Consider the following 56,271-nt stretch of genomic DNA (forward strand, 5'->3'; position numbering starts at 1 on the left):
GCTGATCGATGCCGGCGCCTCGCGGCTGAAAAAGCTGGAGCAGGCCGCGATCGAGGCAGATAGCCGCTATGCCGCCGCCGCCAAGAAGCTGTCGCTGGTGCGGCAGAAATCGGCTGAGAAGCTCAACAAGGCGGTCAACGCCGAGCTGGCGCCGCTCAAGCTCGAACGCGCCAGGTTCATGACGCAGGTCGCGACCGATGAGGCAGCTCCGGGCCCGCAAGGCTTCGACCGCGTCGAGTTCTGGGTGCAGACCAATCCGGGCACCAAGGCAGGACCGATGATGAAGGTCGCCTCCGGCGGCGAGCTGTCGCGCTTCCTGCTCGCGCTCAAGGTCGTGCTGTCCGACCGCGGTTCGGCGCCGACGCTGGTGTTCGACGAGATCGACACCGGCGTGGGCGGTGCGGTCGCCGACGCTATCGGCGGGCGCCTGGCGCGGCTTGCCGGCAAGGTGCAGGTGATGGCCGTGACCCACGCCCCACAGGTCGCCGCCCGCGCCGACCAGCACCTCCTGATCTCCAAGGATGCCCTCGACAAGGGCAAGCGCGTCGCCACCCGCGTCAATGCGCTGGCCGCCGACCACCGCCGCGAGGAGATCGCGCGCATGCTGGCGGGGGCAGAGATTACGGCCGAGGCGAGGGCGGCGGCGGAGAGGCTGCTGAAGGCGGCGACGGCTTGATTGTGTGTCCCGGACGCGGCGCAGCGCGTAGCGCTGCTCCGCAGAGCCGGGACCCAGATTTCTGCCACGTGGGCCCCGGCTCTGCAGCGCACCGCACCGGATGATGCTCCGCATCGCCGGGAGCGCTGCGCTGCGTCCGGGGCACGAGATTTCCACACGCCTTTACCGTGCTACCCGCTCCGTCGTATCCAAGCACCATGGTCAGAGCAGCAAAATCCAAAACAACACCGCTTCGCGACGTCGCCGACCTCACCAAGGCCCAGGCCAAGGTCGAGCACATGCGGCTGGCGCTGGAGATCGAGGGGCACAACGAGCGCTACTATCAGGAGGACGCGCCCACCGTCACCGACGCCGAGTACGACGCGCTGCGCCAACGCTTCAATGCGATCGAGAAGCGCTTTCCTGAATTCGTCACCGCGGACTCGCCCTCTCAGAAGGTCGGCGCAGCGCCGTCAGGCCGCTTCAAGAAGGTCCGGCATTCCGTTCCCATGCTGTCGCTCGACAACGCCTTTGCGGAGGAGGACGTGCGCGACTTCGTCGGCCGCATCGTGCGCTTCCTGAAGCTCGACGACGACAAGGTCAATTTCTCCGCCGAGCCGAAGATCGACGGCCTCTCGATGTCGTTGCGCTACGAGGGTGGCGAGCTCGTCACTGCGGCGACGCGCGGGGACGGTGCGGTCGGCGAGGATGTCACTGCCAACATCCGCACGCTCGAAGACGTACCGCAAAAGCTGAAGGGCCGGAACATCCCCGATATCTGCGAGGTCCGCGGCGAGGTCTACATGACCAAGAGGGCGTTCCTCGCGCTCAACGAGCGGCAGAAGGCGGCGGGCGATACCATCTTCGCCAATCCGCGCAATTCGGCTGCCGGCTCGCTCCGGCAGAAGGACCCGACCATCACCGCCTCGCGTCCCCTCGGCTTCTTCGCCTATGCGTGGGGGCAGATGAGCGCGATGCCGGAAGCGACGCAGAGCGGCATGATCGACTGGTTCGAGCGCTGCGGCTTCAAGACCAATCCGCTGACCAAGCTGTGTCACTCCGTCGAGGAGCTGATCGCGTTCCACCAGAGCATCGAGGAAGAGCGCGCCGAGCTCGACTACGACATCGACGGCGTTGTCTACAAGGTCGACCGCATCGACTGGCAGGAGCGGCTCGGCTTCGTCTCGCGCACGCCGCGCTGGGGCATCGCGCACAAATTCCCGGCCGAGCGGGCCATGACCGTGCTGCGCGACATCGAGATTCAGGTCGGTCGCACCGGCTCGTTCACGCCGGTCGGCAAGCTCGAGCCGGTCGGCGTCGGCGGCGTGATCGTGCAAAACGTCACGCTGCACAACGAGGACTATATCAAGGGCATCGGCAACAAGGGCGAGGTGCTGCGCGAGGGGCGCGATATCAGGATCGGCGACACCGTCGTGGTCCAGCGCGCCGGCGACGTGATTCCGCAGATCGTGGATGTCGTCCTCGACAAGCGGCCGAAGAGCGCCAGGGAATTCTCTTTCCCGAAGAAGTGCCCGTGCCCGCTGCACACCGACGTCGTCCGCGGCGCAACCGCAGCCGGCGAGGAGGAATCCCGCGCCCGTTGTAGCGGCGAGTTCGCCTGCCCCTATCAGAAGGTCGAGCACCTCAAGCTGTTCGTCTCGCGCCGTGCGTTCGACATCGACGGTTTAGGGGAGAAGCAGCTGCAGTATTTCTTCGACGAGGGATGGGTCAAGGAGCCCGCCGACATCTTCACGCTGGAGAAGCGCAACGCGAAGCTGAAACTCGAGGAGATCGAGGGCTACGGTGCCACCTCGGTGCGCAATCTGTTCGGCGCCATCGAGAGCCGGCGCACAATCGCGCTCGAACGCTTCATTTATGCGCTCGGCATGCGTCATGTCGGCGAGACCACGGCGCTGGCGCTGGCACGCGGCTATGGCTCTTGGGACGCCTTCCACGACGCCTGCCTCAAGATCGCTCACGGCGACGAGGAGGCGATGGCCGACATGGACGCGCTCGACCAGATCGGCGACACCGTGATCAAGAGCATCGCCGATTATTTCGGCGAGAGCCACAACCGCGGCATCGTCGAGCGGCTGACCAAGGAAGTCGAGATCGTCGACGCCGAGAAGCCAAAGAGCAACTCGGCCGTCGCCGGCAAGACGGTGGTGTTCACGGGCTCGCTGGAGAAGATGACGCGCGACGAGGCCAAGGCGACTGCAGAGCGCTTAGGGGCAAAGGTGTCGGGCTCGGTGTCGAAGAAGACCGATCTCGTCGTCGCCGGCCCCGGCGCGGGCTCGAAGCTTGCAGAGGCCAACAAGCACGGCGTCAAGGTGCTGACTGAGGACGAGTGGCTGACGCTGATCGGGGAGTGAGGTTTCTTCCTTCTCCCCTTGTGGGAGAAGGTGGCGCGAAGCGCCGGATGAGGGGTCGTATCCACAAACTCGACTGAGAGTGATCTGCGTGGAGAGAGACCCCTCACCCGTCTCGCCGCTCCGCGGCGAGCCACCCTCTCACACAAGGGCAGAGGGGAAGGGTAACGCGCATAGCCTCCCTCACATCATCCCGCTCTCTTCCTCTTCCGCCTGCTTGATCAGCGTCTCGCTCACCGTCATCTCGCGGCGGGGGACGACGAAGATCATCACGCAAGCACAGAGCAGCGAGATCGCGAGGACTGCGGCGGTGAGTGGCAGCGTCGTTGCGGAGTGGCCGCCGAGATAGGCGCCGAATTGCGACATCAGCGCGCCGATGCCCTGCTGGAGGAAGCCCATCGCACCCGACGCGGTGCCGGCGGCCTCGGGGCGGATGCTGATGGCGCCGGCGGCCGAATTCGCCATCACGAAGGCATTGCCGGCCATCACGATCATCTGCGTGCCGAACAGCCAGGCCGGCGCCTCGTTCCAGCCGACCAAACTCCAGAGCAGGTTCGCAAGGCTGCCGGCGAGCTGAAGGGCGAGCCCGAACCAGATCAGCTTTTCCAGCGAATGCCGCGGCGCAAAGCGTACGCAGAGCAGATTGCCGACGAGAAATGCAAAGCCCGAGGTCGCGAACCAGGCGCCGTATTCGGCGCTGCTGCGGCCCATCTGCGTCACCACGATGTAGGGGCCGCCGCCCGCGAAGGTGAAGATGATCTGCGAGGCCAGCACCTGGCACATCACATAGCCGACGAAAGCGCGGTTGCGGATCAAGATGCCGACGTCGCCGCGGAAGCCGCTGCCGGCGGCGCGGCTGCGCCGCGTTTCGGGCAGCGCCACCGCGATGCCGGCGGCGACAATGATCGCGGCGATGGTGATGGCGTAGAAGATCGCGCGCCAGCCGAACGCGGTCTCGATCAGGCCGCCGGTGAGCGGCGAAACCATCTGCCCGATCATCAGTGCCGCGACCACGAGGCTGATCATCGAGGCGACGCGGTCGCGCTCGTAGATGTCGCGGATGATGGCGCGACTGATCACCATGCCGGAGGCGCCGCCGAGCGCCTGGAAAAAGCGCGCGGCAATCAATTGCGGCAAGGTCTCGGCGAAGATGCACGCGACGCTTGCCACGACCATCAGCGCCAGCCCTCCGAGCAGCACAGGGCGTCGTCCGAACCGGTCGGACAGCGGTCCCATGATGAGCTGCGACAGCGCGATGCCGACCATGTAGAGCGACACCGTCATCTGCGCGATCGAGATGTCGCTGCCGAAATTCGTCGCCAGCACCGGCAGTGCCGGAACCAGGATATAAAGAGAGATCGGCGCGATCCCGGTCATCACGACCAGCAACAGCAGCACCAGGTGCGATGTCGCGAGGTTGGCCGCCGCTCCCGGCGGCTTGCTGATCATGCCGTGCATTGGTGTCCGTCTTTCGAGTTCGAATCGACTGTAGCGCGCTCGCGCAAGACGGATATCGGCGTTTCGGAATGCGGCTATACGGATTCCGGGATGGTTATGCTGGAGGCGCGATATTCGCTTTAGCCTCCGTGTCGGGAAAACAGCGTTGCGCAAACGGCGTAGCGCCATGCGCGCTGCGGCAGGGTGACCCTACGCCTTCAGCTCTGCCGTCGCCTGATCGAGCCAGGTCTGTGTCGCCTCGTCCAGCGCGGGCCGTACCTCGGCCCGGACGCGCGCGTGGTAGGCGTTGAGCCAGCCGAGCTCGTCGCGGCTCAGCATCGCGACATCGATGAGGCGGCGGTCGATCGGCGCCAGCGTCAACGTCTCAAACGCGTTCATCGGCTTCTCGGCGCCCTTGATGTCGGCGGCCACCACCAGCTCGAGGTTCTCGATGCGGATGCCGAAACCGTCGGTCTTGTAGTAGCCGGGCTCGTTGGAGAGGATCATGCCGCGCTTCAGCGGCGTGGTGCCGAGCTTCGAGATCCGCGCCGGCCCTTCATGCACCGAGAGATAGCTGCCGACGCCGTGACCGGTGCCGTGCTCGAAATCGACGCCGGCGGCCCAGAGATATTGCCGCGCCAGCGTGTCGAGCTGCGCGCCCGTGGTGCCGTCCGGAAAGACGGCGCGCGCGATCGCGATATGGCCGCGCAGCACGCGGGTGAAACGGTCGCGCATCTCGTCCGTCGGCTCGCCCACGGCCATGGTGCGGGTGACGTCGGTGGTGCCGTCTTCGTACTGCGCGCCGGAATCGATCAGCAGCAGATCGCCGGGCGCGATCCGCCGGTTGCTCTTGCGGGTGACGCGGTAGTGCACGATGGCGCCGTTCGGGCCGGTGCCGGAGATGGTGGGAAACGACACGTCCCTGAGCGCGCCGGTGTCGCGGCGGAACGTCTCCAGCGCCTCGACTGCGTCGATCTCGGTGAGCTTGCCGCTTGCGGCCTCGCGGTCGATGAAGGCGAGGAAGCGTGCCAGCGCCACGGCGTCACGCACATGGGCCGTCTTTGTGCCCTTGATCTCGGTCGCGTTCTTGACTGCCTTGAGCAGCGCAATCGGATCGCTGCCGCGCACCGGCTTGCCGCCGGCGCCCGCGATCAGGCGGCTGAGCGCATCGGCCGCTGTGGCACCGTCGAGCGCGATCGCAGCGCCGCTTTTGGCCAGCGCCATCAGCGTCGGCACCATCGCATCGGGCTCGCGCACGTCGGCGGACTGCTCGAGATGGTCGCGCGTGAGGTTGGAGAGTTTTCGATGGTCGATGAAGATGGTGGGGCGACCGTCCTTCGGCACCAGCGCATAGGACAGCGGTAGCGGCGTGTGCGCGACGTCGGCGCCGCGGATGTTGAAGGTCCAGGCCACCGCGTGGCTGTCCGATAGCACCAGCGCGTCGACGCCGAGCTTGACGATCTCGGCTCTGATCTGCGTCAGCTTCTCGGCTTCAGTGACGCCGGCATTCTGCAGACTGTGCACGGCGACGGGGGCGATCGGCGGCTGCGGGCGGTCCTGCCAGACCGCGTCGATTGGATTGCTGTCGACGGCGACCAGCTCGGCGCCGGCCTTGGCGCAGGCGGCGGACAGGCGCTCGGCTGCCGCAAAAGTGTGCAGCCACGGATCAAATCCGAGGCGGTCACCGGCTTTCAGATGCGCGGACACCCAGCTTTCCGGCGGCGGATCGATCAGCGATTCCACGGCCCAGGCCTTCGTGTCGACCTGCTTGGCGGCCTGAAGCGTATAGCGGCCGTCGACGAACAATGCGGCCTCCTGGGTCAGCACCACCGCGAGTCCCGCCGAGCCCGTGAAGCCGGTCAGCCAGGCCAGCCGCTCTTCGGACGGCGGCACATATTCGTTCTGCTGCTGATCGGCGCGCGGGATCACGAAGCCGGTCAGCTTGCGGCGGGCGAGTTCTTCGCGAAGGGCGGCGAGCCGCGCCGTCAATGCGACGCCGGCCTCCGGCTCCTCGAATGTCTGGAAGTGTGCTTCGAACATGGTGGATCACTTTAGGATCATGGGGACGAGTCCGCAATCTGGACGCATTCGCATCGCATCTGGCATGGACTGTGCTTGAATGGTTCCATTCGAATTGAGTGGAGTAAAGGATGCGGCAGTTGCGCTTCGTCCGGATGACAGGGAAATTCGAGCAGGTGGTTCATCTCAACGGCGAGGGGACACACGATGCCAGCGTTCACGTTTGAGAAGATTACGCCGCCGGTGCGTCGCGCCCCGACTGCGGCGGCACCGAAGAAGCCGCGCGGCGTCATGCGCCAGATGATCGACCGTATCGCCGAGCGTCGCGCGAGGCGTAGCTTGCAGGACGAGCCTCCGATGCGGCGGGACGAGAAGCCCGCGGAGTAGCGCGGCGGAATTTCGTGAGATGGGTTAGCCGAAGGCGTAACCCACCACGTCTCTGCCCGCGGTGACAAAAGAGGTGGGTTACGCCGAGCGATTGCGCTTTTGCGCAATCGCAGGGCTAACCAACCCTACGACATCTTCCGCAGCAACAGGCTGCTCCACCCCTCGATCCGCAGATGCTTCAACGGCACGAGGCCGCGCGCGCGGTAGGCGGCGATCACGGCCGGGGCCTGGTGCGTCAACAGGCCGGAGAGGATGACGTGTGCGCCGGGCGCGAGATGCCGCGCCATCGGGCCCGCGAGTTGCCTGAGCGGGTTGGCGAGGATGTTGGCCAGCACCAGGTCGAATGGGCCGGCCTTTTCGAAATCCGGCGCGGCGAAGCCGGTGGCGCGTATTACGCGGACCTGGTTGCCGACCTCGTTCATTACCGCGTTCTCGGCCGCCACCCGCACCGACGGCGGGTCGATGTCGGAGGCGAGCACCGCGCGATGCAGCGCCTTCGCCGCCGCGATGCCGAGGACGCCGGTTCCGGTACCGAGGTCGAGCAGGTTCCTCGGACGGGAACTCTTAAGGACATGGTCAAGCAGCAGTAAACAGCCACGGGTGGTGCCGTGGTGGCCGGTGCCGAAGGCGAGCGCCGCCTCGATCTCGATGGCGAGCTTGTTCGGCGCCACGCGGTCGCGGTCATGGCTGCCGTGTACGACGAAGCGCCCGGCCGGGACCGGGACGAGATCTTCCAGGCTGGCCTTGACCCAGTCCTTGGCCTCGACCGTGTCGAAGAGAAGCGTCGCGGCGATCGCATTTCCTGCTGAAGTTGCAACGAGTTCGCGTAGCCAAGCCTGATCGGGCGCCTCGGCGAAATGGAGCGTGACGTCCCATGGTCCGTCGGGCCGCTCGAAGGCGGCAACCGCCGCATCGCCGTCGAAAAACACCTCGGTGAGCACGTCGACGACGCGCCTGGCGTCGGCCTCGCTGCCGATCGAAAAGCTGGCGCGATGGGTGGGAGAAGGCTGCATTCAGGGTTCCGTTGAGTTCAATTTTTGGAGCTTTCGTCGCCATTTTTCCGCATAAGTTGCGGTTCCCGGTTAACCGGGCTGTAGGTTGCGCCCCGTATCTTTGCGGATGTCGAAACCAACCAACACAGCTTGGAATTGAAACGGAGGCGAGTTTTGAAGCGCATGGTTCAAAAGTTCTGGTCGGACGAGTCCGGCGCAACCGCGATCGAGTACGGCCTGATTGCCGCAGGTATCGCTCTGGCGATCATCACCGTGGTGAACAGCTTGGGCGTCACCCTGAACGACAAGTTCACTTCGATTAGCAGCTCCTTGAAGTAATTTCCGCCTCCATTTCCCAGCGGGGGCTATTTTTCTTTGAGGTTTTTCCTGATCACCGCCCGCGAGGGGATACCCTGGCGGGCGAGGTCGTTTTCGGGCGAGCGTTCTCAGTGATCTTCACAAATTGTCCACCGCTTGCCGGGACGCCGTCCACCCGCTTGTCCCGCGATTGTCCACCGGCTTTCCCCAAGTTCAGTCCCGGCGTTCTGGCCCATGTATCCTCGGTCTGACCACAGATCATTCAACGGCCAGTCCACAGCTCATCCACAGACCTATCCACGGCTTCCGAACAGCGACCGGTGATCTCTCAAGATCGTCTGCGCGGCGTTATGGCCGGGAGCGCCGGTGACGCCGCCGCCGGGATGGGCGCCGGAGCCGCAATGGTAGAGGCCCTTCAACGGCCCGCGATAATCGGCATGGCCCAGCATCGGCCGCGCCGAGAACAGCTGGTTCAGCGTCAGCGCGCCATGGAAGATATCGCCGCCGAGGAGGCCGAACTGCCGTTCGAGATCGAGCGGGGACAGGATCTGGCGGCCCAGCACACTCGCCGCAAAACCCGGCGCGTATTTGTCCACCGTCGCGATCATGAGATCGGCGACCTCGTCGCGATGGTCGTCCCACGACTTTCCATCGGGAAGCTCCGGCGCGACGTGCTGGCAGAACAGGCTGGCGACGTGCTTTCCAGCTGGGGCCAGCGTGTCATCGAGCGTCGAGGGGATCAGCATCTCGACGACCGGCTCCCGGCTCCAGCCCTGCGCCCGCGCATCGAGATAAGCGCGGTCCATGTAGCCGAGGCTCGGCGCCAGGATGATGCCGGAGCTGAGATGATCGCCCTCGCCCGGCAGCGCCGTGAAGGAGGGCAGGCGGTCCAGCGCAACGTTCATGCGGAAGGTGCCGGAGCCGTTCTTCCAGTGCCGGATGCGGGCGAGGAAGTCCGCAGGGAGCGCGTCGGCCGCGACCAGCCGCGTGTAAAGCAGCTTTGGATTGACATTGACCGCGACATATTTGGCGCGGATGGTTGAACCGTTCTCCAGCACGATTCCGACGGCGCGGTCGCGCTCGACGATGATCTCACGGACGCCGGCATCGGTGTCGATCATGACGCCCCGATCACGCGCTGTGCGCGCCATTGCCTGCGTGATCGCGCCCATGCCGCCGATGGCGTGGCCCCAGACCCCCTTCTTGCCGTTCACCTCGCCGAAGGCGTGATGCAGCATCACATAGGCCGAGCCGGCGGCGTAGGGGCTGGCATAGTTGCCGACGATGGCGTCGAAGCCGAACAGGGCCTTGACCAGATCATGCTCGAAGCGCTCGTCCAGCATCTCGCCGGCCGAGCGGGTGAAGAGATCGAGCAGGCTCCGGCTCTGTTCCAGCGTGAGACCACGCAGGATGTTGGCGGTCTTCCAGGCGTTGACGCCTTCGCGAACGGCCGCTGTGCCGAAGCCGTCGACGAGGTTCGGCGGCGCGCGGAGCACGAACTGCCGCAGCACGTCGGCGATGTCTTCCAGCTCGCGCGAAAATCCGTCAAGCGCGTCTGCGTCATGCGCGCTCAGCCGCGCGACTGATGCCTTTGTCCGCCCTTCGCCGGTGAGGAGATAGCTGGCATCCGGCGCGGGCAGAAAGTTCTGGGCGCGCCGTTCGACGATCCGCAGGCCCTGTTCAGTGAGCTTGAGGTCGCGGATCACTTGCGGATTGAGCAGGCTCACAGTGTAGGCCGCGACCGAATTGCGGAATCCGGGGTGAAACTCCTCCGTGACTGCGGCGCCGCCGACCACCTTGCGGCGCTCGACCACGCGCACGCGCAGGCCCGCCATCGCGAGATAGGCGGCGCAAGTGAGGCCGTTATGGCCAGCGCCAATGATGACGACGTCGGTTTCGGTCATGATTTCCCTGGCGTCATTCCGGGGCGATGCGCAGCATCGAACTATGGTGCGGGCTCCGCACCGGAGAATCTCGAGGTTCCGGGTTCGCGCTTCGCGCGCCCCGGAATGACATCTCTATATCAGGCATTCCTCGCTGCAACATCACGAGTGCCTTTATTGCCCGTTCAGGCGCCTTGTGCTCCATTGCGCGCGTCCGGCGCCCGCCGGGGAATGTAGGCTGGAGCTTCCATGGATTCGATCGTGCAACCTGCCGCCACGGAGCAGCCGTCCGCCTCGCGCAACCGGCTGCTGCTGACGGTCTACACCGCTGCGATCTTCGTCAGCGCGCTGCTGCTGTTCTCGGTGCAGCCGCTGTTCACGAAGATGGTGCTGCCGCGGCTCGGCGGCTCGCCGGCGGTGTGGTCGGTGGCGATGGTGTTCTTCCAGTCGCTGCTGCTGGCGGGCTATGCCTATGCGCATCTGTTGATGCAGGCGAGGAGCCGCGTCGTTCCCGTGGCCGTGCATCTGCTGCTGCTGATCGCGGCCTTCGCCACGCTGCCGCTCGGAATAGCCTCCGCCTATGGCGAGCCGCCCGCTTCGGGTTATGCGTTCTGGCTGCTCGGCCTGTTCGTGGTCTCGATCGGCCTGCCGTTCTTTGCGCTCGCCGCCAACAATCCGCTGCTGCAGGCCTGGTTCGTTCGCACCGGCCATCCCGCCGGGCACGATCCCTATTTCCTCTACGCCTCCTCCAACATCGGCAGCTTCCTGGCGCTGTTGTCCTATCCGTTCCTGCTGGAGCCGATGTTCACGCTGCATGCGCAGAACCGGCTCTGGACCGGTGGCTATGGCCTGTTGATCCTCCTGATCGCCGCCTGCGGCGTGCTGCTGTTGCGCTCGCCGAAGCTGGCGGTGGCCGATGCGCGAACCGAGGACGTCAACGCGCCGGCGCCTGATATCGTGACGCGGCTGCGCTGGATCTTCCTCGCCGCGGTGCCTTCGGGCCTGCTCATCGCGGTCACCGCGCACATCTCGACCGACGTCGCTGCGGCGCCGTTGCTGTGGGTGCTGCCGTTGTCTCTTTATCTGCTCACCTGGGTCGTGGTGTTCCAGTCGCGGCCGCTGCTGCCGCACAAATGGATGTTGATGCTGCAGCCGGTCGCGATCGCGGGCGTCATCGTCCTGCTCGCCTTCGGCGGCGAGCAGAATTTGCTGCTGACACTCGGCGGCCATCAACTCTGCTTCTTCGTCATCGCCATGGCCTGTCACGGCGAACTGGCGCGGATGCGGCCGGCCGCCAGATATCTCACCGGTTTCTATGTCGCGCTGTCGTTCGGCGGCATGGTCGGCGGTCTCTTTGCTGGCCTCGTTGCTCCCTTCACCTTCTCGTGGATCGCCGAATACCCGATCCTGATCGCGCTTGCCGCGCTGTGCCGGCCGTCCGCGAATGAGCGTCTCGCAGGTGTCGTCAAATGGTATTGGCTGGTGCTCGCCGCGCTCGCGGTTGCGCTGGTTGCGCCGTCCTACACCACTGGCGGCCTCTCGACCTGGTTGGAGGATCACCGCGTCTGGGTCGCCGGCGCCGTCGGCGTGCTCGCCACGCTGCTGGCGCTGGCGCTCAATGCCGGCCGCTGGAAGATCTTCGCCACCGTCGCGCTCGCGCTGGCGTTGATCCGGGTTTATCCCGCGGACGAAGGTCGCGTTACGACGGTGCGCAGCTTCTTCGGCGTGCACAAGATCGTGGTGACGCCCGGCGGCTATTTCCACGTGCTGATGCACGGCACCACCATCCACGGCGCCGAGCGCTTCCGCAACAATGACGGCACGCCGGTCACCGGCCGGCCCGAACCGATCACCTACTATCACAAGGACGGCGGCATCGGTCAGGCCGTCAGCGCGATCCGCGAGCGCAAGGGCGCGCCGCTCAAGGTCGCCGCGATCGGCGTCGGATCGGGCACGCTCGCCTGCGCCGCCGAACCTGGCGAGGACTGGAAATTCTTCGAGATCGACCAGTCGATGGTGGATGCTGCGCGTGATCCCAAAAATTTCCGCTACATCTCGAGCTGCCTGCCGGACATGAAGCCGGTGATCGGCGATGCGCGCCTCACCTTCGCAAAGGAGCCCGACGGCGCCTACGACCTCATCATCGTCGATGCCTATTCGTCGGATGCGATCCCGATTCATCTCGCCACCGAAGAGGCGATGAAGATCTACAAGGACAAGCTCGCGCCGCACGGGGCCGTGGTGATGCACGTCTCCAACCGGCACCTCGATCTCGAGACCGTCGTGGTCGGCATCGCCGACGCCAATGATTTGAAGAGCTGGGTCTTCAACGAGGATTCCGGGCGCGATGGCGACTACATCTTCTCGACCGACGTCGTCATCTCCGCGCGCGATGAGGCCGACATCGGTCGGCTCGCGTCCTCGAAGGTCTGGGAGCAGACCGAAGCCGACGACAGGGTGCGGGTGTGGACCGACGACTATTCCAACATCCTGGGCGCCTTGTACCGGCGTTTGAAGAACGGAGAGTAGGGCGGCACGACAATCGTCTCCGTGCCCCCGGACGCAGCGCAGCAGCGTTGCGCGCTGCACCGCGTCCGGGACACGAGACCGACGGTTACGGCTCGACCGGCGTCCCCGCCGGCAGCACAATGCCCTTCTCGCCGGCAACCTCCCGCAGCAGGTCGGGCCTGTCGGAAATGATGCCGTCGACGCCGAGCTCCATCATCCGCGTCATGTCTTCGCGCTTGTTGACCGTCCACACCACGACGCGCAATCCGAGTCCGTGGGCCTCCGCGATGAGCGCCGCCGTCACGTCGCCGAAATTGGGCGACCAGATCGTGCCGCCCGCCGCCTTGATCGTCCGTGGCAGCGAGCTGCCGTGATCGGCCGGGCTGAAGCCCGCCGTCCAATTGGTGGCTTTGTCCAGCGCGACTGTCTGGCCCGTGCCGCGCTGGAGCGTCAGGTACACGGTCGGTATCTTCGGCGCCTGCTGCTGGACGAGCTGCAGGGTTCTCCAGTCGAAGGATTGGATCATGACCCTGTCGGAAAACGTTTCGGTCTCGATCAGTCCCAGCAGCTTCGTGACAAAGGCTTGCGGATCGAGCGTTTCGTCGGGGCGGTTCGGATCGATCTTGGTCTCGATGTTAAAGCGCACATGCGAGTTGCCGGACTTGCGCACCAGCGCGAACAGCTCGCTCAGGGTGGGAATGTGTGTCCCCGGCAGGGCGCGCTGGTCGGGGAATTGTTTCGCATAGGCACTGTCCGGTCGGATTTGGCCGACGTCATAGGTCCTGACCTCGTCCAGCCGCAGTTTTACCAAGGGCGTGCCGGGCGGAGCAATGTAAGTCCCGCCGACGCCGCGTGCGAGATCAGGATTGAGCCCGCGCTCATGCGAGACGACGACCTCGCCGTCCGCGGTCACGCCGACGTCGAGCTCCAGCGTGTCCACACCCATCGACAGCGCGTTGGCGAAGGCTGGCGGGGTGTTTTCCGGCAGCAGCGCCCGCCCGCCGCGATGCGCCTCGATATCAAAGGCCATGGCCGGGCCCGCGATCAGCATGGAGAACACGATCAGAATGGTCGCGGCACGTAAGGACATGGTGCCTCGAAAGGAAACTATTTGTACATGCAGGTCGGCGAGCGCGGCGGATGGCGGCCGCGGCCGCCTCAGTTCTGATAGTAATAGCCGCGCGGCTGGTAAACCTGCCGCGGCTGCGGCTGATAGTAGTAGCCCTGCTGGCCGGAGCCTTGGTCGTAATAGGGACGCGGCTGCTGCTGGTAGACCTGCGCATCATAGAGCGGGCGTGTGCCGCGCGGTGCCGGATAGCGCGCGCCGGTGTCGCTGCCGTCGGCCGGATAGATGTAGTTGTCGTCCTGCGGCATGTAGCGGCGGGCGGGCTGCGCTGGCGGCGTCAGGTTCACGGGATCGCCGGTGGTCGCGTACTGCTCTTCGGCAGGCTGCTGCGGCGCGCGGGCGACTGCATTGTTGGTGCGGCCGCGCGGATTGCGCGCCAGCGCCACCTGCGCCGAGCCGGTCAGCGTCACCGAGGTGTTGAGCACGCCCTGCTGCTGCACCAGCGCATAGAGCGTCGAAGCATTCTGGCGCGACAGCCGAACGCAGCCGTGGGACGCCGGCGAACCGAGACGGCCGACCGAGTCGGTGCCATGGATGGCGTGGCCGACTTTGGTGAAGAAGATCGCGTGAGGCATCGGCGCGTCGTCGAATTCCTTGGAATAGTGATCCTCTTCCATGCGGAAGGCGCGGAATGCGCCGTTCGGCGTTTCGCGCGAGGGGATGCCGGTCGACACCGGCCAGTGATAGCGCGCGACGCCGTCGACGGCGACGGTCATCTGCTGATTGTCCTTGTCGACGGTGATCTCGACCTTGGCTTGCGCGCTGCCTGCGCTCAAAAGCATCAGTGAGGTGAAAGCGATAAAAAATGAACGCATCTGGAAACGCATTTGAATCCTGGCCTCCGGCCTGTTCACGCTAGGCGCCGCGGCTCTCCGTCCCCGGCGTGCAATATGCCTGCAATCCGGCTTTCGTTCCAGCGGCCTGCCTGCCCATCGTTAACGCGGCGCGAGGCGTAAGCAAGGCCGCTTTGTGCCGCGCCGCGCGCGGCGAAGCTGACATTTTCGCGAGCGGTGCCCCGTTCACAACGCCGACAATTCGTCACAAAGGCGCAACCATTCCGCCGTCCGACGCGTTGATGATCACCTGCCTCGACAGGCGGCGCTCGCTGCCATTCACCGTTTGGGATCGAAGATGAACAAAGCCCGCATCGCCGCCGCGCCGTCGCCGGCCGGTTTAGCCTTCCGTCTGGCGTTCGCAGCCGCCGCCATCCTGCTCGCGCTGTTGGCGCTGCCGCAGGCCGGCCACGCCCAGGGCATCGTCCGCGGCGCCCAGGAAGGCTCGTACGAGGGCAACCGGATTGCCGGCCCCGTGGGCGGCGCGGTTGGAGGCGTCGTCGGTGCCGGCGTCGGCGGCGCCGTTGGTGCAGTCGAGGGCGTGCTCGGCATTCCCCATCGTCACTACCGTCACCGCTGCCACGGATACTATGACGGGTATCACCGCTTCCACTGTTATCGGTGATGACGCGTCAGTTCTTCAGCCGATACCCCGTCCGAAAAATCCACCAGATCACGACGAGACAAATCACCAGGAACGCCAGCGTCATGCCGACGCTGACGGACATGCTGACGTCCGCGATCTCGTAAAAGCTCCAGCGGAAGCCGGAGATCAGATAGACGACCGGGTTGAGCATCGCCACCGTGCGCCAGGTGGGCGGCAGCATGTCGATGGAATAGAAGCTGCCGCCGAGGAAGGTCAGCGGCGTCACCACCAGCATCGGGATCATCTGCAGCTTCTCGAAGCCGTCGGCCCAGATTCCGATGATGAAGCCGAACAGGCTGAACGTCACCGCCGTCAGCACCAGGAAGGCCAGCATCCAGACCGGATGGTGAATATGCAGCGGCACGAACAGTCCGGCCGTTGCCAGGATGATCAGGCCCAAGATGATCGACTTGGTCGCGGCGGCGCCGACATAGCCGAGCACGATCTCGAAATAGGAGATCGGCGCCGACAGGATCTCGTAGATCGTGCCGGTGAATTTCGGGAAGTAGATGCCGAACGAGGCGTTGGCGATGCTCTGGGTCAGCACCGAGAGCATGATCAGGCCCGGCACGATGAAGGTGCCGTAGCTGACGCCCTCGACCTGGCTGATGCGCGAGCCGATCGCGGCGCCGAACACCACGAAATAGAGCGAGGTCGAGACGACGGGCGAGACGATGCTTTGCAGCAGCGTGCGCCAGGTGCGCGCCATTTCGAACAGATAGATGGCGCGGATGGCGCGATGGTTCATGACGTCCTCACGAGATCGACGAAGATGTCCTCGAGCGACGATTGCGTCGTGTCGAGATCGTTGAAGCGGATGCCGGCGGTGCGGAGATCGCCGAGCAGGCTGGTGATGCCGGTGCGCTCGCCCTTGGTGTCGTAATCGTAGACCAGCGTCGCGCCGGCATCGCAGAGCTCCAGCTCGTAATGGCCAAGGCTCTCCGGCAGCGCGTCGAGCCTGCCCTGCAGATGCAGCGTCAGCCGCTTCTTGCCGAGCTTCTGCATCAACGTCGCCTTGTCCTCGATCAGCACGATCTCGCCCTTGTTGATGACGCCGATGCGGTCGGCCATTTCCTCGGCTTCCTCGATGTAATGCGTGGTGAGGATGATGGTGACGCCGGACTGCTGGAGGGTGCGCACCACCTCCCACATGCCCTTGCGCAGCTCGACGTCGACGCCGGCGGTGGGCTCGTCCAGGAACAGGATCTGCGGCTCGTGCGACAGCGCTTTGGCGATCATGACGCGGCGCTTCATGCCGCCGGAGAGCGTGATGATCTTGTTGTCCTTCTTGTCCCAGAGCGAGAGGTCCTTCAGCACCTTCTCGATGTGATCAGGATTCTTCGGCTTGCCGAACAGGCCGCGGGAGAAGCTCACGGTCGCCCACACGCTTTCGAAGGCATCGGTGTGCAATTCCTGCGGCACGAGGCCGATCAGCGAGCGCGCCTTGCGGTAGGAAGTCTGGATGTTCTCGCCGCCGACGAGGACGCGGCCCTCGCTCGGATTGGCGATGCCGCAGATGATGGAAATCAACGTGGTCTTGCCGGCGCCGTTCGGGCCGAGCAACGCGAAGATCTCGCCCCGCTTGATGTCGAGATTGACGTTTTTGAGCGCCTTGAAGCCGGACCCATAGGTCTTCGACAGGTTGGCGACGGAGATGATGGAGGACATGAGGGCCGGTAGGACTGGGGAGGCGAGGCTGGAACCTGCCGGGAACGGCGGGTCAGCGGAGCCCTGAGATAGGAATGCCTTTGCCGGGCCGCAATTGCCCGGAGAAAAATGGTCTCAAAACAGGCGCTTCGGTGGCAGGTTTCGGGCAGGTGTTGCGCGATGGTCACGGGCTGTGGCTAAGATTGCCATTCACGCGGCTCTTTGTTGCGTCTGCGAGCAGGCCATGGCTACGATTCCGGCCAATCGCAAAGCGTATTGTCCCCAGGGAAAACACCGATGAGACCGAACGGCCGTCACACCGCCGGCGCCAGCCAGTTGTCCGCCCTCCGTGTCTGGGCGATCTGCCTGCTCCTGCTGTCAGCTGTTGCCATCAGCCCGACCACGGCCCGAGCGGCCCCGAGCCAGGCCCAGGTCGCGACCACGCATGTCTATCTGCTCCGCGGCGTGCTCAACATCTTCTCGCTCGGCCTCGACACCATCGGTGCCCGGCTCCAGGCGCAGGGCATCCCGGTGACGGTCGCCAACTTCGTGTCCTGGTCGTCGCTCGCCGATGAAGCCGCGACCGCCTACAAGGCCGGCCGGCTCAAGACCATCGTCCTGGTCGGCCATTCCTCCGGCGCGACCGCGCTGCCGGACATGATCGCAAAACTCAACCGGCTCGGCGTGCCCGTGAAGCTCGCGATCGGCCTCGATTCCGTGTTCAAGACCAAGCTCTCGACCGGCGCGGAGCGTTACATCAACATCTATATCGGCGACGGCCCCGGCGAGCCGGTCAAGCGTGCCGACGGTTTCCGCGGCAAGCTCGACAATGTCGACGTGCGCGGCACCGGTGTCGGCCACATCTCGATCGACAAGAACGAGGCGATCCAACGCCGTGTCATCGCCGAGATCGACGCCGCCATCATGCGTTCGCGCGCACCGGCTGTCCCGGTCGCCGAACGCGGCTCGCCCGGGCAGGCGCGCTCGGCGGCCGCGGCCGCTCCGGCACGGAACTGAACCGTTGCGCATCCTCCCGCGTGATGCCGCCTAAGCGGGCGTCACGCGGACCGGCATGCTCTCCAGCCCGCGCAGGGAATTGTTGAGCCTGCGTTTCGGCTCCGCCGTGAGCTCGATGCTCTTCACGCGCCTTGCGAGCTCGCTGAAGATCAATTCGCCTTCCAGACGCGCGATCATCTGACCGACGCAGGCGTGGATGCCCGCGCCGAAGCCGACATGCCCGGTCGCGGTCCGTTCGACCTCGAACCGGTCGGCTCTCTCCCATCGCGCCGGATCGCGGTTGGCCGAGGCCATGAACAGCAGCACCTTGCGGTGTGCCGGGATCACGCCGCCGCCGATCTCGACGTCGCGCGAGGTGGTACGAAAGAACGTCTGCACCGGCGAATCATAGCGCAGGCCTTCCTCGAAGGCATTGCGCGCCAGCTCCGGCCGTTGGTGGAGCTTGCGGTATTCATCCGGATGGATGGCGAGCGCGAGCAGGGTGTTGCCGATGCCGTTGACGGTGGTGTCGATCCCCGCCGTGAGGAATGGCCGCACCAGGTGGGTCGCTTCGTGCTCGGTGATCTCGCCGTCGTCGGCCGCCTGGTAGATCATCATGCCGAGGCTGTCAGGCCGCAACGCATTTCGTGCGCAGCAGTCCATGATCCAGCTCTGGGCGGCGAGGCCTGCCTTGCGTGAAGCCGCTAGCATCTCGTTCTCGGGGCCAAAGCTGTCGAACACGAACGTGCTCCAGGCCAAGAGCTTCTCGCGGCCGTCCGCCCGGATGCCGATCGCATCGGGAAACACCTTCATCGGATAGGCTTCGGCAAGATCGGTGACGGCATCGAAGGTGCCTTTGTTGATCAGCTCCGTGACCTTCTTCTCCGCTTCCTGCTGAAACGTCTCGCGCAGCTTCCTCGCGACACCCGGAGACAGCGTGCGGCCGAGGACCCGCCGGCCCTTGTCGTGGTCGGGCGGATCGATCTGGAGCGTCAGCGGCTTTGGCAGCGCAGGGTTCATCCCGTTGAGCCCGACGCCCTCGCCACTGATGAACGTCTTCCAGTCCTTCAAGGCCGGCTCGACCTCGCCATAGCCCGCCATCGCCCACACGCCGTAACGCTCCAGCGCGAAGACGGGCCCGAGCGCGCGTAGCGCCTCATAGGCAGGATAGGGGTTCAACAGGAAGTCAGGCGCAAACGGGTCGATCTGACTGGAGGCGATGCCGCTCATGGTCAGCTCCGCTTCTAGGGCTTGCTGAGCGGGCACTGGCCATCGCTCTCCGAGCGGAACGCGTCCTCGCCCTTGATGGTGGCGACGACCTTCAGCAGATCCCAGCTTGATTTCGACTCCTCGGGCGACTTGACCTGCAACAGGTAGAGCGGGTGGATCTTGCGTCCGTCCTTGCGGATATAGCCCTTGCCGAACAGCACATCGTCGGTCGGCATCTCCTTCATCGCGGCGACGACGGCCTTGCCATCCTTGGCGCCGCCGGTCTTGTCGACCGCCTTGAGATAGTGAATGACCGAGGCATAGACGCCGGCCTGCATGTCGTTCGGATAGGCCTTCGACGGAATGCGCTCGGCGAAGCGTTTTGCGAAGGCCCGCGTGCCGTCGTTCAGATCCCAGTAGAACGGATTCATGATCTGCGCGCCTTGCGCAAACTTCAGGCCAAGCGCGGGAAGCCCGTTCATGCCCAGGATCAATCCGACCAGCTTGTGGTCCTTGGTCAGCCCGAACTCGGCGGCCTGCTTCATCGACGTGATGGTGTCGTCACCGGCATTGGCGAAGCCGACGACGTTCGCGCCCGAAGCCTGGGCCTGCAGCAGGAAAGAGGCGTAGTCCGCCGTTCCCAAGGGATGCCGTACGCTGCCGAGTACCTCGCCGCCGGCCGCTTTCACGGCTTCCGCGGCCTGCTTTTCCAGATCATGACCGAAGGCGTAGTCGGCGGTGATGAAGAACCATTTCTTGCCGCCCTGCTGCACGATCGCCTTGCCGAGACCGCGGCCGTAAGAATAGGTGTCGTAGGTCCAGTGCACCGTGTTCGGCGTGCACTTTTCACCGGTCAGAAGCACCGTCCCGGCGCCGGATCCGACGAACACCTTGTTCTTCTCGGCGCTCATGCCGGCGACAGCGAGCGCGATCGAGGAATTCGGAAGGTCGAAGATCGCATCGACGCTCTCGTTCTCGTACCAGCGCCGAGCGATGCCGATCCCGATGTCGGTCTTGTTCTGGTGATCGGCCGCGACGACCTCGACCACCTTGCCCGCGGCTTTTCCGCCATAGTCTTCGACGGCCATCTTGGCGGCGACGACCGAGCCGATGCCCTGGTAGCTCGCGAACGGGCCCGACTGGTCGTTCAGGATGCCGATCTTCACGACCTCCTGTGCGAAGGCCGGCGCCGCGGTCAGGGTTGCGGCCAAGATGCACAATTTATGCAGGAATTTGCTGTTCATTGGATCCCTCCCATGGGCGGTCTTGGTGCCGCTGAATAATAGTTATATTTTATAGCTATTTTTGAGAGTGTCAATTCGGCCGTCCCTAGGATTGAGAATCATGAGCTCGAAGCCTCTAAGACCCGGAGCCAAATCCACTCCGCAAAAGTCCGCTCCGCAGACGGAGAAATCGCTGGACCTGCGCGCGCTGCAGCGCACCCCCGGCTTCATGCTGCGCCTGGCGCAGTTGAAGTTCTTCGAAGGCTTCTACGAGGAGTTCGCCGCCTTGGGCCTGACGCCCGCGACCTATGCGATCTTCGCCGTCATTCGCGACAATCCCGGCGTGCCGCCAAGCAGCCTCGCCAGCCTGCTCCGGCTGCGGCTGCCGAACCTGATCAAGATCCTGAACGAGCTGGAATCGTCCGGCTTTATCAAGCGCAACCGCTCGAAGTCCGATCGGCGCGCCGTCGAGCTCATGCTGACGCCGAAGGGGACAAAGCTCATTGCGGAGGGCGCAAGGCTGACGGAGCCCTATAATCGGAAGATGCTGGCGCCGCTCAGCGAGGCCGAGCAGCGCACGCTGCTCGAATTGCTGAACCGGATGCTGCCATTTTAGCCGTTCGCGAGCGAGGACTGAGGCCAATCGTCGCAAAGTCCGGTCGCGCCGCCAAGCGTGCGGTGAGAGTTCGCGCCCGGAAGAGATGGAGGCCGGTTCCGTGCCCCAAATTCCACCCAATCGGCCGTCACTAAGCCCGCGGGGGAGGTGATCGCCTCCCGTCGTGGGACTGCTGGATTGATGATTGATTTGAGGCGACTAGTCGCGCTGGCAGCCGTTGCGCTGCTCGCCCTGAGCCCCGGCATGGCCGCCGCCTCACCTGCCAAGTCCAAGGCCACCGCGGCCGCACCCGCAGCGCCGCCGCCTCCACCGTTCGAGCCGTTGCCGCCGCCGAACGTCTACCTGTTCCGCGGCGCCATGGGCCCGATCTTCTCGACTGGCATGGACCGGCTCGGCGAGAAGCTGACACAGGCCGGCTTTTCCGCCGATGTCTATGAATTCACCCTCTGCCGGTTCATCGGCAACCGCGTCATCGCCAGCTACAAGGAGAAGGCGGCGCCGATCGTGCTGATCGGGCACTCCATGGGTGGTCTGTGCTCGATCGTCATCTCCGAGATGGCGGCCAAGGAGAGCATCCCGATCAGCCTCGTCATCGCCATCGATCCCGCGCATGCGACCGGCGACGTGCCGCTCAATGTCGAGCGCTTCATCAACATCTTCCTGTCCGACAGCGTGCTCGGCGGCGGCGACGTCGTCGCGGTCCCCGGCTTTCGCGGCCATTATGCGAGCTACGACCTGAAGGAAAACGCGCGCGTCTCGCACATCAACATCGAGAAGTCCGACGACATCCATCGCCAGATCGTCGAGATGGTGACGCAACTGCCGCGCATTCCGCCGCAGACCCAGGGCGATGCCGTGCCGCTGCGCTACCTCGTCCCCGCGGACACCTTGGTCGAGTTATGGGACAGCGGCGTGCGGGTGCCGGTGCGCCGCGGCGACACCATGGAGAGCATCGCCGCCGCCAATCGCGTGCCGCTGTGGACGCTCGCGCAGAGCAACTCGCTTGCAGAGAACGCGCAGCTCACGCCGGGCCAGACCATCATCGTGCCCCGGCATCTGACACCGCCCGAGCCCACGGCCGCGATGGCGACACCGCCGCCGGCTCCAACGAAGCGGAAGTAGGGCTCGTTATCTTGCCGCAGAGGACGGTGCGCTCCCTCTCCCGCTTGCGGGCGCTTGCGGGGGAGGGGGTCTCTCCACGATCGAGAACCCCCGAGAGGAGAGAGCCCCCACCCGCCGCGCTCTGGCGCGCAATTGCGCTGCCGAGCGCGTCGACCTCCTCCGCAAGCGGGAGAGGTGCAGCGAGTGCTGGGCGACACTCGATCCGATAAGGCTACACATTCGACCCGTTGATCGCGTCGATCACGGCGTCCGTCACTTCCTTCGTCGTCGCCTTGCCGCCGACGTCAGGCGTCAGCACGCCCGCCGCGCAGACGCGCTCGACGGCCGCCATCAGCCTTGCAGCGGCGTCCTTCTCGCCGAGATGCTCAAGCATCTGCGCGCCGGTCCAGAACGTCGCGACCGGATTGGCGATGCCCTTGCCGGTGATGTCGAAGGCCGAGCCGTGGATCGGCTCGAACATCGAGGGGAAGCGGCGCTGCGGATCGATGTTGCCGGTCGGCGCCACGCCGAGGCTTCCCGCCAGCGCGCCGGCGAGGTCGGACAGGATGTCGGCATGGAGATTGGTCGCGACGATGGTGTCGAGGCTTTTCGGATGCAGCGTCATACGCACCGTCATGGCATCGACCAGCATCTTGTCCCAGCTGACGTCGGGGAATTCGCCGGCGACCTCGGCCGCGATCTCATCCCACATTACCATGCCGTGGCGCTGCGCGTTCGACTTGGTCACGACTGTCAGGAATTTGCGCGGGCGCGACTGTGCGAGCTGGAACGCGTAGCGCATGATCCTGGTGACGCCAACGCGGGTGAAGACGGCGACTTCGGTGCCGACTTCTTCCGGCAGGCCCTTGTGGGCGCGGCCGCCCATGCCGGCATACTCGCCTTCCGAATTCTCGCGCACGATCACCCAGTCGAGGTCGCCGACACCGACATTGCGCAGCGGCGAGGCGACGCCGGGCAGAATCTTTGTCGGGCGCACATTGGCGTATTGGTCAAAGCCCTGGCAGATCGGCAGCCGCAGGCCCCACAGCGTGATGTGGTCGGGCACATCGGGCGCGCCGACCGCACCGAAATAGATCGCGTCGAACTTCTTCAGTTCGGTGAGGCCGTCGGCCGGCATCATCACGCCGTGTTTCTTGTAATAGTCCGAGCCCCAGTCGAACGTCTTGACGTTGAAGGCGAGGTCGCCGCTGCGCTTTGCCAGCGCCTCCAGCACGCGGACGCCGGCCGAGATCACCTCGGGGCCGATGCCGTCGGCGGGGATTGCTGCGATCGAATGGGTGCGCATGAGAATGCTCCGTGAGAGAGATCGGGCCGGCAGGCTGGCTGCGTCGTCGGCGAATCTAGACGGGAGTGCAGGACGGACTCAATTGGCGCTGGTTTATACAAAAAAATGATATAATCCTCGCGAGACGAGAGGACCCGGGATGGAATTGCATCAGTTGCGATGCTTCGTGGCGGCGGCCGAGCAGTTGCATTTCGGCCGCGCGGCGCAGCAACTCCAGATGCTGCCTTCCGCGCTGGGCCGCCAGATCAGGCTGCTGGAGGAGGATCTGGGCACGCGGCTGTTCGCGCGGACGACGCGTGCGGTGTCGCTCACCGAGGACGGCACGACGTTGCTGCGCGATGCCCGCGCCATCCTCGCCAAGGTCGAGGCGGTCGAGAGCAACTTGCGCAACCGCTCGCGCGCCGGCGCTGCCCGGCGGCTGCGGATCGGTGCCATCGACAGCGCCGCCGCCGGGCTGCTGCCGCCGCTCTTGCGCGACTTCCGCGCCAAGCATCCTGATATCGCGGTACAGATCCTGGAGGACAAGACGGTCCGGCTGCTGCCGAAGATCCTGACGGGTGCGCTCGATCTCGCCTTCGTCCGCCCGCCCGGCCGCGCGGACAAGCGGCTCGAATTCCGCGATCTGCTCCATGAGACCGCGATCGTGGCCTTCCCGCAGCAGCATGCGCTGGCCCGGCGCAAGTCGATCACGCTGGCCGACATCGCCGACGAGGCGATGCTGGTACCGGACCGCCGCTCGCGGCCGCACAGCCACGACCTCACGGTGAAGCTGTTCGATCAGGCCGGAATGACGCCGCGCATCGTCCAGGTCGCCGACGAGAAGCAGACCATCATCAACCTGGTGGCGACGAAGCTCGGGGTTGCGATCGTGCCGCGCTGGACGATGCGGATGGCGGTGTCGGGCGTGCGCTTCGTGCCGCTGCGGCCAAGGCAGAGCGGGTCGGTCGGCCGGCTGCCGCTCGCCGCCGCGTGGCTGCGCGGCTCGCGCGATCCGGCTCGCGATGCCATGCTGGCGGTGCTCGAGGCGCGCCTGCGCAGCTATGCGCGGGAGGCGTGAGGGGCTAAGACCTGTGCTAGGTGAAAAGGTGGATGCTATGACTGAACAAAAAGCGTCGGGCGAATTGCGAGTCGGCATCGCAGGCTTGGGCTCGATCGGCACCAAGATCGCCACCGCGCTCGATCAAGGCATCGAGGGGCTGGCGTTGTCGGCTGTCGCGGTGCGCGATCCCGCCAAGCATCAAGCTTTCATTGGCGGCCTACGTCGCCCGCCGCGGGTGCTGCCGATCGACCAACTCGGCGAGGCCGCCGATATCGTGGTCGAGTGCGCGCCGAGCCATCATCTGCGCTCCATCGTCGAGCCCGCGGTGAAGCGCGGCAAAGCTGCCGTTGTCGTCAGCGTCGGCGGGTTGCTCGACAATTTCGATCTCGTCGATCTCGCGCGTGCCAATGGCGGCCGCATCATCGTGCCGACCGGCGCGCTGATCGGGCTCGATGCCGTCAACGCCGCCGCAATCGGCACCATACATTCCGTGAAGATGGTGACGCGCAAGCCGATCGACGGACTGAAGGGCGCGCCGTTCATCGTTCAGAACAACATCGACATCGACAATCTGCGCGAGCCACTCAAGCTGTTCGAGGGCAGCGCGCGCGAAGCGGCCAAGGGCTTTCCAGCGAACGTCAATGTCGCCGTTGCGTTGTCGCTGGCGGGCATCGGGCCTGATCGTACCGAGATCCAGGTTTGGGCTGATCCAACCGTGACGCGCAACGTTCACCGCATCGAGGTCGAGGCGGATTCGGCGCGGTTCTCGATGGGCATCGAGAACATCCCGTCCGAGAATCCCAAGACCGGTCTGATCACCGCGCTGTCCGTGATTGCGCTGCTGCGCAAGCAGCGCGCCACGCTGTGTGTGGGGACGTGAGCGATCGAAGCGCTCCATCACCGTCATCCTGAGGTGCTTGCTCTGGGACGCGAATGCGGCGCAGAGCAAGCCTCGAAGGACGACGGCCCGGCTGCATCTCGGCCGTTCATCCTTCGAGGCTCCCGGCGCGATGCTGCGCATCGCGCCACTCGCGCCTCAGGATGACGGGACGCCTATGCGAGCGCCCGTGTCGCCTGGCTACCTTATGCCCCCGTGACGCGCCAGATCACGTTGCCGACGTCGTCGGCCATCAGCAGCGATTTCTTGTCGGGGCCGATCACGACGCCGACCGGGCGGCCGTAGGATTCCTTCTCGTCCGGGGACAGGAAGCCCGACAGGATGTCGCGACCGGGACCGGACGGCTTGCCGTTCTCGAACGGAATGAACACCAGCTTGTAGCCGGACAGCTTGCTGCGATTCCACGAGCCGTGCTGGCCGATCACCATGCCGTCGGGGAAGCCCGGCAGCGTGCCCGCGGGCATCCAGCACAGGCCGAGCGAGGCGGTGTGGCCGCCGAGCGCGTAGTCCGGTTGAAGCGCCTTGGCGACCATCGCAGGATCCTGGGGCACGCGGTCGTCCACCGTCTTGCCCCAATAGCAATAGGGCCAGCCGTAGAAGCCGCCGTCGCGCACCGACGTCAAATAATCCGGCGGCGTCTCGTCGCCGAGCCCGTCGCGCTCGTTGACCACGGTCCAGAGCACACCCGTATTTGGCTCCCAAGCCAGCCCGACCGGGTTGCGCAGGCCCGCGCCGAAAATGCGGTGCGTGCCGGCAACGAGGTCGAGCTCGTAGACCGCAGCGCGGCCTTCCTCGACCTCCATGCCCATCTCGGCGATGTTGCTGAGCGAGCCGACGCCGGCATAGAGCTTCTTGCCGTCGGGGCTTGCCAAAAGACTGCGGGTCCAGTGTCCGCTTGGCTTGAACGTCGTGAGCCGCTTGCCCGGCGCGGTGATGCGGTCGGCATTGGCGACGTAAGGGAAAGCCATCACGCCGTCGGTATTGCCGACATAGAAGGTGTCGCCGACCAGCGCCATGCCAAACGGCTGGCTGAGATTTTCCATGAAGGCGCCGCGTTGCTCGGCGACGCCGTCGCCGTCCTTGTCCCGCAGCAGCGTGATGCGGTCGGCGGACACGCCGAGCGCTGCGGCGCGCCGCATCGTTGCCTGCATCGCGTAGTGAAACACGCTGCGCGGCGCGCCAGCGATCTGCGTCGCCTCCGCGATCAGCACGTCGCCATTGGGCAGCACCTCGATCCAGCGCGGATGGTCGAGCTCGGTCGCGAACGCGTTGACCTTGAGCCCGGGCGCGACGGTCGGCTTCTGGCCCTCGCTCCAGCCGCGCGCGGTCGGCATCTTCAAAGTCGGGATCGCGCCTTGCGGCTTCGCCTCGGGAATGGCGGGCTTCTCTCCCCAGGCCGGCGCAGGCACGGTGCCCGACAGCTTCCGCCATTGCAGCGCGATGCCGCCGAGGAGCGCAACGAACTGCGCAAAGACGCTGGAGAAGGTCATGAGAGGGCCCCTGTTTGCGCGCGCATCCAACTGGCTGACGGGGCAGACGTCAACCTGTGGGGGACGCCGGCCGGGCCTATTCCCGTGGAATGGCAGCCGATCGATTTTGCATGGGACGAACGCCGATGGCCTTTGCCCGGAGATCAGCGAGAGATTTGCCGCTCCAGCCGCCGTGCTGCGCGAAAATCGTCGAGGTGATGCATGTTCGGCACCAGCGCTGCCTCCTTGGACAGCAGGTGATAGATCCGCGCCACCGTGCGCTGCTTCTGCTTCGGCCGCCCACGCGGCAGCGCCCGCGCCTTGCGGACGGCGGCGATCGCGTGCTCGCGGAAATAGTCGTAGGCGTCCGACATGGCTCGATGCTCGCGCAGGTGGCAGCTGTCGAGGGATAACGGGCTTGGAGAGGGGCGGTTCCTGGTTGAATGCTCCGAGTTGCGCCATTCCGTTCCCATCATCCTGAGGTGCGACCCATGCGGCGCAACGCGCCGCATGGGAGCCTCGAAGGATGGAGGGCCCGGATGCATTGGCGGCCGTGCATCCTTCGAGGCTCGGCTTACGATGCATTCGCATCGCAAACCTCGTACCTCAGGATGACGGGACCAACAGCAGTCTTAGGCGGAGAAAATAGTAGGAAGCTGCTACGCGCTCACCGCGGCGACAGGAACGGGATGATCATCGGCACGCGGCGGCAATAGGCGCCGTAGGCGTCCTCGCCGAGCTCCTTCGACAGAAACACCTCCTCCATCCGGCCCTTCTGCCACATGCCGAGCGAGATCAGAATCGCGCCGAGGATCGTCGTTACGAGGCCGATTGCGATGCCGGTGACGAGCATGCCGAAGATCAAGCCGGTGTAGATCGGGTGACGCACGATGCCGTAAGGGCCGGTGTCGATAACGCGGTGATCTTCTTTGTGGGTGATGGTGTTCGACCAGAATTTTCCGAGATGCAGTCGGCCCCACCAGGCGAAAGCGATGCCGGCGGCCGAGAGGACCGCGGCGATGTAGATGCCGGTGTTGCCGAGCACCCAAAGCGGCTTCCAGCCCAGCAGCTGTGCAACCCACGGCGTGTACAGGATGCCGCCGACCAGGATCGGCAGACGATAGCGCTGCGACTCCAGCGTCATGACCTGCTTCTTGGTCCGCCCCTGCCAGAACGAGGCGCCGACCCAGCTGGCGAGAAAGGCGAGCCAGACCAGGGCCAGGAGTTCGGTCGGCCAGGCCGTGGTCCAGCCACCCCAGGCGACCGAGAGAAGCTTGCTGAAATCGAAGGACATGAAGGTTCTTTGCGTTGGGCGGCGGCTTTAGCTCGCGCGCGAGGAGAGCGCGTGATGCTTGATGGCGCCGGAGGGCTGCTGGCCGTTGCGGGCGAGCAGATGGGTGATGGTTTCGCGCAGCACCGGCTCGATCGGACGCGGCGCGTAGCCGAGCTCGGTGCGCGCCTTGCCGATCGAGAGGTCGCTTGCGGCGAGCGCAATGCGCACGCCCTCGGCGGTGCCGTTGGGCGGCCGGCGCGTGACACGATCGGCGAGGTATTCGAGCATGATGCCCGAGAGCTCGGCGATCTTGCCGGGCACGACGACCGGGAACTGCCGGCGGCCGCTCATCGCCGACATCATCCGCAGGATGTTGCCGAGCGGGACGCAGTCGCCGCCGAGGATGTAGCGCTGGCCGATGCGGCCGCGCTCCATGGTCAGCACGAGGCCCATGGCCACGTCGCGGACGTCGACGAGGTTGACCAGGAAGTTGAGATGCGGCTGCACCTTCTTCTGCAGGAAGTACCACAGCATCGCCGTCGGCGGCGTCAGATTGTGGTCGGCCGCGCCGATCGGCATGGTCGGCGTGCCGATCACGAGTGGAAAGCCGCTGGCCGCCGCCTTCGCGGCATGATGCTCGGCGAGCGACTTCGAGCGCGTATAGGCGCCCGGCATCGCGTCGGCCGGCTGTAGCGCCTCTTCGGCGGCAGCGCCCTTGAGGTCGGAATAGGGGAACAGGATCGATTCCGTCGAGCAGTGCAGGAAGCGCGATACGCCGCGCTTCATTGCGGCCGCGAGCACGATTTCGGTGCCGCGACAGTTGACGTCGTGAAAGTCCTGCTTGTTGGCGACCCACATGCCGGGCAGGCCGGCGAGGTGATAGACCTGATCGACCCCGGCGATCGCAGCATCGACCGCGGCGCCGTCGAGCACCGAGCCGTGGACATATTCAACATCCGCGTTCGCCGCGGCCGGCGCGCGGACATCGAGAACGCGCACCCGCTGCCCACGGGCGCGGAGCGCTTCGACTAGGTGATGTCCGATGAAGCCACTGCCACCGGTAACCAGTACGAGAGCCATGCAGAAGGTTGCTGTTTCGCGTCTAGAGCTATCGGGTTGAAAGGGAATTGGTCGGAAGAGGCGCCAGAATCGCGGCAAGGTCGCGACGGAAGCCCAATGCAATGAATAATTTTGCCATCACGAACATCGGTCCAAGCAAAAGATGCGAAGGAAAAGTGAACAACGAGGCTTCGCGGCCCTCAAAAACCTTGTGGCCGATGGCCTGCGCGGCGAGGCCGAGCGCCACCAGCACGGCGAAAATCGCCCACATCGTCGCGGTGCTGACTTGCGCCGCAACGGTCGTCGCAACCGAAAACAGCACGATCGAGACCGCCAGAATGCCGATCCCGAGCGCCACGTCGAGCAGCAGCCAGTACATCAGGACCGGCAAGGCCAGGATCACGGCGAGGCTGACATCGAAACCGAGCAGCGGCAGCCTGACCAGCGTCAGCGGCATCACGGCGCCGGTGAACAACAGGAGAATACCAACCACATGCATCGCCGTGTTCCGGGGGTCGCGATGGTACTCGACATAAACGGCAAGTTGGCGCTGAAAATAGCCACCCATTTCGGTCTCATGCAGCACGGGGTCGGGGAAGGGCGAACAGAGGCTATAGCACTGGACCGGGCGGTGCACAAACCGGGGTTTTTGTCGCGTGAAACCGTATTTGTGCGCCCCGGACAGGCAACAAAACGATCAGGACTTCAAAGGGTTCCGTCGGGTGCGAAGCTGCGCTCGCTCAGCGCTTCTTGGCGGGCTTTTTCGCCGCAGGCGCAGGTGCCGCAGCCGTATGAGGCGCGTCCTCCGGCAGCTTGGCATAGGTCAGGATTTGCAACTGGCCGTTGACGGCCGAGGTCGGCCTCGCCCGGTCGAGAAACTGCTCCTCACCGAGACCGATCGGATGCAGCCGCTTGGTCGAGATCTTGAACGTGTTCACCAGCACGTCGCGGATCGCGTCGGCGCGGCGCTGGCTCAGGATCGCGTTGGCCTCGCGCGTCTTCGAGTTGGATTCGACGTGGCCGACGATCAGGAACGTGTAGGGCAGCAGCGAGGAATGAACCAGCGCGTCCGCGATGCGGCCGACGGTCTGGTAGGACGCCGGCTGGATGATCGGCGTGTCGGCATCGAACTGGATCTGCGCATTGAAGGCGGGCAGCTTGGCGAGATCAGGTGCGATCAGCGGCCGGTTCACCGGACCGGGATCGTTCTTGATCCTGGTCTTGGCGCGCTCCATCACCTGCTGCTTCAGCGCGGGAAGGTCGACCTCGGCGGCTTCTTCGAAATGGTTGAGCTTGCCGACGATGTCGTCGCGGGTCGGTGCCACCGTCTGGGCGACGGCCGTGCCCGCGAGCAAAGCGAGACCGAGCGCGACCGCGGTTCCGGCAATGAAGAGCCTGCTCGCGCGCATCAGCGGTACCCCGCGTCGTCGACGGCCTTCAGGCAGTTGTTGCTGATGCCCTTGGGCGTCGAAACCAGGCAGGGGATCGACTTGCTGGTCTCCTTGGTCGAGCCGCCGCAGACCTTGACGATCTCGCGCTGGCAGGCGTTCGCCACCGTGACGCGCGCGGCGACGCGCTTCTGGATGGCATCGAACGCGCCGAGATAGTCGCTCGCGCATTGCTGGGACAGCACGTCGCGGTTGCGCGACAGGCACTCCTTCAGGCGGGTCGAATCCGGATTGACGCCGCGGCAATTGGCGACGATTTCGGCGCCGCAGCTTTTGGCCAGCAGCCCGATCGAATCGCCAAAGCTCATGGTCTCCGCCGCCGCAAGCGACGGCATCCCCAATGCCAGCAAGATCAGTGTGATGGAGCCCCGGACCATGGCTGCATCTGATACGGGGAAGTTCGGGCGGGTCAAGGGCTGTTCGGACGAGAACTGTCGAAGGCGAGGGGAGTGCGGCGAACAGTCCTCACTCCGCGGCGTCTTCGCGGGGCGGCCATTCGATCAGGGCGACCGTGTGTTTCCCGAGGTCGTCGGCGAACTCAGGGTCGGCCTTGAGCTCGTCCAATGTTCTGGGCGGGGGAAGCTGCCGTCCGTCCGCGATCAGCTCCTGCGCATAGAACGCCAGTGCCTCGGGTGCACTCTCCAGGGCCTCGTCGACGTCATCACCGCCGGAAATGCACCCGGGCAGGTCGGGAAACCACAGGCTGACAGCGTCCGGATCGGTGTCCTCGATGATGGCGACATACTGAGCCATATCGCGCGCTTACGCCCGCTGCACGAAGCTGTCTACGACCTTCTTCTCGCCGGCCTTGTCGAAGGCGATGGTGAGCTTGTTGCCGTCGATCTTGGCGACGCGCCCGTAGCCGAACTTCTGGTGGAAGACGCGGTCTCCGAGCGAAAATTCGGACGTCGTGCCGGTCGATTTGGCGACCAGCTCGCCTTCGATCGTCAGGGGGCCACGACGGCGCGAGGAGAAGCTGCCGAAATCGGGGCCGGACGACGAGGAGGATGAGAACGTCGAAGCCTCTTCCTCGAAGCCGCCGCCACCGCCACCGCCGCTGCGCCCGCCGCCGCGGTTGCGATTGGCTTGCGCGCGCTGCCAGCCCGGCGTCGAATAGGTGGAGCCGAACGCCTCCATGTCGTCGAAGCGTGAGGCGCCGTAACCGCCGGTGCCGCCCCAGGCCGAGCCGCCCTTGGATTCGGTGATCTCGACATTGGCCGCCGGCAGTTCGTCGAGGAAGCGCGACGGGATCGTGGTCGACCAGGTGCCATGGATCCGCCGGTTGGTCGCGAAATAGATCATGGCGCGGCGGCGGGCACGGGTCAGGCCGACATGGCCGAGCCGGCGTTCTTCCTCGAGGCCGGCGCGGCCCTGTTCGTCCAGCGTGCGCTGGCTCGGAAACAGGCCTTCCTCCCAGCCCGGCAGGAACACGTTGTCGAATTCAAGCCCCTTGGCCGAGTGCAACGTCATCAGCGACACCGCGTCGTCCTCGGCGCCGCCGTCGCGGTCCATCACCAGCGAGATGTGTTCGAGGAACCCTTGCAGGTTCTCGAACTCCTCCATCGAGCGCACCAGCTCTTTCAGGTTCTCAAGCCGGCCCGCGGCGTCCGCCGAACGGTCCTTCTGCCACATCTCGGTATAGCCGCTCTCGTCGAACACGATCTGGGCGAGATCGGTGTGCGCGGTAACCTCGCGCTGGGCGCGCCAGCGGTCGAACTGGGCGACGACCTCGCGAAGCGAGCCGCGCGCCTTCGGCTTCAGCTCGTCGGTTTCGACCACCGCGCGGGCCGCCTCGAACAAGGGAATGCGGCGCTTGCGAGCGTGGTCGTGCAGCATCTGCACGGTGGCATCGCCAAGGCCGCGCTTGGGCACATTGACGATGCGCTCGAAGGCGAGGTCGTCGGCCGGCGAGTTGATGACGCGCAGGTAAGCCAGCGCGTCGCGGATTTCGGCGCGCTCGTAGAAGCGTGGGCCGCCGATGACGCGATAGGGCAGGCCGAGCGTGACGAAGCGGTCTTCGAATTCGCGCATCTGATAGGAGGCGCGCACCAGGATCGCGACCTCGTTGAGCTTTTCGCCGCGGCGCTGGATCTGCTCGATCTCCTCGCCGATGCCGCGGGCTTCCTCTTCCGAATCCCACGAGCCCGTGACCGTGACCTTCTCGCCGTCCTGGTCCTCGGTGCGCAGCGTCTTGCCGAGCCGGCCTTCGTTGTGCGCGATCAGATGGGATGCAGCGGCGAGGATGTGGCCGGTCGAGCGATAGTTGCGCTCCAGGCGAATGACCTTGGCGCCGGGAAAATCGTGGTCGAAGCGCAGGATGTTGTCGACCTCGGCGCCGCGCCAGCCATAGATCGACTGGTCGTCGTCGCCGACGCAGCAGATGTTTTTGGTCTTCTCCTTCTCCCCGCTCATGTCCGCCGAAGCCTTGGCGAAGGCGGATGCGGGGTCGTGACGAGCTTCGCTCGCACTGAGAAGGTCGGGATGAGGGGGAGTCTCCACGAGCTCGGTGCTCGGAGAGTCCCCCTCACCCGCATCGCTGCGCGATGCGACCTCTCCCCGCGGGCGGGGAGAGGTGAAGGAAGGCGCCTGCGACAGCAGCCGCAGCCACAGATACTGCGCGACGTTGGTGTCCTGATATTCGTCGACCAGGATATATTTGAAACGCTGCTGGTACTGCCTGAGGATATCCGGGTGCTCGCGGAAGATGCGGATGTTCTCCAGCAACAGATCGCCGAAATCGGCCGCGTTCAGAATCTTCAGCCGCTCCTGATAGCTTGCATAGAGCTTGCCGCCTTTGCCGTTGGCGAACATGGCGGCTTCGCCGGAGGGTACCTGCGAGGGCATCAGGCCGCGGTTCTTCCAGCCGTCGATCAGGCCGGCGAGCATGCGCGCCGGCCAGCGCTTGTCGTCGATGTTCTCGGCCTGCAGCAACTGTTTCAGCAGCCGCACCTGGTCGTCGACATCGAGCACGGTGAAGTTCGACTTGAGCTGCGCCAGCTCGGCATGGACACGCAGGATGCGGCCGCCGATGGAGTGGAAGGTGCCGAGCCACGGCATGCCCTCGACGGCGTGCCCGAGCATCTGGCCGAGCCGGTGCTTCATCTCGCGCGCGGCCTTGTTGGTGAAGGTCACCGACAGAATCTCGGCGGGGCGGGCGCGGCCCTGGCTCAGGATGTGGGCGATACGCGTCGTCAGCACGCGCGTCTTGCCGGTGCCGGCGCCGGCCAGCACCAGGACCGGGCCGTCCAGCGTCTCCACCGCCTCGCGCTGCTCCGGATTGAGCCCGGACAGATATTTCGGGCCCACCGAGGCGCGCGCACGCGCGGCGATGCCGCCGGCTGCGGGCTGGTGGTCGGGGACGTTCTGGGACGTGATCTTGCTCGGCTCGGTCATGCGAATCATGGGCCCCACGATGGCACCGCGGGGTGGCGGAAGGGAGCCTTCTAACAGGGATTGGTGCCTATATGGGGCGGCGGAACGAGGTTTTCCACGTGCGGGGCACGTCAATTTGTTCCAGCGGTCCTCGCGAATTTCCACCCTGTCCGGGCCGGAACCATCGTTCCCGCCTCGAGATTGTCTGGACAGGTGGCGCGGCCAGCCGCGCCAGACGCAGACAGACATCAAGACGAGGGTTTGACCATGCTTGGCTGGGTTGTGACGTTTCTGGTTATCGCACTGATCGCCGGCATCCTGGGCTTCGGCGGCATCGCCGGCGCTTCGATTGAGATCGCCAAGATCATCTTCTTCATCGCGGTCGTTCTGTTCCTGGTCTCGGCCGTGGTCGGCCTGGCCCGCGGCCGCAACAGAGTATAGCGCTCACCGCTTCGAGGGCATCGCCACGTTCCGGCCGATGCCCTCGGGGCGCGAGACCGCGCTGTGGGCCTTTGTGACCGCAGCGATGCGCTCGCTTATATCCGGTGGAAATGGCGCGACGCGCCGCGCATTCATGTCCATGTGAAGCGACATGTTCTCGGACGTCGCCGACAGCCAGCCCTCGGTTGCGTGCCGCATCTCCTCGAACGTGTGCAGCCGCTTGTCGTCGGCCTCCAGCAGCCAGACCAGGATCTGCACGGGATCGCCGAGGTGGATTTCGCGCAAGTAACGCACATGGCATTCGGCAGTGAAAGTCGAGCCGCCTCGCTCCTTCATGTAGGTCGGCCCGATGCCGAGCTCGGCCCAGAGCTGGTCGATCGCGCGGTCGAACATCACGTTGTAATAGGCCATGTTGAGATGGCCGTTATAGTCGATCCATTGCGGCTCGATCTGCATGATCGAGGCGCGGAACGGCTCGGCTTTAGGCGCTGAGGCGGCAGTCTCCGGCATGTTTCCTTCCAGCTATGCGTCCGGTCGCTTGACTTGACCGGTTTTATATCCTTTGCCACGGTTCTTCTGTCGGGAGGAATGTCCGTGGGTACCACCATCACCAATAATCCGCCGCGGCCGGAGCCGAAAGCCCTCGCGAGCGCGCTGGAGCAGCTTGCCGCACGCTTCGGCAACCGTCTCATCACCTCGCAGGCCGTGCGCGAGCAGCATGGCCATACCACCACCTGGATCCCGAACCAGCCGCCGGATGGCGTGGTGATGGCGCAGGAGACCGCCGACATCCAGGACGTGGTGCGGATCTGCGCCAAGAACCGCGTCCCGGTCATTCCTTTCGGCACCGGCACCTCGCTCGAGGGCCAGGTCAACGCGCCGGCCGGCGGTATCTCGATCGACCTGCGCGACATGAACAAGGTGCTGGCGGTGCATGCCGAGGACCTCGATTGCGTGATCCAGCCCGGCGTGACCCGCAAGGCGCTGAACGAGCATCTGCGCGACCAGGGCCTGTTCTTCCCGATCGATCCCGGCGCGGACGCCTCGCTCGGCGGCATGGCCTCGACCCGCGCTTCCGGTACCAATGCGGTGCGCTACGGCACCATCCGCGAGAGCGTGCTGGCGCTGAAGGTGGTGCGCGGCGACGGCGAGATCATCACCACGGGCACGCGCGCCAAGAAATCGTCCGCCGGCTACGACCTCACCCATCTGTTCGTCGGCGCCGAAGGCACGCTCGGCATCATCTCGGAATTGACCATCCGCCTGCGCGGCATCCCCGAGACGATCGCGGCCGGTGCGGTGTCGTTCGAGACCGTGCACGGGGCCTGTCAGGCCGTCATCCTGGCGATCCAGACCGGCATTCCCGTGGCGCGCATCGAGCTGCTCAACGCCGCGCAGGTGCAGGCCTGCAACGCCTATTCGAAGCTGACGCTGCCGGAGACGCCGCTGCTGCTGATGGAATTCCACGGCAGCGAGATCGAGGTTGCTGAGCAGTCCAAGGCGTTCGGCGAGATCGCCAGGGATTGCGGCGGCGGCGAATTCTCCTGGACCACCAAGCCGGAGGATCGCACCAAGCTGTGGCAGGCGCGGCACGATGCCTATTGGTCCGTGAAGGCGCTGCGGCCTGGCGACAGCATCGGCGTGGTCGCGACCGACGTCTGCGTGCCGATCTCGCGGCTCGCCGATTGCGTCAGCGAGACCGAGGAAGATCTCAGGCGGCTCAACCTGCTGTCGCCGATCGTCGGCCATGTCGGCGACGGCAATTTCCACTGCTCGCTGGTCTGCGACACCAACGATGCCGCCGAGATGGCGCGCGGCGAGGAGTTCATGCATCGCCTGGTCGAGCGCGCGCAGGCGATGGACGGCACCTGCACCGGCGAGCACGGCATCGGCCAGGGCAAGCAGAAATACCTCCAGGCCGAGCTCGGCCCCGAGGCGCTCGATGCGATGCGGGCGCTGAAGAAGGCGCTCGATCCGCTCAACATTTTCAATCCCGGCAAGATTGTGCCGGAGGCGTAGGCCTTCGGCACAACAAAGCCGCCGCAAGGCCGATGCCGCCCACCCGGCCGGGCGGGAACTTTCGGCAATCCTGTCGGTTCCAATTCCCGCCAAGTTCCGATGCCTCAATGGCGCGGCTCTGCGGGAGGGTGCGATGGTGCGACCGGTCATTGGAATTGCCGCGATGGCGCTTGCCTGCATGCTGGCGGGCGCGGCTCTGGCCAAGGGCGGCCATGGGGGCGGACATGGCGGTGGCCATGGAGGCGGGCACGGCGGTGGCCATCACGGCGGCGGACATTTCCGCGGCCACGGCGGTGGACATGGGCATGCCGGCGGGCATCATCGCGGCATGCGGTTCACCTCCGGTGCGCGACGCGGCGGGCCCAATTTCGGTCAGATCCGCAATGCGGCGATCCGCCCCGCGAGCTTCCGCAATGCCCTGAACACCAGCGCATTCCGCAACGGCCGGCTGATCAGCAATCCGGCAGCGCGTGCACAGCTCGCGGCAGCGGCCGCATTGGCCGGCTGGAGCGGCGCAAGCAGCGGATGGTGGCAGCATGCGGGCGGCGGCTATGGCTGGGTCGGGCCGCTGTTCTGGCCATTCGCCTATAACGATCTCTACGACTACACGATCTGGGGCGACGGGCTCGGCTTCTGGGGTTACGGCTACCCGGACATCTATGCCGGCATTTTCGGCCCCTATGGCTATGATCGCCTGTCGGCCTATCTGCCGCAGCAGCCGCAGGGACGGCGGCGGGCGCGCAGCGCACCGCTCGATCAGCTCTGCGGCAGTGACCGCCGTGCCATCGCCGGACTACCGATCGATCAGATCGCATCCGCGGTGCAGCCGACGGATGCGCAGGGCACAGCTCTCGATGCGCTCGGCAATGCCTCGATCGACGCCGCAGCGCTGATCCGCACATCCTGTCCGACGCAGGCCGCAGCGACGGCGCCAGGCCGGCTCGCAGCGATGCAGCAGCGCATCGAGGCGATGCAGAAGGCTGTCGAGCTGGTCCAGCCCGCGCTCGACCAGTTCTATGGCTCGCTGAACGACGAGCAGAAGGCGCGCTTCAATGCGCTCGCCGAGGATCAGGGTCGTGCGACGGCATCGAACAATGCGAGGGAATCGTCGGTGCAGGCTTGCAATGTGGCCGCCGCGTTCGATTGGCCTGCTGCTGCGATCGATGAGAGGCTTCGTCCGAGCGACACCCAGCGCGCGGCGCTGCAGGTGCTCCAGGATACCAGCGCAAAGGTCAGCGCATCGCTCAAGGCGGGCTGCGAGCCCAATGACGTGATGACTCCGCCGGCCCGCATGGCCACAATCCGCAAACGGCTCGATGCGATGCTGGACGGGATCAAGTCGGTGCGCGCGGCGCTCGATGATTTCTATGCCACGCTGAACGACGAGCAGAAGGCGCAGTTCGAGGCGATCGGGCCGCGCCGCACGTCCTGAACGGTGCAAGCCAATAAAGGCCACGGGTGGGGGCAATGAAGTGGTTCGCAAGGCGGCAGCCGGCCGACATCTGGGATGAGCCGATCCAGGGACCGATCGGCGATATCGACGCGGCGGAGCGCATTCGTAACATCTGCGAGGCTGCGAGAGCGGGCGCGGAGGCTGTCGGAGGCTCCGCACCGGCTGATAAGCGCGAACGTGAGCGCTTTGAACGTGCAGCCCGCGTCGCGATGGAGATTGCGATGAAGATCGCGGACGATCTGATGCGTGACGATGCGGTCCGCCGCATCGTCGACCTCTGCGTGAAGGCAAATGATATGAAGACGGCGCAGATCCTGTTTCGCGCGATCCAGGCGGGCTGGATCCGGGAGGCCGTCCAGCACGACTATCCGGCGCTGGCGCAGTAGATCCGGCTCGCGCGTCGGGCGCGAGCCGGATCTATGTCAATGCTGGACAGTCTCAGTATCTGCGGTAGTCGCCGCGATAATGGTCGCCGCCGCCGCGGCCGCCCATTCCCATGCCGATCCCGATTCCGATGCCGATACCCTGCATCACGGCGCCGGGCGGCGGGCCGGGGGGCGGCGCGCGTTCGTAGACCACTTCCTCGGGCGGCGGGCGGCGCTTCGGCGGCGTCTCGACCACCTTGCGCTTGGGCGGGGTGTCGTCGACGCGCTTCTTGATCACGGGCGCGACGCTCGGAGTGACCGGGGTTGCCGGTGTCGTTGGCGTCGAGCACGGGCAGGTCGGGCCCATCGCGACGGCGACCGGGGTCGCTGCGGCGGCGACGGGGACGCCATAATTGCGGTTCTGGACGCGGAGCAGCAGCCGGCGCGCAGTCGCGGCGAGGTCGCTATTGTCCCAATTGGCCAGGTAAGCCTCGAACGAAGCGCGGGTGTTGATCGCGGTTGCGCGCTCCCAGGCCAGCATCTGGCGCCGCCGTTCCAGCACCGTGCGCACGCGCGGCGTGCGGGTGTCCTGCGCGTACAGCTCGATATAGGCCTGATAGGCCTCCACGGTGTCCTCGGTGATCACGAGCTCATACGCGACCATCGCAGGCTTGCCCCGTAATTCCTTGCGCCAGTCCTCGAGGCTGCGCGTGCCCCCGGCGAGCGCCATCGCGTTCGCGCCCGGAAGAGCGGGTGTGCTGCCGCTGCTCTCGCCGAAGAACTTGAAGTCGGTCGTCAGCGAGGAGCTTTCCCAGGGGATCTGTCGGCCGTCGGTCGATTGCGCGACGGCGACGCGGATGCGCTTGAACACTTCCTCGATCGGCAGATTGGGCTGCTTGGCGATGGACAGCGCGGCCGTGGTGTAGGGGCTGTCGATGCCGCTGCCGTCCTCGGCTTCGGCGCCGGGCGAAGTCGAATAGGAAATGAAGGAGCCCGGCGCGCCGGCCTTGGTGTCGACGATCGCAAGGCCGTGGCCGGCGCCGCTGAGCGCCGGGAACGGATTGTTGCGGCAGGCATCGAGCATGAAGATGCGCGCCCGCGTCGGCAGCGCACCGAGCGTGTTGAGCATGTCGTTCAGCCGCACGCCCTGGAGCGGAATGTCGGCCTCGCGCTTGGGATCGAGATCGACAGGCACCAGGTAGTTCTCGCCGTCGATCTGCAGGCCATGGCCGGCATAGAACACCAGCGCCACCGTGTCGGCCCCGCTGGCGCTGACCTTGCCAGCGAAATCCGAGATTGCCGCGCGCATCTCGTTCTGCGCCAGGTTGGCCGCCGTGGTGACGGTGAAGCCGGCATTGCCGAGCAACTCCGTCATGCCCTTGGCGTCGTTGGCGGCGTTGGGCAGCTCGGGCACGGTGCGATAGGCGGATTGTCCGATCACCAGCGCGAGCCGCGCTTCGGCTGCAGCGTCCGTCGGCGTCATCAACTGGGCGAGGGCGAGAAAACCGGAAGCAAGAAGCAAATTGGAAAGGACTGGACGGCGCATGGTGTCACCTCCATCGGCAATATTTGCGATGATGGCACCTTTTCTACGTCTGCGCCATGACGCCGTCTGTGCGCTGGATCACGCTGCGCGCTGCGGCAAAATGGGGCAGGCGCCGGCCCAAGCGCGATGCATCGGTCTAACCCCATCCATGTGAATCACGCATTGATCCATGCTCCAATTGGATTGATGCAGGCTCGACGCGACGGTGCCCATTGCGCGGATATGGCCGCAGGCCGATCACTATCGCAAAATCCCCGGGAATCGTAGTCGTTTCGGAGCGCTCACGGACTGCCCAACGCACTTCGCGCGCGCTCTGCGGTTGCCGGCCGCCCCGCTTGCCTGCGCCGTCGCTCTTGCCATAAAGTCCGCGCAACAGACCACGGCAACGACCGCGGCGAACAAAAATAATGTGGGAGAGACCGCACCATGACCATCGTGCCCGTGAACCGTCGCGCGTTCATCAAGTCATCCGCGGCGGTCACCGCCGGCCTCGTGCTCTCCCCCGCCATCATCGGCCGCGCCGAAGCCGCGACGCTCAAGCTGAAATGCTCCTCCTCGCTGCCGAACGATCCCAAATTCGCCAACGGTCGCGTCTACTACGACAACCTCGTCAAGAATTTGAAGGGCAACGGGCTCGGCGAGCAAATCGAGGTCGCCTTCTTCCCCGACAACCAGCTCGGCCAGGAGATCGACGTCATCAACTCGGTGAAGCTCGGCGTCATCGACCTCATGGTGTCGGGCTCCTCGATCTCGGCCAATCTGGTGCCGCTGGTCGGCACCTACGATCTCGGCTTTCTGTTCTCCAGCTTCCCGCAGCAGACCAAGGCGTTCGATGCCGGCGCGGCCAAGCCGATCGAGGACGCCCTGCTCAAGGGCGGCAACATCCGCATCATCGCCTGGGCCTATAATTTCGGCTCGCGCAGCGTATTGGCGAAGAAGCCGGTGAAAACGCCGGAAGATCTCGCCGGCCTCAAGATCAGGACGCTGCCGAACCCCGTCATCACGGAATGCCTGCGGCTGATGGGCGCCGCCGCGACGCCGCTGGCCTTCGGCGAGATCTACACGGCCTTGCAGGCCGGCGTGCTTGACGGACTGGAGCACGATCCGCCGACGATCCTGGCCAGCAAGTTCTTCGAGACGGCCAAATTCTACGCCCTGACGCAGCATAATTTCTCTCCGCTTGCGATCTACTTCAGTGACATGACCTACAACCGCATGGACCCGAAGCTGCGCGAGGGCTTTCTCGATGCCGCGAAGAAGGCCGCGGCCGACACGCGTGCGCATGGGCTTGCAGTCGAGAAGGAGGCGCTGGCCGCCTTGACCGAGAAGGGCGTGACCGTGGCCGAATGCGACCGCGAGGCCTTCAAGAAGCGCGTCGCGCCGCAGATCGAGAACTTCATCAAGGCCCGTCCGGAGTCCAAGGCCGTCATCGACATCATCCGCGCGACGCAAGCCTGATGGCCAGGTCTGAGATGGTGGTGGCGGCCGCCGTGCCCGTTTCGGCCGGCCGCCACGGCAGCATCGCCCTGCTGCTTCGGCTCAGCGATGCGATCGCGGCCATCCTGCTCGCCGCCGATCTCGTGGTGGTCTGCGTCTCGGTGCTGCTGCGTTTCTTCTTCAACGCGCCGGTCGAATGGTCCGACGACGTCGCACGCGGATTGATGGTCGGCTCGGCCTTCTTCGGTGCGGCGAGCGCGCTCGCGCGCGGCGAGAATGTCGGCGTGTCGTTCTTCCGCGATCTCCTGCCGCTGCGCCTGCGCGCGCCGGTCGATGCCGCCGGCGCGCTGCTGGTCGTGCTGATCTCCGGCTACGTCGCCTACAACGCCATCAAGCTGGGCTCGTTGACCGCAGGCCAGACCACCGGCTCCGGCCTGCCGCTGGAGCTGACCTTCTATCCGATGGGCGTCGGCGCGCTGTTCATGACGGTGTTCGCGGTCGACCATCTCTGCGCAAGGCCGTTGCCCGACATCGTCAGGGGGCTCGTTGCGGTCATCGTCGTCACCGGGCTCTATCTTGCCTGGGATTATCTGTCGCCGTCCTCGGTGCCGTCGGCGGGCACCTTGATGCTGATCGGCTTCTTCGTGACACTGTTCGGCGGCTTGCCGATCGGCTTTGCGTTGGCGCTCGCTGCGCTCATCTTCATCTGGGTCGAGGGCGCGCTGCCCGGCGTCATCTTCGCCCAGCAGATGGCGCGCGGCATCGACAATTTCGTGTTGCTTGCGATCCCGTTCTTCATCCTCGTCGGCTACCTCATGGAAGCCAATGGCATGTCGGTGCGGCTGATCGAGCTGCTGCAGCGCGCGGTCGGGCGCATGCGCGGCGGGCTGAACGTCGTGATGGTGGCGTCGATGGTGCTGTTCTCGGGCATCTCTGGCTCGAAGATGGCCGATGTTGCCGCGGTCGGCTCGGTGCTGATCCCGGCGGCGCGTCGATCGAAGCAGAACCCCGGCGGCGCGGTGGCGCTGCTGGCGGCGTCCGCGGTGATGGCGGAGACCATCCCGCCCTGCATCAACCTGATCATTCTGGGCTTTGTGGCCAATTTGTCGATCGGCGGCCTGTTCGTCGCCGGTCTCTTGCCGTCGGCGCTGATGGCGCTGGTTCTGATCGCGGTGTCCATCATCTTCGGCAAGCGGCCGGACAAGGTCGAGGACGTCGAGCCGCAGATGCCGGTGTCGGGGCTCTGGAGCGGCGCGATCGCCTCGTTCGGCCTGATCTTCATGATCTTCTTCGGCTTCAAGAGCGGCTTTGCCACCGCGACGGAGATATCGGCCTTTGCCGTGGCCTATGCGCTCGTGGTCGGCAGCGTGGTGTTTCGCGAGCTCAGCTTCAAATCGGCCGCGCATAGTTTCGTGCAGGCGGCGACGCGCGCCGGTCTCGTGCTGTTCATCGTCGCTGCCGCTCAGTCGCTCGCGTTCACGCTGACCTTGCAGCAGGTGCCGCATGCGGTCGGCGATTTCATGCTCGGATTGTCGAAGACCTCAGGCGTCTGGCTGTTCATCCTGCTTGCCATCGCCGTACTGATCGTGATGGGCTCGGTGTTGGAGGGCGCGGCCGCGCTGATCATCTTCGGGCCGCTGCTGCTGCCGGTCGCGGTGCAGCTCGGCGTCGATCCCCTGCATTTCGGCGTCGTGCTGGTCATCGCCATGGGCATCGGCCTGTTCGCGCCGCCGCTCGGGCTCGGGCTCTACGGCGCCTGCCTGATCGGCAACGTGCCGATCGAGCAGACGGTGAAGCCGATCATGGGCTATCTCGGCCTGTTGTTCCTCTGCCTGCTCGTCATCGCCTTCGTGCCATGGCTGAGCACCGCGCTGCCGCGGGCAATCGGCTACTGAAGGAGTTTTGACGTGAAGGTTCTGCTCGCTCACACACCGGAGATGCGGCGCAATTACTATGGCGATCGCAGCCTGAGCGGCCTACGCGCGGCCGCCGAGGTGATCCTGCACGAGAGCGACGAAACCCTGGACGGCGCCGGCCTCGTGCGTGCTGCGCAAGATGCCGACATCATCGTCGCAGACCGCATGACCGAAGGGCGCGGCGAGATCTTCGCAGCGCTGCCGCGTCTGCGCGCCTTCGTCCGCTGCGCGGTCGATATCCGCAACGTCAATGTGGAAGCGGCTTCAAACGCTGGCGTGCTCGTGACCCGCGCCGGACCCGGTTTCGTGCAGGCCGTTGCCGAGCTCGCACTCGGCTTCATGGTCGATCTCTCCCGCGGCATATCCCGGGCGACGGCGGACTACCAGGCCGGCCGCAAGGTCGAGGCGCGGATGGGCCGCCAGCTCGCGGGCAGCAAAATCGGCATTATCGGTTACGGCAGCATCGGCCGTTATCTCGCCGAGGTCGCAAAGGTGCTGCGCATGGAGGTGCTGGTCTCCGATCCCTTCGCAACCGTCAGCGACGCGGCGATCCGGCAGGTCGGTCTCGACGAGCTCCTCGCCGCGTCGGACTACGTCGTCTGCCTCGCGATCGCTAACGAGCAGACCGAGAATTTGATCGGCGAAGCGGCGCTGGCCCGCATGCAGAGACATGCCGTCTTCATCAACCTCTCGCGTGGCAATCTCGTCGATGAGCCGGCGCTGGCGCGCGCGCTGCTGGAGCATCGCATCGCCGGCGCGGCGATGGATGTCGGCCGCGCGCCCGACCAGATGCCGACGCCGGAGCTGGCGAAGCTTCCCAACGTCATCGCGACGCCGCATGTCGGTGGGCTGACGCCGCAGGCGATCGAATATCAGTCGCTGGAAACGGTTCGGCAGGTCGAGGCAATCGTCAAGGGCGAGACCCCGTCAGGTGCCGTCAATGCCGAGCGCTGGACGCGGCGGCCGTGAGCGGCTTCATAGCCGGTCCACCGCCCTGAACGTTCCGTCCTTCTGGATCACCGTCAAAAACACCTTCGGCGGCGCATCGATCATGCGGATGCCGACATTGACGGCGCTGCCGCTGATGTCGAAGCGGCCGACATCGTTGATGGCGCGGAGCAGGCTCGCGCGCGTCGGGTTCGGCCCTGCCCTTTCCAGCGCCGCGGCCGCAAGCCGGCCGGAGAGATAGCCTTCCAGCGACACGAAGTCCGGCCTCAGCGTCGGATCGAACGCCTTCTGCGCCGCCTGGTAGTCGGCGACGAGCCTGAGCGAGCGATCCCATGGAAACGGCACGACCTGCGAGACGATGACGCCTTCACCCTCGGGGCCGAGTTCCTTGGCCAGCGCATTGGCGCCGACGAAGGAGACGTTGACGAAGGTCGGATGGAAGCCGCTGCGGTGCGCGAGCTTGATGAACTCCGCGCAGGGCCCATAGGTCCCGACCATCACGATCGCCTCGGGTTCGGCGCGCCTGATCACCCGCCAGGCTGCGGTGACCGCGCGGGTGTTGCGCTCGAACGTGCCCTCGGCGGCAAGCTCGAGGCCGCGCTTGGCGAGCGCGCGCTTGACGCCGACCAGACCGTCCCGGCCGAAGGAATCGTCCTGGTAGAAGATGCCAATGCGGGTGAAGTGGCGATCCTCGGTGAGGTGCTTGATCCACGCCTCGGCCTCCGCACCATAGCTCGCGCGGATGTTGACGACGTTGGCAAGCTCGAGGTCGCGGAGGAATTCGGCGCCGCTGAACGGGCCGATGAAGGGAACGTTCCTGGCGCTGGTGATCGGAATTGTCGCCATCGCGGTCGGCGTGCCCACCGCGCCGATCAGCGCAAACACCTTGTCGTCGTCGATCAGGTGCAGCGTCTGCGCCACCGAACGGTCGGGGTCGTAGCCGTCGTCGCGGCTGATGAGCTGGAGCTTGCGGCCGTGGACCCCGCCCTTGGCGTTGATCTCGGTGAATGCCGCGACGATGCCTTGCCGCATGCGCTGTCCGAGCGCGGAGGAGGGTCCTTCCAGCGCGGCGGCCTGGCCGAACAGGATCGCATCCTCGCTGACGCCGGCCTCGTCGGCTCTCGCCGCCAGCACGGTCGCGGCGAGGAGCGCGATGGCCAGGACGAGGGATGTCGCTGATCGAAATCGATACATCAGGGAGTTTTGCCGAATGATGGGGAGGAGCCTTGCGCAACATATTCCTGCGAGCCTGAATAGCTCGCTAACCGGCGACGTGTCGGCAGCCCGTAGTACTCCGGGCAAAACCGGCAAGTTGTTTCCACAATGCCGGATCATTCGGGCACTTCATTAACTAATTCACGCGTTGCGGAATGGAGGGGTTCCGAAATTGTGCAGTTCTTAACCGCGGTCTTGTTCCGATAGCGGCGCCGGCACCTCAACCAGAGGTTCGGTTCGTCGCGGACAGGGGGACGGCGGCTTCAAGATGGGCGATCGCGATCAGAACGATCAGGATCGGAGGCGTATGACCGGATGGTGGCGTGCCGCGCCGCTGCTCGGGCTTTATCGCCCTGCGCTCGTCGCGGTCGGCGTCGGTCTTCTGTTTTCGGTCGTGGGCGCGGCCGCCGTGGCGCGGTGGGAGGATCGCGTCAACAGGATCGAGTTCGAGAACGCGGCCGAAACCGAAGCGATCGTCATGCAGAACGGCATGGGCGAATACATCTCCCGGCTCGTCGCGCTGCGCACGCTGTTCGAATCGACCAACGACGAGGTCACCCGCAGCGAGTTCGAGACCTTCAGCGCCCGTCTGTTCGAGCGCCATCCCGGCATGCTGCGCATCGCCTGGTTGCCGCGCGTCAACCGCAAGGAACGCGCCGAATACGAGACCGCGGCGATCGCGGACGGCGTGTCCGGCTATCGCATCAAGTCGCTCCAGGGCACGGGCTTTGCGACGGCGCCGCAGACCGATGAATATTTTCCGGTGTTCTACTCGACCCAGCCGAAGACCTCGGCGGTGTACGGCATGGATTACGCCACCGTCCCGGAACGCCTCGCGGTGCTGGAGCGCGCCCGCGACAACGACAAGGTCGCAGCCATTCGCACGCGCTTGTTCGAACCGAAGGAGGGCGGCCGGCTGCCCGACGTCCTCGTTGCCGTTCCCGTCTACGCCAAGGGGACCTCGCGCGACACGGTCGCGGATCGGCGCCGCAATCTGGCCGGCTTCGTGGTCGGCATCTTCGACATGCCGCTGCTGATCCAGGCAATTCGCGTCACGACCGGAGCAAGCCCCGCGGTCAGCATGAACGTCTATCCGCCTTTCACGGCGCAGATCGTCAGCCTGGAGCAGATGCTGCCGGATTATTCGTCGGCGGCCACGGCGCCGCAGTCGATGCGGGACGTCGCGCGGGCGCTGCACTGGGCGGGCAGCCTCAAGATCGGCGACACCGATTGGCAGGTGCGGGCGGTTCCAACCGCCGGCGGTCCGCTGGAGACGACTTACGATCGCGCCGGCGCCGTGCTGATCGTCGGCATGCTGCTGACGCTGTCGCTGTCGACCTATCTCATGCTCGCGAGCCGCAATTCGCGGCGGCTGTCGCTGGCGAACCGGCGGGTGCTCGAGCTCGCCCAGACCGACATCCTGACCGGACTGCCGAACCGCGCCTTCTTCCTCACCCGGCTCGACGAGATGAACAGCCAGCTCATCGTGCGGGGCCTGCCGTTCTCGATCCTGATGCTCGATCTCGACCGCTTCAAGAACGTCAACGACTCGCTCGGCCACGGCGCCGGTGATGCATTGCTGCGCCAGGTAGCGCAGCGGCTGAAATCCGCCGTGCGCGCCAACGACGTGCTGGCGCGGCTCGGCGGCGACGAGTTCGCCATCATCCAGGAAACCGGCGAGGATCAGCGCGCCTGCTCGACCGAGCTGGCGGCGCGGATTGCCAAGCTCTTGACCGAACCGTTCCTGCTGCCTGGTCACCGCGTCGAGATCGGCACCAGCATTGGCATCGCCATCGCGCCGGATCACGGCAGCGATCAGGAGCAATTGCTGAAGAAGGCGGACCTTGCGCTCTATCGTTCGAAATCGGCAGGCCGCAACTGCTTCACCATCTACGACGAGGCGATGTCGGCCGAGCTGGAGGCACGCAACACCCTGGAGGGGGATCTGCGCGACGCCATCGCGCGGTGCCAGCTGGAGGTGCACTACCAGCCGTTCGTCGACGCCCTCAGCGGCGCGCGGCGCGGCTTCGAGGCGCTGGTGCGCTGGCGGCATCCGACACGTGGCCTGATTCCGCCGGACCAGTTCATTTCGCTTGCGGAGGAGACCGGGCTGATCGTGCCGCTCGGCGAATTCGTGCTGCGGCGCGCCTGCGCGGATGCGGCCGGCTGGCCATCGGATCTCGCGGTCGCCGTCAACCTGTCGCCGATCCAGTTCAAGGAAGCCCGGCTGTTCGAGGTGATCTGCGCGGCGCTCGCCGATTCCGGCCTGCCGCCCCAGCGGCTGGAGATCGAGATCACGGAATCCGTGCTGCTGGAGCGCGGGGTCGAGAACCACGCCTTCATGCAGCGGCTGAAGCAGCTCGGCGTCGAGCTCGCGCTCGACGATTTCGGCACCGGTTATTCCTCGCTCAGCTATCTGACGGCGTTCCCGTTCGACAAGATCAAGATCGACAAGTCGTTCATCCGCAACCTCACCCAGCAGCCGCGCAGCTCCGCCATCATCTCATCGATCGTGACGTTGGCGCGCGGGCTCGACATGTCGGTCACCGCCGAGGGCGTCGAGACCCGCGAGGAGTACGAGCGACTGAAGGCGCTCGGCGTCAATTTCGCGCAAGGCTATCTGTTCGGCCGCCCGCAGCCGATCGAGCGGATCCTGTTCGACGCGCCGGCCAAACCCTCGCGGCGCGACGCCGCCTGAGATCTCCCTGACGCATCTCGCTCAAGGGGCATGCGCGAAAAGCGCTTGACCCGGACATCTCCAGATGGTCGGAAGGATCGTCTAGGGATGAAATAAGCACAACATGCGGCTTCCGTTCTTCTACGGCTGGGTCGTGGTCGCCGTGACCTTCGTCACCATGGCCATCGGCGTCAACGCGCGTACCGCCTTTTCACTGTTCTTTCCTCCCATCATCTCCGAATTCGGCTGGGAGCGCGGCGTCACCGCGGGCGCCTTCTCCTTCGGCTTCGTGGTGTCTGGCGTGGTCAGCCCGCTGATCGGCCGCCTGATGGACCGCGCCGGCCCGCGCGCGGTGATGGAGCTCGGCGTCGTGCTGATGGGCGGCGGATTGCTGCTTGCGCCGCTCACCAGCGCGCCCTGGCACCTCTATGTCACCATCGGCGTCATGGTCGGTGCAGGATCGGTGTGTCTCGGCTATTCCGGCCAGTCGCTGTTCCTGCCGAACTGGTTCATCCGCAAGCGCGGCTTCGCCATCGGCATCGCTTTCGCCGGCGTCGGCATCGGCTCGGTGACGCTGCTGCCATGGGTGCAGCACATGATCGAGCAGACCGGCTGGCGCACCGCCTGCACCGCGATGGGCCTGCTCATCCTGGTCGTGCTGGTGCCGGTCAATCTGCTGCTGCACAAGCGTCCGCAGGATATCGGCCTCGAGCCGGACGGCGATGTCGTCCCGGCCGCAGGTGCGGCCCAGCCGATCTCCAATGTCGTCGATCCCGTCTGGGTCAATACCGACTGGACGCTGAAACGTGCCGTCGCGACCGCGCGATTCTGGTGGATCGCACTCGGCTATTTCTGCGGCCTGTACATCTGGTACGCGGTGCAGGTGCACCAGACCAAGTTCCTGCTCGACATCGGCTTCAGTCCCGGTGTCGCGGTGTGGTCTCTCGGCATCGTCAGCCTGCTCGGCATTCCCGGCCAGATCCTGCTCGGCCATGTCTCCGACCGGATCGGGCGGGAATGGGTGTGGGCGATCAGTTGCGCCGGCTTTGTGATCTGCTTTGCGGCGCTGATGGCGCTGAAGTTCCAGCCGTCGCTGTGGCTGGTCTACGTGATGGTGTTTACGCAAGGCGCGTTCGGTTACGGCCTCACCTCGATCATGGGCGCGGTGGTGTTCGAGATTTTCCAGGGCAAGCACCAGGGCAGCATCTTCGGCACGATCATGCTGGCGGCGCTGGCGGGCGGTGCGGCCGGACCGTGGGTGACCGGCTTCCTCTACGATCGCACTGGTGACTACACGCTCGCCTTCGCCATCGCGATGATCGTGAGCGCCTTGTCGGCGCTCTCGATCTGGCAGGCCGCGCCGCGCAAGGTGCGGGCCGTCGCCGGCCGGCTGCACAAGCTTCACGCGGGAACCGGCGCGGATTAGTTCCGCACCCATCAAGATACCGTCGCCGTTTTCGCGGATCGTTAAGTGCCGCCTCTTGGCGAGGAGCGATGACGCGGCAAAAAACGACTTGGACACCATCGGAGCGTTAGCGTCGGACCGCTTGCCGTAGTTTCCCGATATCGCCGGGTCAAACGATGTCCGCCTTCGATTGTCTCACTGAAATTCCGGACGTGCTGCGAGCCGCGCTCGAACGCGCCGACGATGGCGTCGTCATCGTCGATGACGCGCATCGCATCACTTATTTCAACGCCGCCGCGGAGCGCATCTGGAAGTTGGCACGCACCGACGTGCTGGGTCGCGATGCCGAAATTCTCGCCCTCAAGGGCCTTCAGGCCGATCCGGTGGCCGATCTCCGGGACGAGATCAGTCTCGTGCGCCGTGACGGCAGCCGCATCAGGGCGGCTATCGCGCTGTCTTCCGTGAAAATCGGCGGCGCCAATCATTACATCCTGTTTGCGCGTGACGTCACCATCGAAGCCGAGCGCCGCGTCAGGATCGGGCTTCTCCACGCCGTCTCCGACCAGACCAACCGGGCGGTGATCATCAGTGACACCGAGCAGAACATCGTCTATGTCAATTCCGCCTTCACGACGCTGTTCGGCTATACCAACGCGGAGGCCGAGGGCCGCCGCGCTGGCGAGCTGATCGCCGGCCGGCATACCGATCGCAAGGCCATCGCGAAGCTCATCAAGCGCCTGATGCATGGCGGTCGCCGCGGCGAAGCCGAGGTGCTGGTCTACGACAAGGACGGCGAGGAGATCTGGGTCTGCGCCCGGATCGATGCCTTCCGCGACACGAAGGGCCGGGTCAAGCACATCTTCGCGCTGCTCGAGGACATCACCGAGACCAAGCAGCTGCGCTCGCTCCAGCAACTCATCATGGGCGCGCTCGCCGACGAGGTGCCGATCGGCGAGATCGCCGACAGGCTGTGCCGTCGCGTCGAGGAGATCGCGCCCCACGTGGTCTGCTCGTTGCTTCACGTCGATGCCGCGGGCCTGATCCATCCGCTCGGCGGCCCCAGCCTGCCCGATGATTATTCCCGCGCGCTGGACGGCGTGGCCATCGGCCCCGATGTCGGCTCCTGTGGCACCGCCGCTTTCTACGGCGAACCGGTGCTGGCGACCGATCTGGAGACCGATCCGCGCTGGCAGCCCTACAAGGCCATGCCGCTCGCGATCGGCCTGCGCGCCTGCTGGTCGACGCCGGTCAAGGCCAAGGACGGCCGGGTCATCGCGACCTTCGCCTTCTACTATCGGGAGCCACGCGCGCCAAGCAATTGGCACCGGCGCATCGTTGAGGCCTGCGTCAATCTCGGCGCCTTCGCGATCGAGCGCAAGGAAGCGCGCGCCGAGATCGCGCGGCTCGCCTATCACGACATTCTCACCGGGCTGCCGAACCGCGCGCAGCTGCGCCACCTGATCACCACGGCGATCGATGCCTGCCCGACCGGCAGCCATGTCGCACTCGCTTTTCTCGACGTCGATCATTTCAAGGACGTCAATGACACGCTCGGTCACGCCGCCGGCGACGAGCTCCTGATCCAGCTCGCCCAGCGCCTGCGCGAGCAGATCGGCCCCGAGGACATGCTGGGACGGCTCGGCGGCGACGAGTTCGTCATCCTGCTGCCGCAACGCAACGCCGAGAGCGCCGCGCGCGTCGCGGCCGACATCACGGAGGCGCTGGCTGCACCCTTGAAGCTCGGATCGAAGCTGATGCCGATGTCGGCCAGCATCGGCATCAGCCTCTATCCCGACCATGCCACCGACATCGATACACTGATGCAGCAGGCCGATGCCGCCATGTACATGGCCAAGCAGGCCGGCCGCTCGACCTATCGTATCTTCAGCGCCGAGATGAACGGGCTCACCGAGCAGCGGCTGGCGCTGATCGCGGCGCTCCGCCGTGCCATCGTCGAAGGCGCGCTGACCCTCAGCTACCAGCCGCAGATCCGCAGCTGCGACGGCGCCATCCACGGCGTCGAGGCGCTGTCGCGCTGGCGTGATGCCGTGCTCGGCGACGTCTCGCCGGCAAAATTCATCCCGCTCGCCGAGGAGTGCGGCCTGATCGAGCAGATCGGACTGTGGTCGGTGCGCGAGGCCTGCCGGCAGATGGCGAGCTGGCGCCGCGCCGGGCTCAACATCCCTAGCGTGTCGGTCAACCTGTCACCGATCAATTTCCGCAACGTCACGCTGGCCGCGCGGCTCAAGGACATTCTCTCCGAATACGATCTGTCGGCGGACGCCTTGATGCTGGAGATCACCGAAGGCGCTTTCATGCAGGACGGCGTCGCCGCGCTCGAGACGATGAACGCGATTCGCGAGCTCGGCGTCGGGCTCTCGTTGGACGATTTCGGTACCGGCTATTCCAGCCTCAGCCGTCTCGCGCATTTGCCGATCCGCGAATTGAAGATCGACCGCAGTTTCATGCGCGATATCGAGCGTGACGCCGGCGCGCTCGCGATCGCCACCGCCGTGGTGCGCGTCGGCCAGGGCCTCGGCATGACCGTCGTCGCCGAGGGCGTCGAGACCGAAGGCCAGCGCAAGACCCTGGCCGAGCTCGGCTGCGACGTCGTGCAAGGCTTCTTCTACGCCCCCGCACTTCCCCCCGTCGCGTTCGAGCGCTGGCTGATCGAGCACTGCGCCGAGCAGGCGAGGGCGATGCTGGGGCGGCTGGATGTTGCGCCGGCAGGCAGCGACGCCGTGAGGCGGTCGGCTTAGGGACGGCGTCGAACACAGGGTGCGAACTCACTCATGCGGTGAATACGCACCCCGGTTCGGCTCTAACCCGACGAGCGGTCAGTAGTCCCAGAAGGCTGGCACCCAGCGAAAGTGGTCGCCGTCGACCGCGACCCGGCCGATGGACGGGAACGGCATGTGCGTGGCGACGAGGAGCTCTTCGTTCGCTGCCAGCTCGCGCAGAAGGCGGACCCGGACGCGGGCCGCCTCTTCGGGATCGTGCTCGAAGCCATTGTGCCAGTCGGGGTGGTCGAACCCGACAGTGAACACGGCGTCGCCGGCGAATGTCAGCCGATCGCCACCGGATGCCAGGCGAACGACGCTGTGCCCGGGGGTGTGGCCACCGGTGCGCGTGACCACCACGCCCGGTGCCACCTCGTGCTCGTCCTCGAAGGTACGCAGCTGGTTGTGGTATTCTTTCGCGAACCGCTTGGCGGTCGCCCGAAGCGCGTCCGGGAATCCCGGCGGCATCGAGACGTGGGAGAAATCGGGCGCCTCCCAGAATGCGACCTCGGCAGCTGCCACGTGGATGCGCAGGTCCGGGCGCAGCCGCTCCTTCACCTCGTCGACGAGCAGCCCGCCAATGTGGTCCATGTGCATGTGCGTCAGCACCACGTCGGTCACGGACTCAAGATCGATACCGGCGGCTTCCAGTCGCTTGCTCAATTGGCCGGCCCGCGGCAAGTGCAAGTCCGGGTCGGATCCTAGTCCGGCGTCGACGAGGATGGTCCGGTCGCCGCTACGCACCACGACCACGTTCAGCGCCCAATCGAACGCGTCCGGCGGCAGGAACATGTCCTTCAGCCACGCCGCGCGGACGGCCGGGTCGGCGTTGTGGGCCAGCATCGCGCCTGGCAGCGTCAGTACGCCGTCGCTGATCACCATCACGTCGATCTCGCCGATCTTCAGCGCGTAGCGCGAAGGAACCAGCTCTTGGGACCCCGGCTCGCCGGGGCGTGTGGTGTGGTGCAGGTTCATGTTCGTCTCCTCAGTGTTACGGATCGTCTGGTTCATCTTGAAAGCTCCTTCGTTCTGTCTTGACGCAGTTCAGTAAGTGACCGCGCGTCTGCCGTGGGCAGTGCGGTCAATGCCTTGAGGTGTTCGGAGATTGGGGCGTTCTGGGGCGACCTGATCCAACACGCGGTTAGTAGTCCCACCAGGTCGGGACCCAACGAAACAGGTCGCCTGCGGTCGCTACCCGGCCGATCGACGGGAACGGCATGTGCGTGGCGACCAGCCACGCGCCCGTCTCCGCCAGCTCGCGCATGAGCCCGATCCGGACGCGGGTCGCCTCCTCGGGATCGTGCTCGAAGCCGTTGTGCCATTCGGGGTGGTCAAACGAGACCGGGAATATGGCATCGCCGGCGAACATCAGCCGGTCGCCGCCGGATGCCAGGCGGACCACGCTGTGCCCGGGGGTGTGACCGCCGGTGCGACTGACGATCACTCCCGGCGCCACTTCGTGCTGCTCTTGGAAAGTGCGCAGCTGGTCGCGGTATTCGTCCATGAATTGCCTGGATGCTCGCCGAGCCAGGTCGGCGAGCGCCGGCGGCATGGCGGTGCGGGAGAAATCCGGCGCTGCCCAGAACTTGACCTCGGCCGCAGCCACGTGAATCCGCAGGTCCGGACGCAGCCGCTCTTTCACCCCGTCGACGAGCAGTCCGCCAACATGGTCGAATTGCATGTGGGTCAGCACCACGTCGGTCACCGATCCAAGATCGATGCCGGCAGCATCGAGCCGCGAGCCGAGCTGCCCGGCTCGCGGAAATTCCGGGTACTCCACACCGAGCCCGCTGTCGATGAGGATGGTCTGGTCGCCGCTGCGCACCACGACCTCGTTCAGCGCCCAATCGAACGCGTCGCGCGACAGGAACATGTCGTCCAGCCACGCGCCTCGTGCAGCCGGGTCGGCGTTGGTGGCCATCGACTCCGCGGGCGGTGTCAGCACGCCATCGCTGATCACCATCACGTCGATCTCGCCGACACGGAGCGCATAACGCGACGGAACCAGCTCGTCGGACCGCGCTCTGTCGAAATGTGTGGTGTCGTGCAGGTTCATGTTCGTCTCCTTCTGAGCGTGAGAGATCATCTGATTCATCTTTGAGACTCCTCTGTTCGCATGTGGATTGTTGAGGGGCTGCAGCGGGCCGCGCCCGCAGGAGCGCGGCCGTCATCAGGTGGGCGTCTAGAGATCAGTCACGCGTTCCGGATCGGCTGACGCGAGCGCGGCGGCACGCTCGGCGCGCGGCGGGTAGATCCAGACCGTGTTGATCTCCCGCTTCGTCTTCTTGGCGACGTCGCCGACCATCTCGACGTTGCGCTCCCAGCCGCGCGTGAACAGCGCGCCGGCTTCGCCGAGGTCGAGACAGGTGACATAGGTTTTCTGGTGGTAAGGCCTGGTCGTGAGGCCGAGCAGCTCGGCTGCGGCATTGTTGCCGGCGAAGGCGCCCATCCGCGTGGCGTGCTGGCACGACATCAGCGCGTAATTGCCCTCGTCGTCGCAGGCCGCACGCGCCGCATCGCCGGCCGCGAAGACGCCCTGAACGCCTGTCACCTGCAGGCAGCGGTCGACAAGCAACCGGCCGAAACTGTCGCGCTCGGCGGGAATCTGCGTCGTCAACGGCGCGGCGCGAATGCCCGCCGCCCAGATCACGGTCTCGGTTTCGATGTGCTCGCCGCTGGACAGGGTGACGCCGGATTTGTCGAGCGAGGCGACCCCTGCACCGAGGCGGGCTTCCACGCCAAGCTTGCCAAGGGCTTCCTCGATGATGGGACGGGGACCCGCGCCCATGTCGGGCGCGATCGACGTGTTGCGTTCGACGATGATGACGCGGGGCCTGGCGCTCGTGCCGAGGATTTCGCGAAGCCGCGCCGGCATTTCGGTGGCCGCCTCGATGCCGGTGAAGCCGCCGCCGCAGACGACGACCGTGTCGCGCCCGTTCGTGGCCGGCCGCTTGGCGAGGCCATGCAGATGCTTGTCGAGCATGATCGCATCCTCGAGCGAATCGACGCTGAAGCCGTGCTCGGCAAGGCCCGGAATGTTGGGGCGAAACAGCCGGCTGCCGGTGGTCACGACGAGGCGGTCGTAAGAGAGCGTCTTTTTCGTGCCCTTCACTGTCGCGATCTTGACCATGCTCGATTTGGTGTCGACCGTCTCGGCAATGCCCTGAACATAGGTAACATCGATGGCCCTGAGCACGTCGAGCAAGGGCGCCGTCAGGGTCTCGGGCTTTCGTTCATAGAGCCGCGGGCGAACCACGAGCGTCGGCTCGGGGGCAACCAGCGCGATCTCGAGCTGGTCTGGCGAGACGCCCTGGATCTCGCGCAGGCGTGCGGCGGAAAGGGCGGCGTACATGCCGGCGAAGCCGGCGCCGATGATGACCAGTCGCATGAGTTTACTCCTTGATCTCTGCGTTTCGATCTCTGCGTTTCGAAGTCCGTGCGCGCGCCGTCGCTGCTCGGTGACGGCACGAAGAGGTGAAGTGAATCGCCGGCCTTAAGGCGCGGCGCAGCGCGACAGCGGCGAACTCGATGGCCAGCCTTGGTGCAACGAACTTTGGCGTAGCCAACCTTGACGAAAGACGACCGGCTGAGTCGTCCTCGGGCCCCAGTCCTGGTAGGGAAGACCGGAGCCATCCCGGGTCATGATGGACACCAGCGGGTAGGTCGGATGCATGGCTTGCGCCGGAATCTCGACCTGCTCGCCCGTCGCCGACGTGAAGCGAACGGCCAGCGAGAGTCCGTACAATGTTGCGGTTGCAAGGCCTCGGCGTCGCGAAGCGATCACCCGCCGGCTGATGAAGTTTTTCCAGGTCATCTTCGGTCTCCGTCGATTGGTCTGGCACGGTGATGGTCTAGCGGATCGAATCTGCCGCTGCGCCAGAGCGATTGCCGCGGTTGCATCGCGATTGCTGCTAACGCTTGTGCCTGCGCCAGTCGCTCGGGCTCTCGCCGGTCAGCTTTTTGAAGGCGACTGCGAACGCCGTTTGCGAGGAATAGCCAAGCGCAGCTGCGATCGAGACGATCGAATCGTCGGAGTCGCGCAGCATCTTCATGGCCTGCTCGAGCCGGTGCTGGCGCAGCCAGGCATGCGGTGAAAGTCCAGTGCTTTCCTTGAACGCGCGGCGGAAATGGAAGCGCGACAGCCCGGCATCCGACTCCAGCGCGGCGAGTGATAGGTCCGTCTCGACTTCGGACCGCAGGCGCTGGATCGCGCGGTTCAGTGTCGTCGTTGACAGTCCGC

At 65.6% G+C, this 56,271-nt stretch carries 48 protein-coding genes and 1 pseudogene (2 of these 49 cut by a window edge); 21 read left to right on the forward strand and 28 right to left on the reverse strand.

Annotated features, from left to right (window positions below; translation table 11 throughout):
• On the forward strand, positions 1-676 hold the 3' portion of the coding sequence (gene recN, locus GGD65_RS09595) for a DNA repair protein RecN (RefSeq protein WP_018318686.1). It extends 998 nt beyond the left edge of the window; only the last 676 of its 1,674 coding nucleotides appear in the window; its start codon lies off the left edge, out of view; its stop codon occupies positions 674-676.
• Between the two features lie 197 nt (positions 677-873).
• Positions 874-3,027: an NAD-dependent DNA ligase LigA gene (gene ligA / locus GGD65_RS09600; RefSeq protein ID WP_183235124.1), complete on the forward strand. Its 2,154-nt coding sequence runs from the start codon at positions 874-876 to the stop codon at positions 3,025-3,027.
• A 180-nt stretch (positions 3,028-3,207) separates the two neighbouring features.
• On the opposite strand, the gene GGD65_RS09605 is transcribed toward ligA, so the two are convergent.
• Both GGD65_RS09605 and GGD65_RS09610 read right to left on the reverse strand, forming a co-directional pair.
• A complete protein-coding gene (locus GGD65_RS09605) occupies positions 3,208-4,482 on the reverse strand; it encodes a multidrug effflux MFS transporter (RefSeq protein ID WP_183235125.1) in 1,275 nt (424 codons plus the stop codon).
• A 189-nt stretch (positions 4,483-4,671) separates the two neighbouring features.
• Complete coding sequence (locus GGD65_RS09610; RefSeq protein WP_183235126.1) at positions 4,672-6,501, reverse strand: aminopeptidase P family protein; 1,830 nt, start codon at positions 6,499-6,501, stop codon at positions 4,672-4,674.
• 186 nt (positions 6,502-6,687) lie between these two features.
• Here GGD65_RS09610 and GGD65_RS09615 point away from each other — a divergent pair, with 186 nt between their 5' ends.
• Positions 6,688-6,867 (forward strand): hypothetical protein, encoded by a 180-nt coding sequence (locus tag GGD65_RS09615; RefSeq protein ID WP_018322541.1) that lies wholly within the window; start codon positions 6,688-6,690, stop codon positions 6,865-6,867.
• A 125-nt stretch (positions 6,868-6,992) separates the two neighbouring features.
• Here the strand turns inward: GGD65_RS09615 and GGD65_RS09620 are convergent, their stop codons facing one another.
• Complete coding sequence (locus GGD65_RS09620) at positions 6,993-7,880, reverse strand: 50S ribosomal protein L11 methyltransferase (protein WP_183235127.1); 888 nt, start codon at positions 7,878-7,880, stop codon at positions 6,993-6,995.
• 162 nt (positions 7,881-8,042) lie between these two features.
• On the opposite strand from GGD65_RS09620, the gene GGD65_RS09625 reads away from it, so the two are divergent.
• Complete coding sequence (locus GGD65_RS09625; protein ID WP_018322539.1) at positions 8,043-8,198, forward strand: Flp family type IVb pilin; 156 nt, start codon at positions 8,043-8,045, stop codon at positions 8,196-8,198.
• A gap of 272 nt (positions 8,199-8,470) precedes the next feature.
• Here GGD65_RS09625 and GGD65_RS09630 read toward each other — a convergent pair whose 3' ends face one another.
• Entirely contained in the window at positions 8,471-10,081 is a 1,611-nt protein-coding gene (locus GGD65_RS09630) for an NAD(P)/FAD-dependent oxidoreductase (protein WP_183235128.1), read from the reverse strand.
• A 228-nt stretch (positions 10,082-10,309) separates the two neighbouring features.
• Between GGD65_RS09630 and GGD65_RS09635 the strand changes: the two genes are divergently transcribed.
• On the forward strand, positions 10,310-12,589 hold the full coding sequence (locus GGD65_RS09635; protein ID WP_183235129.1) for a fused MFS/spermidine synthase: 2,280 nt from the start codon (positions 10,310-10,312) through the stop codon (positions 12,587-12,589).
• Between the two features lie 85 nt (positions 12,590-12,674).
• Here the strand turns inward: GGD65_RS09635 and GGD65_RS09640 are convergent, their stop codons facing one another.
• Together GGD65_RS09640 and GGD65_RS09645 are read right to left on the reverse strand one after the other, a co-directional pair.
• Complete coding sequence (locus GGD65_RS09640) at positions 12,675-13,658, reverse strand: glycerophosphodiester phosphodiesterase (protein ID WP_183235130.1); 984 nt, start codon at positions 13,656-13,658, stop codon at positions 12,675-12,677.
• Positions 13,659-13,726: 68 nt separating this feature from the next.
• Positions 13,727-14,521, reverse strand: coding sequence for a L,D-transpeptidase (locus GGD65_RS09645; RefSeq protein ID WP_026202764.1), 795 nt, complete (start codon positions 14,519-14,521; stop codon positions 13,727-13,729).
• A 304-nt stretch (positions 14,522-14,825) separates the two neighbouring features.
• Between GGD65_RS09645 and GGD65_RS09650 the strand changes: the two genes are divergently transcribed.
• A complete protein-coding gene (locus GGD65_RS09650) occupies positions 14,826-15,152 on the forward strand; it encodes a hypothetical protein (RefSeq protein ID WP_183235131.1) in 327 nt (108 codons plus the stop codon).
• 7 nt (positions 15,153-15,159) lie between these two features.
• Here GGD65_RS09650 and GGD65_RS09655 read toward each other — a convergent pair whose 3' ends face one another.
• Both GGD65_RS09655 and GGD65_RS09660 read right to left on the reverse strand, forming a co-directional pair.
• On the reverse strand, positions 15,160-15,921 hold the full coding sequence (locus GGD65_RS09655) for an ABC transporter permease (RefSeq protein WP_018322533.1): 762 nt from the start codon (positions 15,919-15,921) through the stop codon (positions 15,160-15,162).
• A complete protein-coding gene (locus tag GGD65_RS09660) occupies positions 15,918-16,841 on the reverse strand; it encodes an ABC transporter ATP-binding protein (protein WP_092253425.1) in 924 nt (307 codons plus the stop codon). The genes GGD65_RS09655 and GGD65_RS09660 overlap by 4 nt, the downstream gene beginning before the upstream one ends.
• 276 nt (positions 16,842-17,117) lie before the next feature.
• Here GGD65_RS09660 and GGD65_RS09665 point away from each other — a divergent pair, with 276 nt between their 5' ends.
• Entirely contained in the window at positions 17,118-17,837 is a 720-nt protein-coding gene (locus GGD65_RS09665) for a hypothetical protein (protein ID WP_018322531.1), read from the forward strand.
• Between the two features lie 30 nt (positions 17,838-17,867).
• On the opposite strand, the gene GGD65_RS09670 is transcribed toward GGD65_RS09665, so the two are convergent.
• Positions 17,868-19,046: a cytochrome P450 gene (locus GGD65_RS09670; protein ID WP_183235132.1), complete on the reverse strand. Its 1,179-nt coding sequence runs from the start codon at positions 19,044-19,046 to the stop codon at positions 17,868-17,870.
• Positions 19,047-19,060: 14 nt separating this feature from the next.
• Positions 19,061-20,269, reverse strand: a complete 1,209-nt coding sequence (locus tag GGD65_RS09675) for an ABC transporter substrate-binding protein (RefSeq protein ID WP_179736162.1) — start codon at positions 20,267-20,269, stop codon at positions 19,061-19,063.
• Positions 20,270-20,369: 100 nt separating this feature from the next.
• Between GGD65_RS09675 and GGD65_RS09680 the strand changes: the two genes are divergently transcribed.
• Together GGD65_RS09680 and GGD65_RS09685 are read left to right on the forward strand one after the other, a co-directional pair.
• On the forward strand, positions 20,370-20,864 hold the full coding sequence (locus tag GGD65_RS09680; RefSeq protein ID WP_092253421.1) for a MarR family winged helix-turn-helix transcriptional regulator: 495 nt from the start codon (positions 20,370-20,372) through the stop codon (positions 20,862-20,864).
• A gap of 180 nt (positions 20,865-21,044) precedes the next feature.
• Complete coding sequence (locus GGD65_RS09685; RefSeq protein WP_183235133.1) at positions 21,045-21,986, forward strand: LysM peptidoglycan-binding domain-containing protein; 942 nt, start codon at positions 21,045-21,047, stop codon at positions 21,984-21,986.
• 211 nt (positions 21,987-22,197) lie between these two features.
• Here the strand turns inward: GGD65_RS09685 and GGD65_RS09690 are convergent, their stop codons facing one another.
• Positions 22,198-23,271, reverse strand: a complete 1,074-nt coding sequence (locus GGD65_RS09690) for a tartrate dehydrogenase (protein ID WP_183235134.1) — start codon at positions 23,269-23,271, stop codon at positions 22,198-22,200.
• A gap of 139 nt (positions 23,272-23,410) precedes the next feature.
• Between GGD65_RS09690 and GGD65_RS09695 the strand changes: the two genes are divergently transcribed.
• Positions 23,411-24,328 carry a LysR substrate-binding domain-containing protein gene (locus GGD65_RS09695; protein ID WP_183235135.1) on the forward strand — a complete coding sequence of 306 codons (918 nt, stop codon included), beginning with the start codon at positions 23,411-23,413 and terminating at the stop codon, positions 24,326-24,328.
• Positions 24,329-24,365: 37 nt separating this feature from the next.
• Entirely contained in the window at positions 24,366-25,190 is an 825-nt protein-coding gene (locus GGD65_RS09700) for an aspartate dehydrogenase (RefSeq protein WP_183235136.1), read from the forward strand.
• A 203-nt stretch (positions 25,191-25,393) separates the two neighbouring features.
• Here the strand turns inward: GGD65_RS09700 and GGD65_RS09705 are convergent, their stop codons facing one another.
• From GGD65_RS09705 to GGD65_RS09745, 9 genes are all read right to left on the reverse strand, one after another.
• Positions 25,394-26,698 (reverse strand): sorbosone dehydrogenase family protein, encoded by a 1,305-nt coding sequence (locus tag GGD65_RS09705; protein WP_183235137.1) that lies wholly within the window; start codon positions 26,696-26,698, stop codon positions 25,394-25,396.
• A 143-nt stretch (positions 26,699-26,841) separates the two neighbouring features.
• Positions 26,842-27,051, reverse strand: a complete 210-nt coding sequence (locus GGD65_RS09710) for a hypothetical protein (protein ID WP_183235138.1) — start codon at positions 27,049-27,051, stop codon at positions 26,842-26,844.
• A gap of 293 nt (positions 27,052-27,344) precedes the next feature.
• Entirely contained in the window at positions 27,345-27,971 is a 627-nt protein-coding gene (locus GGD65_RS09715) for an isoprenylcysteine carboxylmethyltransferase family protein (RefSeq protein ID WP_018319663.1), read from the reverse strand.
• 27 nt (positions 27,972-27,998) lie between these two features.
• The gene (locus GGD65_RS09720) at positions 27,999-29,030 is read right to left on the reverse strand and encodes an NAD-dependent epimerase/dehydratase family protein (RefSeq protein ID WP_183235139.1); all 1,032 of its coding nucleotides are present in this window, start codon (positions 29,028-29,030) and stop codon (positions 27,999-28,001) included.
• Between the two features lie 28 nt (positions 29,031-29,058).
• Positions 29,059-29,577, reverse strand: a complete 519-nt coding sequence (locus tag GGD65_RS09725) for a DUF962 domain-containing protein (protein WP_177236961.1) — start codon at positions 29,575-29,577, stop codon at positions 29,059-29,061.
• Between the two features lie 172 nt (positions 29,578-29,749).
• Positions 29,750-30,418, reverse strand: coding sequence for an OmpA family protein (locus tag GGD65_RS09730; RefSeq protein ID WP_183235140.1), 669 nt, complete (start codon positions 30,416-30,418; stop codon positions 29,750-29,752).
• Complete coding sequence (locus GGD65_RS09735; RefSeq protein WP_028145495.1) at positions 30,418-30,834, reverse strand: hypothetical protein; 417 nt, start codon at positions 30,832-30,834, stop codon at positions 30,418-30,420. The genes GGD65_RS09730 and GGD65_RS09735 overlap by 1 nt, the downstream gene beginning before the upstream one ends.
• Before the next feature lie 88 nt (positions 30,835-30,922).
• On the reverse strand, positions 30,923-31,210 hold the full coding sequence (locus GGD65_RS09740; RefSeq protein ID WP_018319668.1) for a type II toxin-antitoxin system HicB family antitoxin: 288 nt from the start codon (positions 31,208-31,210) through the stop codon (positions 30,923-30,925).
• 9 nt (positions 31,211-31,219) lie between these two features.
• On the reverse strand, positions 31,220-33,859 hold the full coding sequence (locus GGD65_RS09745) for an ATP-dependent helicase (RefSeq protein ID WP_183235141.1): 2,640 nt from the start codon (positions 33,857-33,859) through the stop codon (positions 31,220-31,222).
• A gap of 237 nt (positions 33,860-34,096) precedes the next feature.
• Between GGD65_RS09745 and GGD65_RS09750 the strand changes: the two genes are divergently transcribed.
• A complete protein-coding gene (locus tag GGD65_RS09750; RefSeq protein ID WP_018319670.1) occupies positions 34,097-34,270 on the forward strand; it encodes a DUF1328 domain-containing protein in 174 nt (57 codons plus the stop codon).
• 3 nt (positions 34,271-34,273) lie between these two features.
• On the opposite strand, the gene GGD65_RS09755 is transcribed toward GGD65_RS09750, so the two are convergent.
• Positions 34,274-34,780, reverse strand: coding sequence for a thioesterase family protein (locus tag GGD65_RS09755; protein ID WP_183235142.1), 507 nt, complete (start codon positions 34,778-34,780; stop codon positions 34,274-34,276).
• Positions 34,781-34,864: 84 nt separating this feature from the next.
• On the opposite strand from GGD65_RS09755, the gene GGD65_RS09760 reads away from it, so the two are divergent.
• From GGD65_RS09760 to GGD65_RS09770, 3 genes are all read left to right on the forward strand, one after another.
• Entirely contained in the window at positions 34,865-36,289 is a 1,425-nt protein-coding gene (locus tag GGD65_RS09760) for an FAD-binding oxidoreductase (protein ID WP_179736140.1), read from the forward strand.
• A gap of 133 nt (positions 36,290-36,422) precedes the next feature.
• The gene (locus GGD65_RS09765) at positions 36,423-37,721 is read left to right on the forward strand and encodes a Spy/CpxP family protein refolding chaperone (RefSeq protein WP_183235143.1); all 1,299 of its coding nucleotides are present in this window, start codon (positions 36,423-36,425) and stop codon (positions 37,719-37,721) included.
• 35 nt (positions 37,722-37,756) lie between these two features.
• Positions 37,757-38,128, forward strand: coding sequence for a hypothetical protein (locus GGD65_RS09770; protein ID WP_026202237.1), 372 nt, complete (start codon positions 37,757-37,759; stop codon positions 38,126-38,128).
• Positions 38,129-38,180: 52 nt separating this feature from the next.
• On the opposite strand, the gene GGD65_RS09775 is transcribed toward GGD65_RS09770, so the two are convergent.
• A complete protein-coding gene (locus tag GGD65_RS09775) occupies positions 38,181-39,653 on the reverse strand; it encodes a caspase family protein (RefSeq protein WP_183235144.1) in 1,473 nt (490 codons plus the stop codon).
• A gap of 426 nt (positions 39,654-40,079) precedes the next feature.
• Here GGD65_RS09775 and GGD65_RS09780 point away from each other — a divergent pair, with 426 nt between their 5' ends.
• Genes GGD65_RS09780 through GGD65_RS09790 form a run of 3 tightly spaced genes read left to right on the forward strand, consistent with a single transcriptional unit; the run spans position 40,080 to position 43,975 of the window.
• Entirely contained in the window at positions 40,080-41,111 is a 1,032-nt protein-coding gene (locus tag GGD65_RS09780) for a TRAP transporter substrate-binding protein (protein WP_179736134.1), read from the forward strand.
• Positions 41,111-42,985, forward strand: coding sequence for a TRAP transporter large permease subunit (locus tag GGD65_RS09785; protein WP_246783241.1), 1,875 nt, complete (start codon positions 41,111-41,113; stop codon positions 42,983-42,985). The genes GGD65_RS09780 and GGD65_RS09785 overlap by 1 nt, the downstream gene beginning before the upstream one ends.
• 12 nt (positions 42,986-42,997) lie before the next feature.
• Positions 42,998-43,975, forward strand: a complete 978-nt coding sequence (locus GGD65_RS09790) for an NAD(P)-dependent oxidoreductase (protein ID WP_183235145.1) — start codon at positions 42,998-43,000, stop codon at positions 43,973-43,975.
• A 6-nt stretch (positions 43,976-43,981) separates the two neighbouring features.
• On the opposite strand, the gene GGD65_RS09795 is transcribed toward GGD65_RS09790, so the two are convergent.
• The gene (locus GGD65_RS09795) at positions 43,982-45,148 is read right to left on the reverse strand and encodes an ABC transporter substrate-binding protein (protein ID WP_183235146.1); all 1,167 of its coding nucleotides are present in this window, start codon (positions 45,146-45,148) and stop codon (positions 43,982-43,984) included.
• Positions 45,149-45,476: 328 nt separating this feature from the next.
• Here GGD65_RS09795 and GGD65_RS09800 point away from each other — a divergent pair, with 328 nt between their 5' ends.
• The 3 genes from GGD65_RS09800 (at position 45,477) to GGD65_RS09810 (ending at position 52,010) form a co-directional block, all read left to right on the forward strand.
• Complete coding sequence (locus tag GGD65_RS09800) at positions 45,477-47,867, forward strand: EAL domain-containing protein (RefSeq protein ID WP_246783242.1); 2,391 nt, start codon at positions 45,477-45,479, stop codon at positions 47,865-47,867.
• Positions 47,868-47,970: 103 nt separating this feature from the next.
• Positions 47,971-49,272, forward strand: coding sequence for an MFS transporter (locus tag GGD65_RS09805; RefSeq protein WP_183235148.1), 1,302 nt, complete (start codon positions 47,971-47,973; stop codon positions 49,270-49,272).
• Between the two features lie 155 nt (positions 49,273-49,427).
• Positions 49,428-52,010 (forward strand): EAL domain-containing protein, encoded by a 2,583-nt coding sequence (locus GGD65_RS09810; protein WP_183235149.1) that lies wholly within the window; start codon positions 49,428-49,430, stop codon positions 52,008-52,010.
• A gap of 78 nt (positions 52,011-52,088) precedes the next feature.
• On the opposite strand, the gene GGD65_RS09815 is transcribed toward GGD65_RS09810, so the two are convergent.
• The 5 genes and pseudogenes from GGD65_RS09815 to GGD65_RS09835 form a co-directional block, all read right to left on the reverse strand.
• Positions 52,089-53,042 (reverse strand): MBL fold metallo-hydrolase, encoded by a 954-nt coding sequence (locus GGD65_RS09815; RefSeq protein ID WP_092253375.1) that lies wholly within the window; start codon positions 53,040-53,042, stop codon positions 52,089-52,091.
• A gap of 130 nt (positions 53,043-53,172) precedes the next feature.
• Positions 53,173-54,126, reverse strand: a complete 954-nt coding sequence (locus GGD65_RS09820; RefSeq protein WP_183235150.1) for an MBL fold metallo-hydrolase — start codon at positions 54,124-54,126, stop codon at positions 53,173-53,175.
• Positions 54,127-54,213: 87 nt separating this feature from the next.
• Positions 54,214-55,419, reverse strand: a complete 1,206-nt coding sequence (locus GGD65_RS09825; RefSeq protein WP_183235151.1) for an NAD(P)/FAD-dependent oxidoreductase — start codon at positions 55,417-55,419, stop codon at positions 54,214-54,216.
• A gap of 105 nt (positions 55,420-55,524) precedes the next feature.
• Positions 55,525-55,845, reverse strand: coding sequence for a hypothetical protein (locus GGD65_RS09830; protein ID WP_104463432.1), 321 nt, complete (start codon positions 55,843-55,845; stop codon positions 55,525-55,527).
• A 97-nt stretch (positions 55,846-55,942) separates the two neighbouring features.
• A pseudogene (locus tag GGD65_RS09835) lies at positions 55,943-56,271 on the reverse strand (helix-turn-helix transcriptional regulator); its annotated part runs 13 nt beyond the window's last position; the annotation flags it as partial.

The sequence above is a fragment of the Bradyrhizobium sp. CIR18 genome, from assembly GCF_014198295.1.
Lineage (GTDB): Bacteria > Pseudomonadota > Alphaproteobacteria > Rhizobiales > Xanthobacteraceae > Bradyrhizobium.

Excerpts from the sequence above, each read along its gene's own strand:
- GGD65_RS09685 (WP_183235133.1), top strand. The coding sequence starts at position 21,045 with ATGATTGATTTGAGGCGACTAGTCGCGCTGGCAGCCGTTGCGCTGCTC.
- GGD65_RS09705 (WP_183235137.1), bottom strand. The coding sequence starts at position 26,698 with ATGACCTTCTCCAGCGTCTTTGCGCAGTTCGTTGCGCTCCTCGGCGGC.
- GGD65_RS09610 (WP_183235126.1), bottom strand. The coding sequence starts at position 6,501 with ATGTTCGAAGCACACTTCCAGACATTCGAGGAGCCGGAGGCCGGCGTC.
- GGD65_RS09830 (WP_104463432.1), bottom strand. The coding sequence starts at position 55,845 with ATGACCTGGAAAAACTTCATCAGCCGGCGGGTGATCGCTTCGCGACGC.
- GGD65_RS09630 (WP_183235128.1), bottom strand. The coding sequence starts at position 10,081 with ATGACCGAAACCGACGTCGTCATCATTGGCGCTGGCCATAACGGCCTC.
- GGD65_RS09735 (WP_028145495.1), bottom strand. The coding sequence starts at position 30,834 with ATGGTCCGGGGCTCCATCACACTGATCTTGCTGGCATTGGGGATGCCG.
- ligA (WP_183235124.1), top strand. The coding sequence starts at position 874 with ATGGTCAGAGCAGCAAAATCCAAAACAACACCGCTTCGCGACGTCGCC.
- GGD65_RS09785 (WP_246783241.1), top strand. The coding sequence starts at position 41,111 with ATGGCCAGGTCTGAGATGGTGGTGGCGGCCGCCGTGCCCGTTTCGGCC.
- GGD65_RS09795 (WP_183235146.1), bottom strand. The coding sequence starts at position 45,148 with ATGTATCGATTTCGATCAGCGACATCCCTCGTCCTGGCCATCGCGCTC.
- GGD65_RS09675 (WP_179736162.1), bottom strand. The coding sequence starts at position 20,269 with ATGAACAGCAAATTCCTGCATAAATTGTGCATCTTGGCCGCAACCCTG.
- GGD65_RS09740 (WP_018319668.1), bottom strand. The coding sequence starts at position 31,210 with ATGGCTCAGTATGTCGCCATCATCGAGGACACCGATCCGGACGCTGTC.
- GGD65_RS09615 (WP_018322541.1), top strand. The coding sequence starts at position 6,688 with ATGCCAGCGTTCACGTTTGAGAAGATTACGCCGCCGGTGCGTCGCGCC.
- GGD65_RS09640 (WP_183235130.1), bottom strand. The coding sequence starts at position 13,658 with ATGTCCTTACGTGCCGCGACCATTCTGATCGTGTTCTCCATGCTGATC.
- GGD65_RS09770 (WP_026202237.1), top strand. The coding sequence starts at position 37,757 with ATGAAGTGGTTCGCAAGGCGGCAGCCGGCCGACATCTGGGATGAGCCG.
- GGD65_RS09780 (WP_179736134.1), top strand. The coding sequence starts at position 40,080 with ATGACCATCGTGCCCGTGAACCGTCGCGCGTTCATCAAGTCATCCGCG.
- GGD65_RS09625 (WP_018322539.1), top strand. The coding sequence starts at position 8,043 with ATGGTTCAAAAGTTCTGGTCGGACGAGTCCGGCGCAACCGCGATCGAG.
- GGD65_RS09810 (WP_183235149.1), top strand. The coding sequence starts at position 49,428 with ATGTCCGCCTTCGATTGTCTCACTGAAATTCCGGACGTGCTGCGAGCC.
- GGD65_RS09815 (WP_092253375.1), bottom strand. The coding sequence starts at position 53,042 with ATGAACCAGACGATCCGTAACACTGAGGAGACGAACATGAACCTGCAC.
- GGD65_RS09820 (WP_183235150.1), bottom strand. The coding sequence starts at position 54,126 with ATGAATCAGATGATCTCTCACGCTCAGAAGGAGACGAACATGAACCTG.
- GGD65_RS09825 (WP_183235151.1), bottom strand. The coding sequence starts at position 55,419 with ATGCGACTGGTCATCATCGGCGCCGGCTTCGCCGGCATGTACGCCGCC.
- GGD65_RS09680 (WP_092253421.1), top strand. The coding sequence starts at position 20,370 with ATGAGCTCGAAGCCTCTAAGACCCGGAGCCAAATCCACTCCGCAAAAG.
- GGD65_RS09725 (WP_177236961.1), bottom strand. The coding sequence starts at position 29,577 with ATGGGTGGCTATTTTCAGCGCCAACTTGCCGTTTATGTCGAGTACCAT.
- GGD65_RS09755 (WP_183235142.1), bottom strand. The coding sequence starts at position 34,780 with ATGCCGGAGACTGCCGCCTCAGCGCCTAAAGCCGAGCCGTTCCGCGCC.
- GGD65_RS09730 (WP_183235140.1), bottom strand. The coding sequence starts at position 30,418 with ATGCGCGCGAGCAGGCTCTTCATTGCCGGAACCGCGGTCGCGCTCGGT.
- GGD65_RS09670 (WP_183235132.1), bottom strand. The coding sequence starts at position 19,046 with ATGAGCGGCATCGCCTCCAGTCAGATCGACCCGTTTGCGCCTGACTTC.
- GGD65_RS09720 (WP_183235139.1), bottom strand. The coding sequence starts at position 29,030 with ATGGCTCTCGTACTGGTTACCGGTGGCAGTGGCTTCATCGGACATCAC.
- GGD65_RS09700 (WP_183235136.1), top strand. The coding sequence starts at position 24,366 with ATGACTGAACAAAAAGCGTCGGGCGAATTGCGAGTCGGCATCGCAGGC.
- GGD65_RS09660 (WP_092253425.1), bottom strand. The coding sequence starts at position 16,841 with ATGTCCTCCATCATCTCCGTCGCCAACCTGTCGAAGACCTATGGGTCC.
- GGD65_RS09695 (WP_183235135.1), top strand. The coding sequence starts at position 23,411 with ATGGAATTGCATCAGTTGCGATGCTTCGTGGCGGCGGCCGAGCAGTTG.
- GGD65_RS09710 (WP_183235138.1), bottom strand. The coding sequence starts at position 27,051 with ATGTCGGACGCCTACGACTATTTCCGCGAGCACGCGATCGCCGCCGTC.
- GGD65_RS09805 (WP_183235148.1), top strand. The coding sequence starts at position 47,971 with ATGCGGCTTCCGTTCTTCTACGGCTGGGTCGTGGTCGCCGTGACCTTC.
- GGD65_RS09690 (WP_183235134.1), bottom strand. The coding sequence starts at position 23,271 with ATGCGCACCCATTCGATCGCAGCAATCCCCGCCGACGGCATCGGCCCC.
- GGD65_RS09620 (WP_183235127.1), bottom strand. The coding sequence starts at position 7,880 with ATGCAGCCTTCTCCCACCCATCGCGCCAGCTTTTCGATCGGCAGCGAG.
- GGD65_RS09605 (WP_183235125.1), bottom strand. The coding sequence starts at position 4,482 with ATGCACGGCATGATCAGCAAGCCGCCGGGAGCGGCGGCCAACCTCGCG.
- GGD65_RS09715 (WP_018319663.1), bottom strand. The coding sequence starts at position 27,971 with ATGTCCTTCGATTTCAGCAAGCTTCTCTCGGTCGCCTGGGGTGGCTGG.
- GGD65_RS09750 (WP_018319670.1), top strand. The coding sequence starts at position 34,097 with ATGCTTGGCTGGGTTGTGACGTTTCTGGTTATCGCACTGATCGCCGGC.
- GGD65_RS09645 (WP_026202764.1), bottom strand. The coding sequence starts at position 14,521 with ATGCGTTTCCAGATGCGTTCATTTTTTATCGCTTTCACCTCACTGATG.
- GGD65_RS09635 (WP_183235129.1), top strand. The coding sequence starts at position 10,310 with ATGGATTCGATCGTGCAACCTGCCGCCACGGAGCAGCCGTCCGCCTCG.
- GGD65_RS09775 (WP_183235144.1), bottom strand. The coding sequence starts at position 39,653 with ATGCGCCGTCCAGTCCTTTCCAATTTGCTTCTTGCTTCCGGTTTTCTC.
- GGD65_RS09745 (WP_183235141.1), bottom strand. The coding sequence starts at position 33,859 with ATGATTCGCATGACCGAGCCGAGCAAGATCACGTCCCAGAACGTCCCC.
- GGD65_RS09665 (WP_018322531.1), top strand. The coding sequence starts at position 17,118 with ATGAGACCGAACGGCCGTCACACCGCCGGCGCCAGCCAGTTGTCCGCC.
- GGD65_RS09655 (WP_018322533.1), bottom strand. The coding sequence starts at position 15,921 with ATGAACCATCGCGCCATCCGCGCCATCTATCTGTTCGAAATGGCGCGC.
- GGD65_RS09765 (WP_183235143.1), top strand. The coding sequence starts at position 36,423 with ATGGTGCGACCGGTCATTGGAATTGCCGCGATGGCGCTTGCCTGCATG.
- GGD65_RS09650 (WP_183235131.1), top strand. The coding sequence starts at position 14,826 with ATGAACAAAGCCCGCATCGCCGCCGCGCCGTCGCCGGCCGGTTTAGCC.
- GGD65_RS09800 (WP_246783242.1), top strand. The coding sequence starts at position 45,477 with ATGACCGGATGGTGGCGTGCCGCGCCGCTGCTCGGGCTTTATCGCCCT.